The organism is Streptomyces tritici, assembly GCF_048500665.1.
Classification (GTDB): domain Bacteria; phylum Actinomycetota; class Actinomycetes; order Streptomycetales; family Streptomycetaceae; genus Streptomyces; species Streptomyces tritici.
Genome location: NZ_CP183183.1, coordinates 445,229 through 502,899, shown reverse-complemented (window position 1 = coordinate 502,899; position 57,671 = coordinate 445,229). Strand labels below are relative to the sequence as shown.

Annotated in this window: 46 protein-coding genes and 3 pseudogenes (2 of these 49 running past the window's edge); 32 read left to right on the top strand and 17 right to left on the bottom strand. The window is 71.5% G+C overall.

The genetic code is table 11. The features are described from left to right. The 3 genes from ACNJ93_RS02330 to ACNJ93_RS02320 all read left to right on the top strand — a co-directional run. On the top strand, nt 1–4,509 hold the end of the coding sequence (locus tag ACNJ93_RS02330; protein ID WP_418961287.1) for a LamG-like jellyroll fold domain-containing protein. Its footprint begins 5,991 nt before the window's first position; the window shows 4,509 of its 10,500 coding nt (coding positions 5,992–10,500); the start codon falls outside the window, past its left edge; it ends in the stop codon at nt 4,507–4,509. Nucleotides 4,510–4,545: 36 nt separating this feature from the next. Then, nucleotides 4,546–5,076, top strand: a complete 531-nt coding sequence (locus ACNJ93_RS02325; protein ID WP_418955613.1) for an SMI1/KNR4 family protein — start codon at nt 4,546–4,548, stop codon at nt 5,074–5,076. 787 nt (nt 5,077–5,863) lie between these two features. Next, nucleotides 5,864–7,054, top strand: coding sequence for an acyltransferase family protein (locus ACNJ93_RS02320; RefSeq protein WP_418955612.1), 1,191 nt, complete (start codon nt 5,864–5,866; stop codon nt 7,052–7,054). Between the two features lie 292 nt (nt 7,055–7,346). On the opposite strand, the pseudogene ACNJ93_RS02315 reads toward ACNJ93_RS02320, so the two are convergent. Together ACNJ93_RS02315 and ACNJ93_RS02310 are read right to left on the bottom strand one after the other, a co-directional pair. Further along, nucleotides 7,347–7,796: pseudogene (locus ACNJ93_RS02315) on the bottom strand (IS110 family transposase); the annotation flags it as partial. 458 nt (nt 7,797–8,254) lie between these two features. Then, nucleotides 8,255–8,392 carry a hypothetical protein gene (locus ACNJ93_RS02310; protein ID WP_418961618.1) on the bottom strand — a complete coding sequence of 46 codons (138 nt, stop codon included), beginning with the start codon at nt 8,390–8,392 and terminating at the stop codon, nt 8,255–8,257. A 142-nt stretch (nt 8,393–8,534) separates the two neighbouring features. Here ACNJ93_RS02310 and ACNJ93_RS02305 point away from each other — a divergent pair, with 142 nt between their 5' ends. From ACNJ93_RS02305 to ACNJ93_RS02295, 3 genes are all read left to right on the top strand, one after another. After that, entirely contained in the window at nt 8,535–8,780 is a 246-nt protein-coding gene (locus ACNJ93_RS02305; protein WP_418955611.1) for a hypothetical protein, read from the top strand. An 82-nt stretch (nt 8,781–8,862) separates the two neighbouring features. Continuing rightward, nucleotides 8,863–9,108, top strand: a complete 246-nt coding sequence (locus ACNJ93_RS02300; RefSeq protein WP_418955610.1) for a hypothetical protein — start codon at nt 8,863–8,865, stop codon at nt 9,106–9,108. Nucleotides 9,109–9,289: 181 nt separating this feature from the next. Continuing rightward, nucleotides 9,290–9,529, top strand: coding sequence for an LmeA family phospholipid-binding protein (locus ACNJ93_RS02295; RefSeq protein ID WP_418961286.1), 240 nt, complete (start codon nt 9,290–9,292; stop codon nt 9,527–9,529). A gap of 107 nt (nt 9,530–9,636) precedes the next feature. On the opposite strand, the gene ACNJ93_RS02290 is transcribed toward ACNJ93_RS02295, so the two are convergent. Beyond that, nucleotides 9,637–10,272, bottom strand: coding sequence for a TetR/AcrR family transcriptional regulator (locus ACNJ93_RS02290; RefSeq protein ID WP_418955609.1), 636 nt, complete (start codon nt 10,270–10,272; stop codon nt 9,637–9,639). Between the two features lie 135 nt (nt 10,273–10,407). Between ACNJ93_RS02290 and ACNJ93_RS02285 the strand changes: the two genes are divergently transcribed. From ACNJ93_RS02285 to ACNJ93_RS02250, 8 genes and pseudogenes are all read left to right on the top strand, one after another. Then, nucleotides 10,408–11,553, top strand: coding sequence for a VOC family protein (locus ACNJ93_RS02285; protein ID WP_418955608.1), 1,146 nt, complete (start codon nt 10,408–10,410; stop codon nt 11,551–11,553). Between the two features lie 29 nt (nt 11,554–11,582). Further along, nucleotides 11,583–12,560, top strand: coding sequence for a fumarylacetoacetate hydrolase family protein (locus ACNJ93_RS02280; protein WP_418955607.1), 978 nt, complete (start codon nt 11,583–11,585; stop codon nt 12,558–12,560). Nucleotides 12,561–12,569: 9 nt separating this feature from the next. Further along, nucleotides 12,570–14,138: a bifunctional 3-(3-hydroxy-phenyl)propionate/3-hydroxycinnamic acid hydroxylase gene (locus tag ACNJ93_RS02275; protein WP_418955606.1), complete on the top strand. Its 1,569-nt coding sequence runs from the start codon at nt 12,570–12,572 to the stop codon at nt 14,136–14,138. A gap of 340 nt (nt 14,139–14,478) precedes the next feature. Then, nucleotides 14,479–15,357, top strand: coding sequence for a universal stress protein (locus ACNJ93_RS02270; RefSeq protein WP_418955605.1), 879 nt, complete (start codon nt 14,479–14,481; stop codon nt 15,355–15,357). A gap of 153 nt (nt 15,358–15,510) precedes the next feature. Next, nucleotides 15,511–16,365: a DMT family transporter gene (locus ACNJ93_RS02265; protein WP_418955604.1), complete on the top strand. Its 855-nt coding sequence runs from the start codon at nt 15,511–15,513 to the stop codon at nt 16,363–16,365. A gap of 629 nt (nt 16,366–16,994) precedes the next feature. Next, on the top strand, nt 16,995–19,394 hold the full coding sequence (locus ACNJ93_RS02260; protein WP_418955603.1) for a phosphoketolase: 2,400 nt from the start codon (nt 16,995–16,997) through the stop codon (nt 19,392–19,394). Nucleotides 19,395–19,424: 30 nt separating this feature from the next. After that, nucleotides 19,425–19,697, top strand: a pseudogene (locus ACNJ93_RS02255) (hypothetical protein); the annotation flags it as partial. Between the two features lie 67 nt (nt 19,698–19,764). Next, a complete protein-coding gene (locus tag ACNJ93_RS02250; RefSeq protein WP_418955602.1) occupies nt 19,765–21,489 on the top strand; it encodes a GAF domain-containing protein in 1,725 nt (574 codons plus the stop codon). Nucleotides 21,490–21,545: 56 nt separating this feature from the next. Here the strand turns inward: ACNJ93_RS02250 and ACNJ93_RS02245 are convergent, their stop codons facing one another. Both ACNJ93_RS02245 and ACNJ93_RS02240 read right to left on the bottom strand, forming a co-directional pair. After that, nucleotides 21,546–22,010: a pyridoxamine 5'-phosphate oxidase family protein gene (locus ACNJ93_RS02245; protein WP_418961285.1), complete on the bottom strand. Its 465-nt coding sequence runs from the start codon at nt 22,008–22,010 to the stop codon at nt 21,546–21,548. Between the two features lie 149 nt (nt 22,011–22,159). Beyond that, a complete protein-coding gene (locus ACNJ93_RS02240; protein WP_418955601.1) occupies nt 22,160–22,486 on the bottom strand; it encodes an STAS domain-containing protein in 327 nt (108 codons plus the stop codon). A 300-nt stretch (nt 22,487–22,786) separates the two neighbouring features. Between ACNJ93_RS02240 and ACNJ93_RS02235 the strand changes: the two genes are divergently transcribed. Next, a complete protein-coding gene (locus ACNJ93_RS02235; protein ID WP_418955600.1) occupies nt 22,787–23,512 on the top strand; it encodes a response regulator in 726 nt (241 codons plus the stop codon). Nucleotides 23,513–23,712: 200 nt separating this feature from the next. On the opposite strand, the gene ACNJ93_RS02230 is transcribed toward ACNJ93_RS02235, so the two are convergent. Continuing rightward, complete coding sequence (locus ACNJ93_RS02230; RefSeq protein WP_418955599.1) at nt 23,713–24,585, bottom strand: universal stress protein; 873 nt, start codon at nt 24,583–24,585, stop codon at nt 23,713–23,715. A 341-nt stretch (nt 24,586–24,926) separates the two neighbouring features. On the opposite strand from ACNJ93_RS02230, the gene ACNJ93_RS02225 reads away from it, so the two are divergent. From ACNJ93_RS02225 to ACNJ93_RS02215, 3 genes are all read left to right on the top strand, one after another. Beyond that, nucleotides 24,927–25,796 carry a universal stress protein gene (locus ACNJ93_RS02225; protein ID WP_418955598.1) on the top strand — a complete coding sequence of 290 codons (870 nt, stop codon included), beginning with the start codon at nt 24,927–24,929 and terminating at the stop codon, nt 25,794–25,796. Between the two features lie 231 nt (nt 25,797–26,027). Beyond that, the gene (locus ACNJ93_RS02220; protein WP_418955597.1) at nt 26,028–26,471 is read left to right on the top strand and encodes an Hsp20/alpha crystallin family protein; all 444 of its coding nucleotides are present in this window, start codon (nt 26,028–26,030) and stop codon (nt 26,469–26,471) included. After that, nucleotides 26,468–26,971, top strand: coding sequence for a flavodoxin domain-containing protein (locus ACNJ93_RS02215; protein ID WP_418955596.1), 504 nt, complete (start codon nt 26,468–26,470; stop codon nt 26,969–26,971). The genes ACNJ93_RS02220 and ACNJ93_RS02215 overlap by 4 nt, the downstream gene beginning before the upstream one ends. A 180-nt stretch (nt 26,972–27,151) precedes the next feature. Here ACNJ93_RS02215 and ACNJ93_RS02210 read toward each other — a convergent pair whose 3' ends face one another. The 4 genes from ACNJ93_RS02210 to ACNJ93_RS02195 all read right to left on the bottom strand — a co-directional run bounded on the left by ACNJ93_RS02210 (nt 27,152) and on the right by ACNJ93_RS02195 (nt 32,208). Continuing rightward, nucleotides 27,152–27,814, bottom strand: coding sequence for a CBS domain-containing protein (locus ACNJ93_RS02210; protein ID WP_418955595.1), 663 nt, complete (start codon nt 27,812–27,814; stop codon nt 27,152–27,154). A 249-nt stretch (nt 27,815–28,063) separates the two neighbouring features. After that, the gene (locus ACNJ93_RS02205; protein ID WP_418955594.1) at nt 28,064–28,279 is read right to left on the bottom strand and encodes a hypothetical protein; all 216 of its coding nucleotides are present in this window, start codon (nt 28,277–28,279) and stop codon (nt 28,064–28,066) included. A 243-nt stretch (nt 28,280–28,522) separates the two neighbouring features. Beyond that, nucleotides 28,523–31,462 (bottom strand): ABC transporter permease, encoded by a 2,940-nt coding sequence (locus tag ACNJ93_RS02200; protein WP_418955593.1) that lies wholly within the window; start codon nt 31,460–31,462, stop codon nt 28,523–28,525. Then, on the bottom strand, nt 31,459–32,208 hold the full coding sequence (locus tag ACNJ93_RS02195) for an ABC transporter ATP-binding protein (RefSeq protein ID WP_418955592.1): 750 nt from the start codon (nt 32,206–32,208) through the stop codon (nt 31,459–31,461). Before ACNJ93_RS02195 ends, ACNJ93_RS02200 begins: the two co-directional genes overlap by 4 nt. Nucleotides 32,209–32,595: 387 nt before the next feature. On the opposite strand from ACNJ93_RS02195, the gene ACNJ93_RS02190 reads away from it, so the two are divergent. The 6 genes from ACNJ93_RS02190 (at nt 32,596) to ACNJ93_RS02165 (ending at nt 40,330) form a co-directional block, all read left to right on the top strand. Next, complete coding sequence (locus ACNJ93_RS02190; protein ID WP_418955591.1) at nt 32,596–33,510, top strand: universal stress protein; 915 nt, start codon at nt 32,596–32,598, stop codon at nt 33,508–33,510. Between the two features lie 327 nt (nt 33,511–33,837). After that, nucleotides 33,838–34,746, top strand: coding sequence for a universal stress protein (locus tag ACNJ93_RS02185; RefSeq protein ID WP_418955590.1), 909 nt, complete (start codon nt 33,838–33,840; stop codon nt 34,744–34,746). Further along, nucleotides 34,743–35,663 carry a universal stress protein gene (locus ACNJ93_RS02180; RefSeq protein WP_418955589.1) on the top strand — a complete coding sequence of 307 codons (921 nt, stop codon included), beginning with the start codon at nt 34,743–34,745 and terminating at the stop codon, nt 35,661–35,663. The genes ACNJ93_RS02185 and ACNJ93_RS02180 overlap by 4 nt, the downstream gene beginning before the upstream one ends. A 427-nt stretch (nt 35,664–36,090) precedes the next feature. Next, nucleotides 36,091–37,173 carry a zinc-dependent alcohol dehydrogenase family protein gene (locus ACNJ93_RS02175; RefSeq protein WP_418955588.1) on the top strand — a complete coding sequence of 361 codons (1,083 nt, stop codon included), beginning with the start codon at nt 36,091–36,093 and terminating at the stop codon, nt 37,171–37,173. Beyond that, nucleotides 37,170–37,943 carry an HAD family hydrolase gene (locus ACNJ93_RS02170; RefSeq protein WP_418955587.1) on the top strand — a complete coding sequence of 258 codons (774 nt, stop codon included), beginning with the start codon at nt 37,170–37,172 and terminating at the stop codon, nt 37,941–37,943. Before ACNJ93_RS02175 ends, ACNJ93_RS02170 begins: the two co-directional genes overlap by 4 nt. Next, the gene (locus ACNJ93_RS02165) at nt 37,940–40,330 is read left to right on the top strand and encodes a glycoside hydrolase family 65 protein (RefSeq protein ID WP_418955586.1); all 2,391 of its coding nucleotides are present in this window, start codon (nt 37,940–37,942) and stop codon (nt 40,328–40,330) included. Before ACNJ93_RS02170 ends, ACNJ93_RS02165 begins: the two co-directional genes overlap by 4 nt. 19 nt (nt 40,331–40,349) lie before the next feature. Here the strand turns inward: ACNJ93_RS02165 and ACNJ93_RS02160 are convergent, their stop codons facing one another. Continuing rightward, nucleotides 40,350–41,342, bottom strand: coding sequence for an Acg family FMN-binding oxidoreductase (locus ACNJ93_RS02160; protein ID WP_418955585.1), 993 nt, complete (start codon nt 41,340–41,342; stop codon nt 40,350–40,352). A 22-nt stretch (nt 41,343–41,364) separates the two neighbouring features. Next, nucleotides 41,365–41,589, bottom strand: coding sequence for a CBS domain-containing protein (locus tag ACNJ93_RS02155; protein WP_418955584.1), 225 nt, complete (start codon nt 41,587–41,589; stop codon nt 41,365–41,367). A gap of 267 nt (nt 41,590–41,856) precedes the next feature. On the opposite strand from ACNJ93_RS02155, the gene ACNJ93_RS02150 reads away from it, so the two are divergent. The 3 genes from ACNJ93_RS02150 to ACNJ93_RS02140 are packed head-to-tail and all read left to right on the top strand — an operon-like array spanning nt 41,857 to nt 47,249. After that, a complete protein-coding gene (locus ACNJ93_RS02150) occupies nt 41,857–42,759 on the top strand; it encodes a universal stress protein (protein WP_418955583.1) in 903 nt (300 codons plus the stop codon). Continuing rightward, complete coding sequence (locus tag ACNJ93_RS02145; protein ID WP_418955582.1) at nt 42,756–45,464, top strand: cation-translocating P-type ATPase; 2,709 nt, start codon at nt 42,756–42,758, stop codon at nt 45,462–45,464. The genes ACNJ93_RS02150 and ACNJ93_RS02145 overlap by 4 nt, the downstream gene beginning before the upstream one ends. A gap of 51 nt (nt 45,465–45,515) precedes the next feature. After that, the gene (locus ACNJ93_RS02140) at nt 45,516–47,249 is read left to right on the top strand and encodes a GAF domain-containing protein (protein WP_418955581.1); all 1,734 of its coding nucleotides are present in this window, start codon (nt 45,516–45,518) and stop codon (nt 47,247–47,249) included. Nucleotides 47,250–47,254: 5 nt separating this feature from the next. Here ACNJ93_RS02140 and ACNJ93_RS02135 read toward each other — a convergent pair. After that, a pseudogene (locus ACNJ93_RS02135) lies at nt 47,255–47,578 on the bottom strand (LuxR C-terminal-related transcriptional regulator); the annotation flags it as partial. A gap of 11 nt (nt 47,579–47,589) precedes the next feature. Beyond that, entirely contained in the window at nt 47,590–48,213 is a 624-nt protein-coding gene (locus ACNJ93_RS02130; protein WP_418955580.1) for a CBS domain-containing protein, read from the bottom strand. A gap of 271 nt (nt 48,214–48,484) precedes the next feature. On the opposite strand from ACNJ93_RS02130, the gene ACNJ93_RS02125 reads away from it, so the two are divergent. The 3 genes from ACNJ93_RS02125 (at nt 48,485) to ACNJ93_RS02115 (ending at nt 52,161) form a co-directional block, all read left to right on the top strand. Then, nucleotides 48,485–49,138: a tetratricopeptide repeat protein gene (locus ACNJ93_RS02125; RefSeq protein WP_418955579.1), complete on the top strand. Its 654-nt coding sequence runs from the start codon at nt 48,485–48,487 to the stop codon at nt 49,136–49,138. A gap of 338 nt (nt 49,139–49,476) precedes the next feature. Beyond that, a complete protein-coding gene (locus tag ACNJ93_RS02120; RefSeq protein ID WP_418955578.1) occupies nt 49,477–50,646 on the top strand; it encodes a PP2C family protein-serine/threonine phosphatase in 1,170 nt (389 codons plus the stop codon). A gap of 234 nt (nt 50,647–50,880) precedes the next feature. Beyond that, nucleotides 50,881–52,161, top strand: coding sequence for an ABC transporter substrate-binding protein (locus ACNJ93_RS02115; RefSeq protein ID WP_418955577.1), 1,281 nt, complete (start codon nt 50,881–50,883; stop codon nt 52,159–52,161). 135 nt (nt 52,162–52,296) lie between these two features. On the opposite strand, the gene xylA is transcribed toward ACNJ93_RS02115, so the two are convergent. Then, complete coding sequence (gene xylA, locus ACNJ93_RS02110) at nt 52,297–53,469, bottom strand: xylose isomerase (protein WP_418955576.1); 1,173 nt, start codon at nt 53,467–53,469, stop codon at nt 52,297–52,299. A gap of 94 nt (nt 53,470–53,563) precedes the next feature. Between xylA and xylB the strand changes: the two genes are divergently transcribed. Beyond that, nucleotides 53,564–55,027 carry a xylulokinase gene (gene xylB, locus ACNJ93_RS02105; protein WP_418955575.1) on the top strand — a complete coding sequence of 488 codons (1,464 nt, stop codon included), beginning with the start codon at nt 53,564–53,566 and terminating at the stop codon, nt 55,025–55,027. 73 nt (nt 55,028–55,100) lie between these two features. Then, on the top strand, nt 55,101–56,255 hold the full coding sequence (locus ACNJ93_RS02100) for an ROK family protein (RefSeq protein ID WP_418961284.1): 1,155 nt from the start codon (nt 55,101–55,103) through the stop codon (nt 56,253–56,255). Nucleotides 56,256–56,312: 57 nt separating this feature from the next. Here ACNJ93_RS02100 and ACNJ93_RS02095 read toward each other — a convergent pair whose 3' ends face one another. Then, on the bottom strand, nt 56,313–57,419 hold the full coding sequence (locus ACNJ93_RS02095; RefSeq protein WP_418955574.1) for a ricin-type beta-trefoil lectin domain protein: 1,107 nt from the start codon (nt 57,417–57,419) through the stop codon (nt 56,313–56,315). A gap of 150 nt (nt 57,420–57,569) precedes the next feature. Then, nucleotides 57,570–57,671: the 3' end of a non-reducing end alpha-L-arabinofuranosidase family hydrolase gene (locus ACNJ93_RS02090; RefSeq protein WP_418955573.1), read on the bottom strand. The gene runs 1,371 nt beyond the window's last position; only the last 102 of its 1,473 coding nucleotides appear in the window; the start codon falls outside the window, past its right edge; it ends in the stop codon at nt 57,570–57,572.

The window sequence follows — 57,671 nt, the reverse complement described above, 5'->3', positions numbered from 1 at the left end:
GAGTCGACCGAGGACCTCACCGGCGGCGACGCAAAGCGCACCACCACGTACCACTACGACGGATACGGCCGCCAGGACAGCGTCACCGACGCAGAGGGACACATCACCACCTACGGCTACGACAGTCTCGGCCGTGTCATCAGCGAGTCGGACGCCCTGGGCACCACATTCGTCCACACCTTCACCAACCGGGGTCAGCGCGCCGAAACGATTCTGAAGGACTGGACCGGCGATCCGTCGGGACAGACGCGAGACCTGGTCGTCACGTCGAACGCCTACGACCCCGCAGGGCGCTTGGCCTCCACGACGGACGCCATGGGAGCCACAACCGCGTACACCTACTTCGACGATGGCCTCCTGGCCACCACCACCGCCAAGCAGGTGACGCAGGCTGACGGCTCGCGCCGGGACATCGTCCTCCAGTCCAACACCTACGACGGTGCGGGACACCTTACGAAGCAGGTCGCCGGCGCTGGAACCAGGACCGTTGTCCACACTGTGGACACGACAGGCCGTGTCACGAAGAGCGTTCTAGACCCGAGCGGACTCGCAAGGACGACCACGACCACCTACGACAACGATGACCGTGTCACCGAACAGAGCAGCCTGATCGACAGCAGCGGACGCAAGGTGATCACCACCATCGCTTACGACACAGCAGGCAACCCCGTCCGCAACAGCGTCTCCGACGGCTCCAGCACCCTCCGCACGACCACCACCACCTTCGACAAGCGCGGACTGCCGCTGTCCACCGTCGGCGCACGCGGAAACACCACCGGAGCCGACGCGACCGCACACACTACGACCTACCGGTACGACGCCCTCGGACGACTCGTCGAAACCACGGCACCGCCGGTCCAAGCAGAAGAGAACGGCGCCGCCGCGACAACGGTCCGCCCCAGCACCCTCGCGGGCTACAACACGTTCGGCGAGACGACCACCACGCGGGACGCCCGCGGCGCTGTCACCCGCATCACCGTGGACAAGCTCGGCCGCCCCACGGACGTCACACTGCCCGCGTACACGCCGCCCGGGGCTACCACGCCCATCAGCGCCGTCCGCAGCACCACCTACGACGCGCTCGGTCGCACCGCCACCGAAACCGACGGTCTCGGCCGCACCACGCGCTTCGGCTACGACCAGTTCGGCAATCTCGCACAGCGCACCGACCCGGTGGCCGGCGGCGCGCCCAGTCTGACGGAACCCAGCCCCCTCGTCACGAATCAAACCGACCTCGCCGGCGCGGGAATCACCCGCTTCACATGGACCCCCACCGGACTGCAACTGTCCGTGACCACACCGACCGGAGCTCGAACCGAGGCAACCTACGACGAGCTCGGACGACGGCTGACGTCCACCACCGTCGAGCGGTACCCGACGCTCCAGAACCTGACCACCCGCTACACGTGGGACGACGCCGGCAACCAGACGGCGTCCACCACGCCCGCCGGAAGGATCTCCACCGCCACGTTCAACGCGGCAGGCGAGCCGCTGACCGTGACGCAGCCGGGCGGAGGCGTTACCAAGTACGCGTACGACGGACTCGGCCGCCAGACCGAGGCCATCGACCCGACCCTCCGTAAGACGCGCACGGTGTACGACGTCCTCGGCAACCCGACGGAGACCGCGGACTACGGCACCGGGACCAGCGTGCTGCGCAGCTCCAAGGCCGAGTACGACGCAGACGGCAACCGGACTTCCTTCACCACGCCGACCGGCGGCAACACGGCCTTCTCGTACGACGCAATGGGCCACATGGTCAAGCAGACGGAGAAGCTCACCGCCACCGACGCCATCACCACGACCTTCGGGTACGACACGAGCGGCAACCGCACCCGCTTCACGGACGGACGTGCCAAATCCACGTACTACACGTTCAACGTGTGGGGCCTGCCGGAGTCGACCATCGAGCCGGTAACGACGCAGCACTCGACCGATAGCAACCGCACGTGGACGACGATTTACGACGCCGCAGGGCAGCCCGTCACCGAGCTCCTTCCCGGCAACGTCAAAAGGCAGGTCACATATGACGGTCTCGGGAGGATCGTCGGTGAGACCGGCTCCGGCACCGCAGTACAGACCCGACCCCGAAGCCTGGCGTACGACCTCGACGGAAGGCTGACCAGCGTCGGCACCGACGGCGTCTCCGCCGGCAACACCTACACCTACAACGACCGCGGCCTTCTCCTGAAGGCCCAAGGCCCCTCGGGGAACTCTGAGTACACGTACGACGTGGACGGCAATATGACGTCGCGTAAGGATGCGGCCGGCGTCTCGGCATACGGCTACGACACGGCCGGACGCCTTAGTTCGGCCACGGACCCGCTGACCGGGACCACGCTGAAGCGCACACACGATGCGGCCGGGCGCCCCACGCTCGAGCAGTACGCAAGGCTCGCCACGGACGGCCAGACCTCCATCGCTGCTCAGCGCGCGTACGGGTACGACAGTCTCGGACGCCTGACCTCGGACGCCATCACCAGAACTGGTACCGGCACCGCTGTTGCGGGGACCACCTACGGCTACGACCTCGCTGACCAGTTGGTGGCGAAGACCACGACGGGCACTGCCGGAGCTGCCGCCCACACGTACACCTACGACCTCGTCGGCCGCATGACCTCCTGGACCAGCGGCTCCGCCACCGTCCCCTACGAGTGGGACAAGGCCGGAAACCTGATCCGCCGAGGGGACATCACCGGCGTCTACGACTCCCGCAACCGCCTCCAGAGCTGGGGCCAGGAAACGTTCAGCTACACAGCCCGCGGCACCGAAAGGACGGTCACCGACGGGAACGGGGTCGCTCGCACCATCGACTCCGACGCCTTTGAGCGCACCATCAGCAACGGCGCCAGCCAGTTCACCTATGACTCACTCGATCGCGTTCTGACCAAGAACGGCACACCGTTCACCTACGACGGCGGCTCGAACAACCTCGTGGCCGACGCTGGCACCACGTACAGCCGCCTCCCTGGTGGCGACCTGATGGCCAGCGCCACCACGGGCACGGCCGACTCCGGCCGCCTCGCGATCGCTGACCAGCACACCGACCTCGTCGCGGGTCTTACGCCCGACGGCACGTCCGTCGCCGGCTCGCGCAGCTACGACCCCTTCGGCAAGATCATCGCAGCGAATGGCAGCAACCCTGCCGTCGGCTACCAGTCGGGCTGGACCGATTCCAGCACCGGTGAAGTCAACATGGCCGCACGCTGGTACCAGCCCGGAATCGGCGGGTTCACTTCCCGAGACACCTGGCTTCTGAACCCCACCCCGTCCACCCAGGCCAACCGCTACGGGTACGGCCTCGGTTCACCTCTCAACAATACGGATCCGAGCGGCCACTGCGTCGCGTGGTGGGCGCTCCTGTGCGAGAGCATCACGGTCGTGGGCGAGGATCTCCTGGGGGCGTACCCTTCGAGCGCTGTTGCACTCGAGTGCGGTGGGGTCTTCTCCAACAGGTGCACCACCAAGAGCATGTGGTATGCGCTTCTCGAGCAGGCGAACAACCGGGCGGCGCGTCCCATGTCACATGGAGGTGCCACGCTGCACACGACATCCTGGGGTTATGGAAGCTTCCAGATGCGCGGCGCCGATGGACGATCTGGCATCCGTGCTGGCAGCGGCAGCACGACGAAAGTGAGGCCCCCCAAGCCACCGATCGACCAGAACCCGAACGACGGCCCGAACCCGAAGCCGGCCCCGCAACGGCCCACGCCCAAGCCTGACTGGGACCCGAAGCAGGGAGGCTGGCAGCCCGGCGACGGATGGGGGATGCTCGTCGGAGCGCTTCAGATGCTGAACCTCGCGGGCGGCAGCCAGCTGGTTCCGGCCCTGGCCCCGGTCATTCACCCGGCACCTGGCACCGACCCAGGGGGCCGTACAGATGACGACAGCAGCAATGACTGCCGCATAGGGGGTAAGGGATGGGTGACCCCCGGCCCGCGGGACGCCGCACACGGCAACCGAGCCACTGGAATGAGGGCCTGTCTGGACCTCGACTACGTGACTGAAAACCCCGGCACCCCCACTGCTACCCGCGCCGGCATTAAGCCGCCCGGCTACGACTGGGCGCGCGCCTACGTGGGCTATCTGGGCGGTCGCCCCAGCGACGTCCATGCCTGCCACCTCCTTGGCGCACAACTCAGCGGGAAGGGAACCGAGTTGGCCAACCTGGCGACCTGTGGAGCTGATGCCAACTCCTACGTCGGCAAGCCCAACCAGCCGATTCCTCCGATGGACAGCATGCTGGACTTTGAGGACACCGTCCGGTCCCTCATTGATTCCCACCATGTCGTGCGGTACACGGTGGAACCGGTCTACAGCGGCAGGCGGACCGTGCCCCGCAAGTTCGAGATGTCATACACGGCGTGGGACAGGAGAGGGCGCTACGTGGGCGGGGACGCCACCACCGTGTCAAACCTTATTTACACTGCCGGCCAGGGCTGGAAGAACCTGGGCACCGCGATTGACAGCCGTACCGGTGCTGACGTGCCCCTGCCGGGAACGCCATGAGCTGGGCCTTCTACAGCACCCGAAAGGAAGCGCTGCATGAACAACTCTGCCGTCGCCCGCCTACGTGATTTGCTCCCACCGCCCCTCTCCGGCGGTGATGCGGTGGACTGGCAGGAGGTCGAGCGGACGGCAAATCTGGTGTTCCCCGCCGACTACAGAGAGTTCGTGGAGTCGTACGGCGGGGGTGAGATTAATGAGTATCTGTCCATCAGTACGCCGCCGGTGCCCGGCTCGGCGTACGGGGATCTGTTGGACAGAGTCGATCCGGCCGTTTCGAATCTTGAAGAGTTGGCCGCCCTCTTGCCTGCGGGCTCGATGTTGCCGTTGCTGCCCTTCGCGGACTCGGCGAGCGCCGACGTCGCGTTCTGGCTGTGTGAGGGCGTTCCCGACGACTGGCGGGTGGCTGTCTTCCGGAGACAGACGTCGTATGGTGTGAACCGCTGGACCGTATTCGACGGCGGTATGGCGTCGTTCCTCGTGGCCGCATTGACTGACGAGATCAACCCATTCAGTGAACGGCTCTCGGCGGGGGACCGGCATCAGTTCGTGAAGTGGCAAGCGCTGTAAAGGATCGGGCTGGGAACCAGGAGTTCCGTGGTCTGCTCGTCGGACAGAAGGCGACGATGGCTTGGATGATGTCGCTCATGTGCTTGCGACGGCGAGGTGGCGGGCGAGGGCTGGCCAGTTCTTCAGGTGGGCGATGCCGTGCTCGAACCGTGGCGAGGGGTGAGCCTTGTGTTCTCGCTCACATATCTCCTCGTACCGGTCTGGGGTGTTCTTCATGAACTTGCGTGATGCGGTGGTGTCACCACCCGGCCACCGGTCTGGGCTCCCAACCCCTGGTAGCTGGCATCGGCGAGGATCTCGACCCGGCCCGTCGGCCAGGAGCTTGACCAGCCCCGATTGGCGGGCGTGGGGATGCCCGCACAGCTTGCAGAAGGGCATGAACCTGTCCTGGTCCTTGCTGGCGGCGGGGCGGCGGACCTGGAACTCGGTGCCGGTCGATGGTGCCTGTCGTCCCGCTTGCGTCGAGATGGACGATGACCTCAGCCATAGACGCAGTCGCATGTCGGGGCTGACGAGCTGGCCAGTCTGCCACTGACCTGGGAGCGCAGGGACCCCCGGATTCCCTGGTCGCCCAGACCGGTGACGCCGTCTGAAGTTGTAAATAGTGCCGAACAGACCAGCGGAGCGTGTCGTGCACGCTCGATTCCTGCCCGAAGCACGAACAAGATCCCGCACCGAACTCCACTGGACATTCGTCAGAGACGTGCGGGTGCGTGTTCCGGGTGTCCAAAGCTCCGTCGAGGGCATGCATGCCTCCACGCACCACACGAGAGGCGATAATCGAGGGATGCAACACGCAACCCGCGCCCGTCGCCGACCTTCAGCGGACCTGTCAGGCAGAGACAGGCTGCCGTCGTTGACGGGACTCCGCTTCTGGGCAGCTCTCCTTGTCGTTCTATACCACTTGTCCCGTCAGATCGGGGAGATACCCGGCATCAGCCAGGCCGTCTGGTACGGCCGCAGCGGCGTCACGTTCTTCTTCGTTCTGTCGGGCTTCGTTCTGGCATGGACCTACAACGGCACGATGGTCCCCTCGAAGGTCTTTCTGTGGCGGCGCTTCGCTCGCATCTGGCCGCTGATGGTCGTGACAGGCGCTCTGTCTGTCGGCGTGTGGCTGTGGTTGGGGAAGGCGGTGTCGGCGAAGGCTGTCATCGCGAACTTGCTCCTCCTTCATGCCTGGATTCCCGAGACGGTGATCTTGAAGGGAGCGAACCCTGCTGCCTGGTCTCTCAGCGATGAAGCCTGGTTCTACTTGATCTTCCCCTTGTTGATGCTCCTTCCGATGCTGCGCTCAGGCCGTGGTCGGCGCTGGATCTGGGCTCTGATCTGCGCCAGTGTCGTCGCTGTGTGGTTGAGCGGTTCACTCGTCTCCGATATCACGACGAGGGTGTGGCTGCTGGACTACTTGCCCCTGACGCGCATGCTGCAGTTCGTGCTCGGAGTGGCGGCGGGCCTCGCTGTGGCTCGGGGATGGCGGCCGCCCCTCGGCCTGTGGCCGGCCGTGGCGCTGACGGCCGCCTGGCACCTGATGCTGATCCCTTGGTCGTGGTACGCCTCAGACGCCCTGTGGTACGGTCCGCTCCACGCCTCCCAACTTCTGTCCACGCCGGTATTTGCACTCCTCGTCGCGGCGGCGGCACGGGCGGACCTCGACGTGCGCCGGACCGGCCTGGGCGGGCGTTGGTCGGTCCGTCTCGGACATTGGTCGTTCGCGTGGTACCTCATCCACGAGATCGTCATCAGAACCTGGCTGGGCGTGTACGGCCGCCCCGACGACCTGCTCGACACGGCCCTCGTTTGGCTACTGGTGATCGTGGTCAGCCAGGTCTTGTCCGCTTGCGCCTATCACTGGGTGGAACACCCCCTTGAGCGGCGACTGAGAGTGGCTGGACCTCAGCTTCCACGCCCACAACGCGCTGCTTACCTCGATAGCCCACGGGCCGGTCACCTCTTGCCGACCGGGACAAAGCAGGAATAGCGACGAAGAAGCGGTTGCAGGTTCCCCTATGTCTTGAGGCGGCGGGCGAGAGCAGCGGCCGTGCGACTTCAGCGGTCATCTGGTCGCGTTGGACTCGGTCGACGAGGTTCCGTCGCGGATCATGGTGAAGGGGACATCGGCTCGGCGTCTGGCGAGGCAGTGCAGGGCTGGGTGTGGGATTTGCCCTGGGCGATCTTCGCGTCGTAGTAGGTCCGCGATGCGGCGTCGGCCGGCGCCTCCCGGCGTTGCGCATCTGGGCCGGTGCCCCAGGTCAGCAGGCGGTGCAGCCGGTCGCGACCCGCGGGGCTTCACCGGCCAGGTCGTCGTCGAACCCGACGATCATCTCCAGCTCGGCGATCGTCTCGGTCTCGCCGTTGATGGCCCGCAGCGTGAGCGGCATCGCGCAGGCCGCGTCCGCGATGATGAACGCGGCCTCGCGTCGGTCTTGGCCTCGCCAGGGTAGAGGTTGGCGATTCGCCGCACAGCCGGCCCCGGCAGGTAGGCGACCGGGCAGCCCATGTCTCGCGCGACCGTAGGGCGCCGATCGAGGCCGGCTGGTCAACTACGACCAGCACGGTTCCGTGTTTGGCCTGCAGCTTGGCGAACAGCTCGCAGCGCTTGGGCTCGGTGTTGGGCAGCCGCTTGTCGAAGGCTGTACGGCCGGGGTGACGGCGGTGGCGTGGTGTTCGCCCTTCCCGACGTTCAGGCCGAGGAAGACGTCGATGCAGCCGGTGTCGATCACATGCAGGCCCCTCCATCACGCCTTCGTCCGGCCTTGCCAGGGCACCGAGCTGCCACATCCACGTTAGGGCGAGCTCTCACGGTCTTGCGTGAAGCCGGAGCTCAAGCCCCTCATCAGCGGTCCGTCGATGTCTCCGGGGCCGGTGGCGCGCCCCCCGGATCATGAGCGACAGGGGTGGGAAGTCTCGCCGGAACCCGAGGTCCGGAGGCCGCGTTGCGGAGCCAGGAGGAAAGTGACGGGGGGAGGTGGTCCGACGAGGGAGTCGGCATCGCATCTCGTGTTCAGCTTGGAGCTTCCGGGCCCGGAAGGGAGCGGCTGTGGGGTTGCCGTGGTGTTACCGGTGGCGACCATCGCCGGTGCCCTGCCCGTCGGACCGCCAGTCAGCCGGAGCAGCCTGACGTCGCTCCGCACCAAAGCACGAGACGTTCCCGTGCTGAGTCGGTGCTGACTTCGGCCGGTCAGGAGCAGGGAAACAGCAGGTCGTAGCTCTGGCCGGATGAGTTGTCGTACCACTCGATGGTCGTCCCGATGAGACTCGCGGCGACGATCCGCTTGAGGCTGGCGGGAGTTGGGGGAGCGGTCGCAGGGGAGGACATCGGCACCACTTCCAGGCGTTCGACGGGGACGTTTACGTGTCGCCACACCGTAGAAACGCCCAGGTCACCCGCGTATGTGGTGGGACACCATAGTTCGAGGCGGGGGAGTGCACGCGACCACCATGGGACCGGTGCGGCGGTGGTGGATTCGGCGCTGTTGACGGAGCGGGCGTACAGGCCGAGAGAATGGGTCGGCTCCGGCAACTCCATGGGCCTGGGCGAGGAGAAGGACCCGATGATCTCGCTCCAGGACGAGGGCGCCTACTTCACGGTGCCCGGCACCCCGCCCCGCCGGGTGCAGAACATCCAGTCCGTCAACACCCTGCTCGGCGGCGAGTACTTCTTCATGCCCGGCCTGTCCGCCATCCGCCGGCTCAGCGGCATCTGACCCGAACCCTTCGCGGAGGCACCCATGACCTCGTCAGCCGCTTCCGAACGAGGAGGAGCTGATCCGCCAGGTCGTCGAGGCCATGGGCAAGGTCAACCAGCAGGTCGCCGACAAGCACCGGCACGGCCTGCGCGCCGCCCGCCGCCGTTACGCGGACGACGTCCTGTCCTTCAGCCCCTGGCACGCACTGGAGGCCCACCGTCCCCTGGGTTCCATCATGCGGTCGCGCCGCGCCGCCCGTCCCGCCTCCAGCGACTTCCGCCACCGTGTCGAGGCGCTGGAGGGGCATCGGCTGGGCCTCGGGGGGTGCGTGAACGCCGCCCGATGACGGACGCGCCGGCGAGTCCTCTCGCGGCGATCCCTTGTCCCTGGGCTCCTCAGCCCCGAGGGGGCGGCGCCTGATCGTCGTCGCCGCTTCTGGGGCGGCGTTGCTGACCGGTGGCGTCGCGGTCGACCGGATCGCGGCGGCCCGTGCGGAGAGCCGTACAGCCGAGGCGTTCCAGGACGGAATGGGGACCGAGGATCCGCCGTCGGCACGCGTCAGCGGCTTCCCCGTGCTCACCCGGCTGGCAAGGGGCAGCCTCCGGCACGTCGGCCTGACCGCCCATGTCATACCCGCGAACGGCTCGACTCGGCCCCTGCCAGTGAGGAGGCGGACCGTACGCCTTGACGGGTTGAAGACCTCCGGAAGTGCCGACCGGGCTCACGCCGGCCATGTCGGGGCGACCGGCGTTCCTCTCGTACGGTGACGTGTCGGGCGCGCTCGGCGTGCGGGTGTCATCGGGTGGTGAGCCCGGGCGGATCGGTGCGACGTCACCGTCAGTGCGTTGGTCCTCCGCTGGACAGGAGGGTCGTCTCAGGCGGGGCCGGGGAGGGGGCGCCGGGCGACCTCGTGGGCGTCGTCCGGTGGTACGCCCAGCATGCGCAGGACCATCTCGGCCAGGTTCGCCGCGGCCTCGTCACCGTCCAGGTCGGGGCGCGCGAACCTCAGCTCCACCAGGGACAGCAGGGTGCCGCCCAGTGCGGACAGGGCCACAGTCGGGTCGGCGACGGTGAAGCGGCCGGAGGCCGTGCCGACCTCGATGTCACGCAGCGCCCGCCGGGCCAGGCCGTTGTCCGAGTGGATGTGGCCGAGGCCGCGACGGCGCAGGACCTGCATCAGTTCCGGGTGGGAGTCGGCCATGCGGGCGCTGAGACGGAAGCCCGCCGCGACGAGCTCCGCAGGGTCGTCGATCTCCGCCAGGCGCTGGTCGAAGTTCCGGCCGTACTCCTCCAGGGCGTCCACCACCGCCGCCTCGAACAGCTCGGTCTTCGACGCGAAGTGGTTGTAGAAGGAGCCGAAGCCCACGTCGGCGCGCTCGGCGATCGCCTGGATGCTGATGCCTGCGTCCCCGCTGTCGGCGAGTATCTGCCGGGCGGCGCGAATGAGCGCGCTACGGGTCTCGGCGCGACGTCGCTCGAATCGGTTGCTGGGCGGGGCTGACGTAGGCATACGCAAAGTCTAGTCGCGCAGCCGAGGGCGACTGCAGTTCTGATGAATCCATCATTTCCTCCCCGGAGCACCTTGACGACGGAAGCATCAAAGTTGATGATTTCCTCATTACGGCAATGTCGCTCGGAGGGCACCATGTCTGAAACCCGCGTCCCCGGGGCCGATGCCAAGACGGCCCACCAGGACCTGCACAGCGAACAGGGAGCCCTGAGGGGAGAGCATCCCGGCCGCTCCCGGAATCCCGTGATCAAGGTCGCGGACCTGGCCTGGCTGGAGTTCGAGAAGCCCGACCTGGAGCGAGCCGAGGTCTTCGCCCGGGACTTCGGCTTCCAGATAGCCGCGCGCACCGACAGCGAACTGTGGCTGCGCGGCACGTTCGCCGGCTCGCCGTGCACGGTGATCCGGCGCGGGCGTACGTCCCGCTTCATCGGCCCGGCGTTCCGCGCGGCGGAGCGGTCCGATCTGGACCGGCTGGCGCGGGCCACCGGGTCCGACGTGCGTGACGCGGACGTACCCGGCGGCGGAAAGACGGTCGACCTGCTCGATCCGTCCGGCTTCCCGGTGCGGGTGGTGCATTGCGACGAGCAGCTGCCGGCCCTGCCCGAGCAGCTGCCGCTGCTGCTCAACTTCGGCACGGACCATCGTCGTACCGACGTCACGCAGCGCCCGCCGCGCGAGCCGTCCCGGATCCAGCGGCTGGGCCATGTCGTCCTGGAAACCCGTGTGTTCGGCCGGGCCCTGGACTGGTACCTGGACACGCTGGGGATGATCGTGTCCGACTTCCTCTTCCTGGACGGGCAGCGCGACCGCGGCCCGACCATGGCGTTCATCCGCTGCGACCTCGGCAGCGTGCCGGCCGACCATCACACGCTGGCCATGCACCTGGGACCGGGGAACGGCTATGTCCACTCCGCCTACCAGGTCACCGACCTGGACGCGATCGCCGTCGGCGGCGAATACCTCAAGGAACGCGGATACCAGCGCAGCTGGGGAATCGGCCGGCACATCCAGGGCAGCCAGCTCTTCGACTACTGGCGCGACCCCGACCGCTTCATGCTGGAGCACTTCGCCGACGGCGACCTGTTCTCCCGCGACGTCGAGCCCGGGTGGGCGCCCATGTCGACCAGCGGTCTCGCCCAGTGGGGCCCGCCCGCCACGCGTGACTTCCTCGGCGCGAGTCCCTCCCCGCAACGGGTCCGCGACGTCATCCAGGCCCTGCGCGGCGACAACGAGATGGACCCGGCGCGCCTGCTGGGCCTGCTCAAAGCGGCCAAGTCCTGAACCCTCAATCCCCTCACGAAGGCACTGACATGAGCACCAACGCCCTGCGCACCGCCGACGGATGGTGGGTGGTCCGTCCCCAAGCTCTCGACTCCGCTCGAGCAGGGGAGACCCCGATCCACCGGGCCATCCGCGTCCACACCAAGGCCACCACCACCGCCGAGCTGATCGCCGACCGTGACGCCGTACGAGAGGCGGCACGCTCGACCGAGGCGGGCACGCCCGTTGCCGACCTGGCCGTCCTCTCGCCGGTCACCACCCCCTGCCGGGTGGTCGCCCAGATGGTCAACTACCGAAGCCACGCCCGTGATTCCGGCTTCACAGGCGACATCCCGCCCGCCTTCTTCCGCAAGGCGTCCGGCTCGGTCAGCGGACCCGGCCACCCCGTCGTACGGCCCTCGCACGTGAAGTTCCTCGACTACGAGGTCGAACTCGGGCTCGTCATGGGCGCCACCCTGCCCATCGGCACCACGGTCGACGAGCGGGACCTGCCGTCGTACGTCGCCGGGCTCGTCGTCACCAACGACGTCAGCGCGCGCGACGTCCAGCTGACCAAGACGCAGTTCTACGAGAGCAAGTCCTACCCGACCTTCACACCGACCGGCCCGTACCTCGCCCTGCTGGAGCCGGAGGACTTCGCTCATCTCCTCGACCTCAGGCTGAAGCTGTCCGTCAACGGCGAGCTGCGCCAGGACCGCACCCTCGCCGACATGATCGTCCGCCCGGCGCAGGCCCTCACCCTGCTGGCTCGTTTCCAGACCCTCGACCCTGGCGACCTGCTGCTGACCGGCACGCCCGGCGGCACGGCCCTCAAGGCCCCGCCGAAGCCGGTCGAGAAGATCGGCGCGCTGCTGCCGCCCGCCATGAAATGGAAGGCGTTCTTCAAGTCCCAGGCGAAGAACCCGCACTACCTGCACGCGGGAGACGTGATCACAGCGACGATCGCGACCCCGGACGGCCGGATCGACCTCGGCGAGCAGCGAACCTCCGTCACGGACGCGAAGTAGGGACCTGAGGTGAGCCGCACCGAACAGCAGGTACCCGTGGTGATCATCGGCGCGGGACCGGTGGGCGTGACCGCCGCCCTCCTCCTCGCCCGGCGCGGAGTGCGCACCGTCGTCCTGGAACGCCACCGGGACGTCTACCCGCTCCCGCGCGCCGTCGCCACCGACGACGAGGTCCGCAGGATCCTCCAGGCCGCGGGCGTGGGGGAGGAGTTCGCCGCGATCGCCCGCCCGGCGAACGGGCTGCGGCTGCTGGACGCGCGGCACCGGGTGATGGCCGAGTTCCGCCGTGCCGAGCACGGCCGTCACGGTTACCCGCAGACCAGCATGTTCGACCAGCCCGAGCTGGAACGACTGCTGCGCGACGCCCTCGCCCGGGACCCGCGGTGCGAACTGCGCGGCGGCGTGGAGGTCACCGGGGTCGCCCCGGACAGCGCCGGCCCCGTGCGCGTGACCTACCGCGACGACGACGGCGAGCGAGAACTGTGGGCCGAGGCGGTCCTCGGCTGCGACGGGGCGAACAGCCTCACCCGCGACGCCATCGGCGCCGTATGGGAGGACCTGCGCTTCGAGGAACGCTGGACCGTCGTCGACGTCCGCACGAACGCCGACGTCCGCTGCTGGGAAGGCGTCGACCAGGTCTGCGACCCACACCGCCCGGCGACCTTCATGCGCGTCGGCGAGAACCGTTACCGCTGGGAGTTCCGGCTCGAGGGCGGCGACGAGCCGGTCCGCGAGCTGGTCGCGCCATGGCTGCCGCCCTCCTACGACGGTGACTTCGAGGTCGTCCGCGAGACCCGGTACACCTTCCGGGCGCGCATCGCCGACCGGTGGCGCAGCGGACGGGTCTTCCTCCTCGGCGACGCCGCCCACCTCACCCCTCCGTTCATCGGACAGGGGCTGTGCGCGGGACTGCGGGACGCCTACAACCTCACCTGGAAGCTCGCCCGCGTCCTGGGCCAGGGCGGCGACGAGCGGCTCCTGGACACGTACGAGAGCGAACGCAAGCCGCACGCCCGCCACGTCATACGGCTCGCGGTCGCCATGGGCTGGGCCATGACCGGCGGCCAGGACAGCGCCGCGGCACTGCGCCGCAGATTCCTGGCCGCGGCCTGCCGCATACCCGGCCTCGCGCAGCTGGCCGGCCGCGACCTCAGCCCGCCCCTGACCGCCGGACCCCTCGTCCGACGCCGCAACCGCAGGGGCCTCGCGGGCACCCACTGCCCACAACCGTGGACCACCACCGCCGGACGGCGCACCCGCCTCGACGAACTGCTCGGCGACTCCCTCACCATCCTGACCGCCACCGAACCCTGGCCCGCACTGAACGCCCTCGCCCACGCGCTCGGCGCCCGGACGATCCCTGTCACCGGCCTCGGCGACGACGGCACCCTCGCGGCCTGGCTGCGCAGTGGCCGGGCGGATGCCGTACTGCTGCGCCCCGACCGCGTCGTGGCGGACGTCGTCCCGACAGGAGGCAGCGACTTCACCGACACCGCCACCTGGGCGGCCCTCCTGCACACCTCGCGCAGCACCTTCCAGAACGTCGAGAAAAGCCTGCCGAGGAGCGCCACACGATGACCAGGCCGGACCCCTTCACGACCCCGCTGCTCGGCGGGCCGGTCGCTGTTCGCGAGGACTGCCGACTCGTGATCGGCCGCTGCCATCTCCGTGAGTTCCGCTGTCAGTGCGGCAAGGTCGTGCGCCCCCTGCTCGTCCGCGACGGCGCCGAGATCCTCCTCATCGAGCACCTAGAAGCCGACTGGTCACCATGGTCCTGGTGGTCGCGGACCGGGTCGACGGGTACCTCGGGTGCCGGTGGGGAGGGTGCTTGAGATACTGCATGTACGAGGGTCGGGCGTGTGCGGCCGTCCACAGGACCGGGCAGCGCGCCGCGTCGTCTTCCGGAGGGAGGGCGAAGATGTCCCGCTCGGTGACCGTCGGTGTGGACGGCTCGCCCGAAAGCGTCGCGGCCGCGCGGTGGGCCGCACAAGAAGCGCGGCTGCGCGGGGTGCCGCTGCGCCTCGTGTTCGTCGACGAGTGGAACGGCACGGCGACAGTGCCGGGTGTCGACCCCGAAGTGGGCCGCCGGTGGGCCGAGGAGTTGCTGGGCGAGGTCGCGGAGGCTGTGCGGCGGGGGCACCCTGCGCTCGAGGTCGAAACGCGTCGTCTTTCCGGGCGGCCCGCGACCGCACTGGTCGGTGAGGCGGCAGAGGCGGCCGGTCTCCTCGTGCTCGGTTCACGCGGGCTGGGAAGCGTGAGGGGCTTTCTCCTCGGCTCCGTCGGCATGGCGGCGATCAGCACCACGGAGCGAGCCGTCGTGCTGGTCCGGGCACCCGAGGCGCCCCCGACGGACCAGAACGTCCCGGAGCCTGCTTCGCGCTCCGTGGTCGTCGGTGTGGACCTCGACCAGTTCTTCGCCCCGCTCCTCGACTTCGCTTTCCAGGAGGCCGCGTACCGTGGTGACCGGCTTCTGGCGCTGCACGCGTGGTCGACTCCGCCCGTGGTCCGTGACGCCTCGGCCCTCGTGGCAGCCGAGCGGGAGATCGCCCCGGACGTCGCACGGCGCCTCACACAAGGTCTGACCCCATGGCGGGAGAGGTTTCCTTCGGTGGAACTCGTGGAGCGGCCGTGCGTCGGCGGACCTGCTCGACTGCTTCTGCAGGCGGCGGCGGGTGCGGATCTCGTGGTGGTCGGCCGACGTGTACGCAAAGGGGTGCTCGCCATGCATATCGGGTCGGTGACTCACGCGGTCGTGCACCACTGTGCCGTGCCCGTCGCCGTCGTGGCCCATGAGTGAGAGCGGCCGGGCACGAGCGGCCGGGGGGTCACGGCCCGGGCGGCGGGGCGGACCGGACGTTGACCGACCTGGTCGTGAGGCGCAAGGCCCGCGGGCGTTCGCTGCTTGCCTTGCAGCGGTCGGGGGCGGAGCGACGCCGAGGACCCCGGGCTCATGAACACCGCGGTGGCGGTGTCGAGCGCCCTGTTGGCCGCGTTGTTCTTCGGCGTCGGGTCGGTGCTCCAGCACCAGACGGCACGGCAGGCATCCGTCCGGAAGGCGCTGCGTCTTCGTCTCCTGCTCGACCTGGCCCGTCGCCCGATGTGGCTGCTGGGGACAGCCCTGTCCGTCTCTTCCTTCGCGCTCTTGGCTCTCGCGCTGGCGTTCGGGCCGCTGGTCCTGGTGCTGCCGCTGGCGGCGATGGACCTCATCTTCGCCCTGCCGTTGCTCGCACTGCGGCGCGGGGAGTCGCTGACCCGTTCCGAGGTGGCGGGCATGGTCTGCACGGCGGGAGGAGTGGCCGTGTTCCTCACGGCGCTCCCGCATGCTTCGTCGCGCTCGGGTCCACCGGGGGTGAGCGACTGGGCACCGTCGATCACGGTCCTCGCGGGCGTGGTCGTCCTGCTCGCAGCCCTGGGAGCGAGCCGGCCGGGCCGGGTGCGGACCGGCTCGTACGCCATCTGTGCGGCGTTGACGCTGGCTGTTCTCGACGGCCTGACCAGAAGCACGGCCGGCCGGTTCAGGACGGACGGCTTCGAGGCGCTCTTCCACTGGGAGCCGTACGCCCTGATCGCCGTGGGAGTGACGAGCCTCGTACTGTCGCAGAGCGCCTTCCAGGCGGGCTCTCTGGCCATCAGCCTGCCGATCATCGACACCTTGGAGCCGATCGGCGCGGTGGCCATCGGCGTGGCTGTCTTCGGCGAACAGCTCGCCCTCACCGCCTGGGCCCTGACCATCCAGATGGTGGGGGCCGCGGCGGCCGTGACCGGCATCGTGCTCCTGGGCCGGTCGGCGCTCGCCACCGACTGACGTGGTGGGCCCGTCGGCGTCCCAGTCCTGCGGGAGGAGAGCGACCGGGCCGGGCTGTGGTGCAGGACTGATACCCCATCGTGTCCGCCACCTCGTGGAGCCATGAACTCGGTCGGCCACCCCAAAGAGCAAGCGAGGTCATCGTGAACAGCAACGCCGCATCCGACCGGGGTGCTTTCGCCCCATAGGGGTCGCCCGCTTCCCATATCTCCATCCGCATCTGCGGATGTCCAGGACGCGGCAGGGACGGCGTCCCCGACATGTGTGCAGCTCATCCATGCGGGACGTACGGGCGTCCGCAAAGGGCCATTCGGTCCAGGGCCGGTCCAGGGAACGCAGTCACGGACGAGTACAGGGCACGCGCATGCCCGTGGTCAGCCGGGACAGCGCAAGGAGGAGTGACCCATCCGGCCCTTACCGCGACGCTTTTGCTGTGTCAGCGTCTCGGACGGCAGGTGCACTTACGACCATGGGGCCAGGACCCGTGGAAGAGCGAGGGGCGCGTGCCCCAGGCGGTCCTGAGGCAGTTCACGTTCCCGCGCCGCGTGACGTCACGCGCTTCGGCCACGCCGGCCCGGCGCCACGCCCGCCGCCCGCGACCACACACGACCACACACGACGGAGGAAGCATGCGAAAGGACGAGCGCTCCGAAGGCGTACCCCTGACCGACGAGGAGCTCGACACGCTCGACGCGCACTGGAGGGCCGCCAACTACCTGTCGGTCGGCCAGATCTACTTGATGGACAACCCGCTGCTGAAGAAGCCGCTGGAACCGGCGCACATCAAGCCGCGGCTGCTCGGACACTGGGGCACCTCCCCGGGCCTCAACCTCGTGCATACGCACCTCAACCGTGTCATCAAGCGGTACGGCATCGACGCGCTGTGCGTCTGGGGGCCCGGACACGGCGGGCCGGCCGTCCTCGCCAACGCGTGGCTGGAAGGCAGCTACAGCGAGACCTATCCCGATGTGAGCCGGGACGAGGACGGCATGGCCCGGCTGTTCCGGCAGTTCTCCTTTCCCGGCGGTGTGCCGAGCCATGTGGCGCCCGAGACCCCCGGCTCGATCCACGAGGGCGGCGAACTGGGTTACTCCCTGTCGCACGCCTACGGCGCCGCCCTGGACAATCCGGACCTCCTGGTGGCGTGCGTCATCGGCGACGGTGAGGCGGAGACGGGGCCGCTCGCCGCCTCCTGGCACTCCAACAAGTTCCTCGACCCGGTCCACGACGGAGCGGTCCTGCCCATCCTCCATCTCAACGGATACAAGATCGCGAACCCCACCGTGCTCGCACGGCTGCCGCAGACGGAACTCGACCAGCTTCTGTGCGGCTACGGCCACGAGCCCCTGCACGTCACCGGAGACGACCCCCACGAGGTCCACCGGGCCATGGCCGCCGCGATGGACACGGCCCTCGACCACATCCGGCACATCCAGCAGCAAGCCCGGACCGGCGCCCCCGTCGGACGGCCGCGCTGGCCGGTGATCGTCCTGCGGACGCCGAAGGGCTGGACCGGACCCGCCACGGTCGACGGCGTCCCCGTCGAGGGCACCTGGCGTGCCCACCAGGTGCCCCTGGCGGGCGTCCGCGACGACGAAAGCCACCGGACCCAACTGGAAGCGTGGCTGCGCTCGTACCGTCCCGAGGAACTCTTCGACGAGACCGGCCGGCCGAGCCCCCAGGTGCTGGAATGCGTCCCGGAGGGCGTGCGGAGGCTCGGTGCGACCCGCCACGCCAACGGCGGCCTGCTCCTGCGGGATCTGCCCCTGCCATCGCTCGAACGCTTCGCCGTCCCGATGGACAAGCCCGGCGAGACCCGCCACGAGCCGACAGCGGTACTCGGAGAACTGCTGGAGAACGTCATGGCCTCCACCGGCGAGCGCCGCGATTTCCGCCTCGTCGGTCCCGACGAGACCGCCTCCAACCGCCTCCAGAGGGTGTACGAGGCCACTGGCAAGGCATGGCAGGGCCCGGTCCTGCAGACCGATGAGCACCTCGACCGGCACGGCCGGGTCATGGAGATCCTCTCCGAGCACACCTGTCAGGGCTGGCTGGAGGGTTACCTGCTGACCGGCCGGCACGGGCTGTTCTCCTGCTACGAAGCCTTCGTCCACATCGTCGACTCGATGGTCAACCAGCACATCAAGTGGCTCAGGACCTCCCGCGCCCTGCACTGGCGCGCACCTGTCGCCTCACTCAACTACCTGCTCACCTCCCACGTATGGCGTCAGGACCACAACGGCTTCTCCCACCAGGACCCCGGGTTCGTCGACCACGTCCTCAACAAGAGCCCCGAGGTCGTCCGCGTCTACCTGCCGCCGGACGCCAACACGCTGCTGACCGTCGCCGACCACGCGCTGCGCAGCCGCGACCAGGTCAACGTGATCGTCGCCGGCAAGCAGCCCTGTTTCGACTGGCTCTCCCTCGACGACGCCCGCGCCCACTGCGCCCGCGGCGCCGGCGTGTGGACATGGGCAGGTACCGAGGACGGGACCCGTGACCCGGATGTCGTCCTGGCCTGCGCCGGCGACGTCCCCACCCAGGAGATCCTCGCGGCGGCCGGCCTTCTGCGGCACCATCTCCCTCAGCTCGTCGTACGTGTGGTGAACGTCGTCGACATGACCCGGCTCATGCCCCATGAGGAGCACCCGCACGGCATGACCGACCCGGAATACGACGCGCTGTTCACCCGGGACAAGCCGGTGATCTTCGCCTACCACGGCTACCCCTGGCTCGTGCACCGTCTCGCCTACCGCCGCACGGGCCACCCGAACCTGCACGTGCGCGGCTACAAGGAGGTGGGCACCACCACGACACCCTTCGACATGGTCGTACGCAACGACCTCGACCGCTACCGCCTCGTCATGGACGTGATCGACCGCGTGCCCGGCCTCGGCGTGCGAGCGGTGGGCGTGCGCCAGACCATGGCCGACGCCCGCACTCGCCACCACGCCTTCATCCGTGAGCACGGCACCGACCTGCCCGAAGTCACCGACTGGAGCTGGAGCAACGGCCGGCTGTCGGCATGATTCCACCGTCCGCATCGCGCGCCGGTGAGTGCTCGGCAGCTGCCGGCCTCGACCGCGGCCGAAGGCGTCGCCTCGTACGCCGCCGCCGTGGAGCGCCTGCGTGACGCCGTCGGCATCGAGCCGTCCTTCCGCGCCCTGGGCATCGACGAGACGGTCTTCATCACGGCTCTTCCCGAGCAGGCGCTGAACGCCTACGAGGACCAGTGCGCGCCGGCCAACCCGCGCATGCCGATGCTGGACGACATGGAGGACATCATGCGAGCCGCCTACTACGCCGGACCCCGGCCGTTGCCCTTGATCTGAAGCTCCGGGCCACCCACTCGGCCGTTAGGCTGGCACGGTACGGGCGGGTGTCGACGGAGGAGGCCCAGTGGGCGTGGAGGAGCCGCTGTCGCGGATGCCCCAGATGCGGCTCGACGAGCTGCTGGAGGAGCTTCAGGCGCGCATCAACGCCGCACGCGGCACCCGGGACCGGGTACACAGCCTGTTGGAGGCGGTCGTCTCGGTAGGCCGTGAACTGGACCTCTCCCAGGTGCTGCGGCGCATCGTGGAAGCTGCCGCGCTGCTCGTCGACGCCCAGTACGCGGCGCTTGGAGTGATCGGGCCCGACGGCCGGACCCTGTCGCAGTTCCTCACCGTCGGTCTGACCGAGGAAGAGATCGCGAAGATCGGACCTCTGCCGGCCGGGCACGGCATTCTGGGCGAGCTGATCCACAACCCCGAGCCGCTGCGGCTGACGAATCTCGGCGCCCACGAGGCGTCCTACGGGTTCCCCGCCCATCACCCGCCCATGCGGACGTTCCTCGGCGTGCCCATCCGGGTGCGCGACGAGGTCTTCGGCAACCTCTACCTGACCGACAAGCACGGGGGCATGGACTTCGACGCCGAGGACGAGTCGGTCATCTCGACGCTGTCAGTCGCCGCCGGGGTCGCCATCGACAACGCTCGCCTGTACGAAGCTTCGCAGCGCCAGCAGCGCTGGCTGCAGGCGAATGCCGAGATCACCAACAGCCTGCTTTCCGGCAGCCCGCGACTGGCGGTGCTGGAACTCATCGCCCGCCGCGCCCAGGAAATCACCGGGGCCGCGCTCGCCGACGTCTCCGTGCCCGTGGCCGGTGCGGACGACCTCGTCGTCGAGCTGGCCATCGGCACCGGCGACGAAACCCGACGCGGCTTGGTGGTGCCGGTCGTAGGCTCCCTTTCCGGCGCCGCGTACAAGGCCGGCGCGCCCGTGACCACCGTCGGCCTCGCGGAGGACGACCGCTGCACTGCCGGCCCGCGCCGCTTCGACGGCCTGGGCCCTGCGGTCGCTGTGCCCCTGGGCACAGCCGCTCAGGACACCCGCGGTGTCCTGCTGCTGGCGCGGGACCAAGGAGACCCGGTTTTCACCGAAGCGGAGCTGGAGCCGCTGCTGGCCTTCGCCGGGCAGGCCGCGCTCGCCCTTGAGCTGGCCGAGCGCCGCAGCGACGCCGAGCAGCTCGCCCTCCTGGAGGACCGCGACCGCATCGCCCGTGACCTCCACGACCTGGCCATCCAGCGTCTCTTCGCGACCGGCATGACGCTGCAGAGCGCGGCGCGACTCGTGCAGCACGAGGGTGCCGCCGAACGGGTCTCGCGGGCCGTCGGGGACCTCGACGAAACCATCAAGATCATTCGCTCCACGATCTTCGGCCTGCGTGCCCGTCACGAGGACGCCGGGCCGAGCCTGCGCGCCCGGGTCGCCCGCACCGTGGGCGAGACGGCGACCACGCTCGGATTTCCGCCGCGTCTCAGCATGGAGGGCCTGCTCGACACGGACGTACCGCCCCAGGTGGCCGAGCACGTCACGGCGGCCCTGACCGAAATGCTCAGCAACGCCGCCCGTCACGCACACGCCACCCGGGTCGAGGTCGCCCTGCAGGCCACTTCCGACGAAGTCGTCCTCACCGTCATGGACAACGGGCGAGGCATCCCCGCCGACGGCAGGCGCAGCGGCCTGAGCAACCTCGAGGAGCGGGCCCGCAACGTGGGCGGTGCCCTGGAGATCGTGTGCCCTGAGGAGGGCGGCAGCCGGCTCGTGTGGCGCGCGCCGCTCGTGTCCGGCCCCGCTGTGTGACCGTCGGTTCCTCAGCTGCACGCGCCCTCAAGGTCGTCCGGTGCGACCGGCAGGCTTCACACAGTGAGCTGCAAGCCCGTCACGAGATCCGGCCGGATGCGCAATGCGGCGTTCATGGCGGGGTGTTGCGCCCATGGGCGCACACGGGCGGCAAAACGCGCGAGTTCCCTCTCGTCGGTGACCCGGCGGGCGTAGCCGGTGACCACCACGCTCCAGCCGAGGTGCGTCTCGAGGTCGATGACGTCAGCCTCGTAAGCCACCACGACGCCTGCGGTCTGGGCAGGCGTCACGATGGAGGCCAGCGTGGCGCCGTCGTACAACTGGACGATGATGTCCTCGCCGTCCATGAGGTGGTTGACCGGGCGGACGGCCGGCAGGGCCTGATGAGTGAAGACGATGCGCCCGAGCGAGATGCTGCCGAGCAGCCGCAGGGCCTCGGCACGGCCGAGCTGTCCCATGCGCCGGGGCGCCACCGCCTCACGGTGGTCGTCCACCGTGGTACGGGTGGCTTCGTCCTTCATCGTGCTCACCTTCTGCTCCGGCTCGGCCCCGGACGACTTCGCCGCCTCCGGCCAGCGTCTCCCTCTGCACGCCGGCTCGGTAGGGCCGAACGGACCTTCTCGGTCGTGCCGGTTGCCGGGAGTTCCGAAGGCCGGCTCTCCGCGACGGGTCACGCGAAGGAGCAGGGCACAGCGCGGTCCACGCCCAGGGCGCGGATGACGCGAGCGGGAAGCCGCTGGATGTGGCACAGCCGCAGACGCACACCGGCCCCTACGCACCGGCGGTGCATGCGCAGGAACAGCGCCACGCCGGAACTGTCACAGAAGGTGACCTCTGTCAGGTCGAGCAGCAGTTCCCACTCGGTCTGCCGTGCCAGACGGGTCAGCTCCGCCTCGATGTGCGCGGCGGTGTACAGATCCAGCTCCCCGGCCAGGGCGACTGCAGTCGTGCTGTGGTCCAGCGGGGCCGTGGTCAGGCTGATCGGGGGCGTCGTCATGGCGGCTGCCCTGCTTTCTTGATCCAGGCGGCGTCCCGGGGCCCGAGTGCCCCGGCCGTGCCGACGCCGGAAGTCCACCAGAGGGCGAGCAGTGGACAGGAGGTCCAGCGGGCCCGTACCCGGTGGGTCGAAGGTCCCTCGCCGGCGATGTGCACGGGGCTTTGCGGCATCGGGAACGGGGATGTGCGGGCCTTGGCCACGGTATGAGGGCCGTCCGGCCCTGGGCGAAGGTCCCGCTCGCGCGGCACTATGCGAGGGGAGCCCTTGTGGGCGGAGAACTCGGCGAACACGGAGCGTGTGATGACGGACAGCAGCGGCGGCCTCACGGAGAAGGAGCCGGTCAGGGTCTTCCTTCTCGACGACCATGAGGTGGTGCGCCGCGGTGTGCACGATCTGCTCGATGCCGAGCCCGACTTGACCGTGGTCGGGGAGGCCGGCACGGCCGAGCAGGCGCTGGTCCGGGTGCCCGCACTGCGCCCGCAGGTCGCGGTTCTCGATGTGCGTCTGCCGGACGGGGACGGCGTGAGCGTGTGCCGGGAGCTCCGCTCGCGCATGCCCGACCTCGCCTGTCTGATGCTGACGTCGTTCGATGACGAGGAGGCCCTGCTCGACGCGATCATGGCCGGTGCGTCCGGCTACGTCCTCAAGCAGATCACGGGAACCGACCTGGTCAACGCCGTGCGTACGGTCGCCTCGGGCCAGTCCCTCCTGGACCCCGGCGCCACGGCCCGGGTCATGGCCCGGCTCCGTGGCGGATCGCCGCAGGAGGAGCAGCGGCAGGGTCTGCCCGGATTGAGCGAGCGGGAGCGGGAGATCCTTGCTCTGGTGGGGGAGGGACTGACCAACCGGGAGATCGGCAAGCGGCTGTACCTGGCGGAGAAGACGGTCAAGAACAACATCTCCCGGCTGCTCGCCAAGTTGGGTGTGGAGCGCCGGGTGCAGGCCGCCGTCATCGCCACCCAGGCACTGGCTGCCCGGGAGGACCAGGGCGGTGCGGCAGGGCGGGAGGGCCGCCCACGAGGCTGACGCCGGTCCCCCACGCGGATCCGAGGGGGGGGAGGGGGCTGCCGGCGGAATTTCCCGGCGCACGAGGAACACGAAGGGCCCCGGCAGCCGCCGGGGCCCTTCGTGGTGTGAACCCGGCGGCGTCGGGACGGGCCCTTGTCGACGGTGCCGTTCTCGTGGTGGGGGACCGGTCGCGTGACAAGTCCCCGCCAAGGAGGCCCTCAGTCGTGCGGTACGACGGCGACGGGGCAGGGGGCATGGTGCAGGGCGGCGTGGGCCACCGACCCGATGCGGGTACCGACGGGCGCGCGGCGCGTCCGTCGGCCGACCACGAGCAACTCCGCGTCCGACACGGCGGACAGCAGCACCTGCCCCGCGCTGCCGATCTCGACGTGCTCGATCACCGGGACGTCGGGGAACCGTGTCCGCCACGGGGCGAGCGCCTCCGCCAGGGCCTTCCTCTCGAACGGCTCCAGCCCTCCGGCCTCGTCCGCGAGGAGCATCGAGCCGGGGCTGTAGGCGAAGATCGGTGGCAGGCTCCAGGCCCGAACCGCACGCAGGGCCGCGCCGCGTGCTGCCGCCTCCGCGAAGGCGAAGCCGAGCACCGCGTCGCTCTCCTCCGGCGTGCCCTGCTGGCCCACGACGATCTCGCCGCCCTCCGCCCGAGGCGTCTTCCCGTCGCCGGCGCGCACGGACACCACGGGCCGTTTCGCCGCGGCGATCACCTGCTGACCGTAGGAGCCGAGGAGGAAGCCGACGAACGCCCCGTGGCCCCGCGAACCCAGCACCAGCATCTCGGCCGCTTCGGCCTCCCTCAGCAGGGCGGCGACCGCGGTGTCCTGGACCACTTCGGCGGTGACCGTGAGAGCCGGGTGCCGGCCGGCGACGTGCGTCTCGGCCTCGCGGAGCACAGCACGGGCGGACTCGGCCTGCGTCTCCCTGTCCTGGACGACGGGGACGTCCAGGGGCTGCCAGAGCCAGGCGTGCACGATACGCAGCGACATCCCGCGCAGCTCGGCTTCGCGTGCCGCCCAGTCCGCCGCTGCGAGGCTCTCCGCGGAACCGTCCACTCCTACGGTGATGGCGCTGGTCATGAGGGTGCCTCCATACGGTTCGACGGGCATGGCCGCTTCGGCCGTGCTTCCTGCCCTCAGCCTCCATGAGGCGGCGGTGGTCCGCCGAGGGCCCATCGGCCCTGTCCTGCGGCCATTCGGCCACGGCGTCGTGGCCGTCCGGCCGGTCATGCGCGGCCGCGAGGCCTCCTGGCCCACATCAGGGACCTCCGGCCCCCTGCGCGCACCGACCCGGCCGATCACTGTGGAGGGACAGGCCCGCCAAGCAGCGCCCCGGAGTGCCGGACGGCGATCCTCGGCCCCTGAGTCAGCCTGTGTATGCCGCGTCCGGCAGGTCCGGCCGCCAGACCCACGGAGTCCCCATGTACCGCACCATCACCGCAGGCCTCGACGGATCCCCGGAAAGCCTTGCCGCGACGCAGTGGGCCGCCCAAGAGGCACTGCGCCGTGAAGTGCCGCTGCGGCTGCTCCGCGCGTGGAGCATCGACGAGGATCCCCGTACACGCGTGGTCGACGCGGCGACGGCACGCACATGGGGCGAGCGCACGCTCTCCATCGCTGAAAGGCGACTGCGGGGCCGCCACCCGGGCCTGGAGGTGGAGACGAAGTGGGTCGCCGGCGACCCGGTGGAGGAGCTGTGCACCGCCGCCGAGGAAGCGGAACTGCTGGTGCTCGGCTCCCGTGGTCTGGGCGGCCTGGCCGGATTCCTCGCAGGGTCGGTCTCCCTGGCGGTGCTCGGCCGCACGCGGCGACCTGTCGTCCTCGTCCGCCCGCACGACCCCCTGGAGCCCGAGGAGGAACGTACGGGGGAGGTGGTCGTCGGTCTGGACGTGTCCGCCGCAAGCGACGAACTGCTCGCCTTCGGCTTCGCCGCCGCGGACCGGTACGGCTGCGCGCTGCGTGTGGTGCACCGGTGGGCGGTTCCGGCGCTCTACGGACCCGACATGGCCGGCGCGCTGCCGCTGCTCATGACGGAGGTCGCCGCAGACACGCGACGGGCGCTCGACGAGGCGCTGGCTCCCTGGACCGAGAAGTTCCCGGACGTGGCGGTGGTACGGGACTGCCGCCAGGGCCGGCCGGCTCAGGATCTGATGGAGCTGTCGCACGACGCCCGGCTCGTCGTCGTCGGCCGCAAGGTGCGCCGGTCACGGATCGGCACCCATATCGGGGCCGTCACCCATGCGGTCCTGCACCACTGCCTGGCGCCGGTCGCGGTCGTACCGCACGACTGAACGGCCGCTCCTTCATCCCGGCCACCCGGAGCGATTCCCGCGGTACTGATCTTCTGGTGATGGGGCGCAGCCGCCGCCCGCTGGGACTCGGGCCGTTGCTCGGGCGGGGCCGACCGGCCCCATGGACGGCACCGATGGGCCCTGATCAGGAAGGACAGGCCGGAGGAGAGTGGGTGATGAAGGCGGACCCCTTCCGTCCTCCGCGCAGGCTCCGCACGTCAGGAGAGAAAGATGACCGGACGCAACGTGGAACGCAGGCACAGCCTCTTCCCCGACTTCGACACCTGGTTCGGCCGGGAGTTCCCGGGACTGCCCGGTTGGCGCCCCGCCACCGCCGCGCATGCGATCCCCGTGGAGATGACCAAGGGCGACGGCGCGTACGTGCTGCGCGCCGAACTGCCGGGCATGGACCTGGAGGACATCACCATCACGGCCGAGGACGACCTGATCACGATCACCGCGGAGCACAGGGAGAGCGCGGAGGACAAGGAGCATTCCGAGTTCCGTTACGGAGCCTTCCGCAGGAGCGTACGGCTTCCGGCCACCGTCCCCGCCGAGGGCGTCGAGGCCTCGTACGCGAAGGGTGTGCTCGCCGTCCGGGTCCCGCTGCCCGCCGACGAGAGCAGGACCGTACGGACGATTCCGGTGAAGCGCGCCGACGGAGGGACGTCATGAACCAGAAGCGTGTGCTGGTCGCCTACGGCAGCAAGCACGGCGCCACCGCCGGGATCGCGGACGAGATCGGCAGGACGCTGCGGGCCGACGGCTTCGACGCGGACGTGCTGCCGGCCGACACGGTCAGCGACGTCAGCGGCTACGACGGAGTGGTCCTCGGCGGGGCCCTCTACGCAGGGCGTTGGAACGGCAAGGCGCGCCGCTGCGCCCGGCGCAACGCGGAGGAGCTCCGCCACCGGCCGGTGTGGCTCTTCAGCAGCGGGCCCGTCGACAGCTCGGCCGAGCAGGGCGAGATCCCGCCGGCTCCCGGTGTGGCCCGCCGCATGAAAAAGCTCGGCGCGCGGGAGCACATGACCTTCGGCGGCGCCGTGACGGCCGAGACGCCTGGGCGCATCGCCCGGTCCCTGGTCCGCCACGGCAAGGGCGGCGACTTCCGCAATCCGGCGCGGATCCAGGAATGGGCCCATCACATCGGCACCGAACTGGCCACGACCGACTGAGCGGCACCAGTCCGGCACGGACCACCAGAGGTGCGAGATGGGCCGCCACGCGTGCGCAGATCCCAGGGATCTTCCCCGTGGCGACCAGGATGCGTGATCGCTGACGGACCGGTCTCGTGTCCCCACCCCGGTCTCGTGTCCCCACCCCAGCGGCGTGACGTGTGCCCGCCCGGCGCGGCGTCATCGTCCGTCGCGCTCTCGGTCTGCGGTGAGTTCGCAGCGCACGTCCACCACGCCCTCGACGGCGCGCGCCAGTCGCACGGCGAGGGGGATCAGAGAGGCGTCCCGGACCTCGCCCGCCAGCGTCACCAGGCCGGCGTGGACGCCGACCTCGATCTGGTGGTGCGAGAGAGGGAAGAGGTGGTCGACGACGTCGCGACGGACTTCGGCCGCCAGGTCGTCGTCCGGCCGGAGGAAGACCTTGAGCAGGTCGGACCGGCTCACGATCCCCTGAATGACTCCGCGCCCGTCCACGACCGGCAGTCGCTTCACGTGGCGGGTCGCCATGAGATGCGCGGCCTGCGGCAGGGAAGCCTCCGGACCGATGGTCACGGCGGGGGAGGTCATCAGGTCCTCGGCCCGGCGGGAGGCCGCCTTGGCCGTGTCGTCGAGCCGACGCATCTGCTCGATGAGCCCGACGGGGTGGTCGTGGAGTTCCTCCTTGAGCAGCAGGTCCGCTTCGGACACCACGCCCACGACCCGGCCCTCTCCCTCCACCACCGGAACGGCGGTGACCTTCCACTCCTCCATCGTGGCCACGATCTCCTTGAACTGCGCGCCGCGCAGGACCGCGACGACCTTCTTGGTCATCACGTCGGCGACGGTGAACGGCTGTGCGGTCATGACTGTCTCCTCACCGGGGTGCCGGCGGTGCGCTTCCAGGCTCCCGCGGGACGGTGCGCTCCGGCGAGGGCCGCCCAGGTCACCCCGGGGGCCGATGGGCCCGGGGACGGAGGACCGGACGGCGACGGCTTCACCGCGGTGCACCTCTCGGCACGTATTCGGATCGCCTCGCGGCCACCGCGGGCGGTTGATCCGCAGCAGCCCGGCCTCCGGCGGGGAAACGGAGTCCGGCAGGGGGTTCGACGGGTGTCAGGCAGCGTCGTACTCGTGCGCTTCGGCTCCCCGCCACTCCACCCAGAGCGGATCGTCGAGCACCTCCTCGGCGTCCTCGAGACCGGCGCGACGAAGAAACTCGACGACGTCCCGGTCACTGTGTGCAAGGCCCAGGATGCCGCCGTGGCGGACGGTGACCCGGCGACCACCCGTCGGCGAGGGCGGGTGGACGACGATCGGGGCAGTGCTCATGTGTCCAGGGTGCTCCTGGTCGGTCGCGGTCGGCACCATCGGAATCGGTGCGGCCGGACGGCGGGCAAGGGGTCCCGTAGGGCAGTGCCCGACATGTGTTCCAGCGTCGTCGACGCTGATCCCGTCGGGAGGCCAAGGGGGGCGGGGGCCGACGCACTCGTGATCGTGTCGGGGAAGCTCAAGGCGCTTCGGACGCGCCGTCCGACGGAGTGGGCGGAGATCGGCGCGACGGCCGGGGAGTCGTCATTCCGCGACCCGGACCGCGCGGGCGGGGCGGATGGCGGCCGCGCGGCGGGCCGGTCCCAGGGTGGCCAGGAGGGAGGCGGCGAAGGTGGCTGCTGCAAGGCCGCCGATGCTGCCCCACGCGATGGGGAAGCCGCCTTCGAGACCCGTGAACGCCGCGCTGTTGTGGTACATGAGCCAGGTCGTGAGGACGCCCAACAGGGATCCCAGCACGATGCCCTCCGCGGCCACGAAGGCGCTCTCCGCGAGGAAGGAACGCCGCACGGTCCGTGCCCGGAAGCCGAGGGCCCGCAGGATGCCGATGGTCCGCCGCCGTTCGCGTACCGCCCGGACCATCACCACACCGAGACCGGTGATGCCCACGCCGAGGCCGAGGGCGAGGAAGCCCTGCATGAGGCGGAAGAAGGCGGTGCTGGAGTCGAACTGCCCGCGGATTTCGGAGGCGATCGGCGTGGCGACCAGACTGGACGACAGCTGCTCGCCCTGCAGCTGGGTCGCCAGGGTGTCGGGGGAGGTCCCGGGGCGGGTGCCGACGAGGGCGGAGGCGTTCTGTGCCTGGTCGGCGAAGAGCTCACGCATGCCCCGCTCTCCCATCACCACGGGGTACGTGGTCGAACTGGCGCCGGTGCCGGGGTAGAAGACCATTCCGTTGCTGAGCACGCCGGCGATGACCTTCTCTGCGTCGCGTCCCGTCCGAGGGTCCGTGACCGTCAGGGTGTCGCCGGGGTCGTAGTAGTCGCCGGCCGGTCCGCCGGTGCTCCCGAAGAAGCCGTCGATGACGACGAATCGGGGATCGGTGGCGAGTGCCCGCCATACGGCGGGGTCGTCGTCCAGGCCGGGCAGCCGCTCGCGGAAGGTGATGCCGGTGATCGCGCCGTCGGGGACGCCGACGGCGGCGATGTCGAGCGGCTGATCGCTGCGGTTCCCGGGATCGGTGGCCCGGCCGGCGGCGTTGAGCAACGGTGCCACGGTGGCGATTCCGGCGGCCGAGGGGCCGCCGCTCAGCTCTGCGACCAGCCGGTCGCCCGCGACCTGGGGGTTGTAGTCGAGCCGCAGGGAGTAGCCGGCCGTGGCGTCGTCGACGACTCCGTCGACCCCGGCGCGGAGGATCCCGGAGATCTCCGTCAGGAGGACGAGGACGAACACGATCAGCGTGTACATCACCAGCGTCGCCCCGGTACGGAAGCGTTTCGCCAGCGGATAGGCGACCGCGAGCCGTGCCGCGAGCCCCGATTCCGACGGCCGTTCCAGGAGACGTCGGACGGGGCGGAGCAGTGTCTTCTGGTTGTCGCTGACGAGCACGACGGCGGAGAAGGCGGCCAGCGCGCCCTGGACGACGTACACGGACATGGACGGCGTGTCGAAGATGCGGGGGCGGACCACCGGTGCCAGCAGCGTCCAGGCCAGGACGGCCCCCGCCACCAGGGTCGTGACGGTATGGCGGGGCAGGAGACGCAGCAGCGCCGGAGTGGCGAAGGCGAGGGCGAGCGCGGGCATCAGGTAGGTCGCGTCGGGCTGGCTGCGTGCCACCGCCGGAACCGCCGCGAACGCGCACAGCACCGCGAGCGCGGAGGACACGACGAGCAGCCGGCGGCGCGGCGCCCGCCCCGGGGCGGCGGGAAGATCGCGGATGGCGGCGATGATGTTGAACCTGCTGATGCGGACGCTGGTCGCGAGGATCGCGGCGAAGGCGATCAGCAGGCCAAGAGCGACGCCGTTGAGGATGCTGGTGGGGGTGACGGCGAACGCGATCCGGATGCTGCTGCCGCCGACCGACCATCCGCTGAAGATCTCCGCGGCCACCACGGCGACGCCCCAGCCGACGCCGACCCCGATGGCCACGCCCGGCAGCGCCGACAGCAGTGCGTAGGCGGCCCCTTCGACGGTGAACGACGCGACCAGGCGGGATCGCTTCATGCCGATCGCCCGGACCATGCCCATCTGGGACTTCCGCTCCTCACCCAGCATGACGAAGATGTTCACGAGGAGCAGGGCTCCCGCGATGATGCTGAAACTGCCGATCATCAGGAACAGCGCGCCGAGGGAGTCTCCGGCCTGCTTGGCGTCGCGGAGCACGGTGTGCTTGGGCGTCTCGATCGCCGTCTGTGCCGCGAGGGGGCCGAGGGCCTGCCGGATGTCGGAGGTGACCTGCGGCGTCAAGGCGTCGCCGCCCTCGACACCCCCGCGGTTGGACACGAAGGTGACCGACCGCGGCTCCGCGCCGGCGGCCCGTGCCGCTGCGTCCAGGACGCCGGGTGCCACGAAGGCATCGCGGTTCAGCCGGCCACCCAGGCCCACGCCTGCGAGGCCCTGCTCCGGCACGACGCGGTCCACCCGGTAGGTGTGCGGGGTGCCGAACAGATACAGCGTGATCGGCTCCCCGGCTCCCACGCCCAGCGACTGCGCCAGCGGCGTGTTGATCACGACCCCGCCGGGCTTCGGGCCGGGCCCGTCGATCCCGGACTTCCCGCCGGCCGCGCCGAAGTCCGCGGCCCGGTCGAAGTCCATCTGCCAGGCGAGGACGCGCGGTTCGGCGACTGTGCCGTCGTCGGAGCGCGAGACGGCCGACGCCTGCGTGGCCCGCGCGCTCAGCACACCGTCGACGTCGGGATCGTCCATGAGGGCCGCGAGCCGGTCGGCGACCGCGCGTCCGGCCGGGCCGGGCGGTGCGACGACGCGCTCGTCCACGGGACCCAGGGTCCGGTACGCCTCCTGGCGTACGGAGAAGTTCAGGGTGTCGCCCACGACGAGGGCCCCGATGATGATGGCCGTTCCGAGTACCGATCCGCCGATGACGAGCGCGGCCTCCGTGCGCCGCCGGGCGACCTGGCGGAACGCCAGGCGGCGGGAGACCGGTTGCCGGACGGCGACCAGGACCAGTGCCGCCAGGGCGAGCGCGAGGGCGACGAGCAGCGGGGTCAGCAGGTTCGGGTACATCATCGGCCCCCGGCCGGTTCGCCGGCTGCGCCCGCTTCCGGGACGAATTGCCGGACGTCGTCGACGAGGCGCCCGTCGCGCATCCGGATCAGCCGCGGGACACGGGCGCCGATCGCGCCGTCGTGGGTGACCAGGACGATCGTCTGGCCCTCGTCCCGGTTGAGCGCACACAGCAGGTCCATGACCTGGTCGGCCATGGCGCTGTCGAGGTTCCCCGTCGGCTCGTCGGCCCACACGATGGCCGGCCGTCCGGCGAGAGCACGGGCGATGGTCACCCGCTGCTGTTCGCCGCCGGACATCTCGCTGGGGCGGTGCCCGACACGATGGCCGAGGCCGACCCGGTCGAGCATGATCAGGGCCCGGCGCCGGGCGTCGGCCGGGCGGGTTCCCACGAGCAGCAGGGGGAGTTCGACGTTCTCCACGGCCGAGAAGACCGGGATGAGGTTGAACGCCTGGAAGACGAAGCCCATGGTGCGGGCGCGGTGCTCCGTGCGGGCGGCGTCCGGCATCGCGAAGAGGTCGTGGCCGTCGATCTCCACCCGGCCGCCGTCGATCTCGTCGAGTCCGGACAGGCAGTTCAGCAGCGTGGTCTTCCCGGACCCGGAGGGGCCCATCACCGCCACAAGCTCTCCACGGCGTACGACGAGATCCAGGTCGTCCAGTGCGGTGACGGCCACCGCACCCGTCCGGTAGATCTTGCGCACTCCTGTGGCGACCAGAAGGGGTCGGTCGCTGTTCCTGGCTTCCATGCGAACCTCCGGAAGGACGGGACCGCGCCGGCCGGGCCCCGGCAGGGGGGCGCACTGACGCTCGATCTCCGGGGCCACGGCCGCGCGGATGTCCTGCACCACGGCGGGCCCGGGGCCGGCGCAGAAAGGGTGCTGCTCGGCGTTGACGGCATGCACCTCGGTGCGTCGACGCCACCCACGATGCCCGGCGCCATGACCTTCCACCTCCTGGCGCGATGCCGCCCTGGAACCCAGCGTGCGCGCGGGCACCGTCCCCCAGGAGTGCCGAACGGGCCCGTTCCGGGACCGGCTGGGCCGACGCCGGGACCGACCGGCCCTACCTGGGCCGGCGCGCCGGGTGCGAGCGTGGCAATGATCCCTATTCGTATGCGAAAGGCGGTGGGGTCGATGCAATCGCCGGAGGCGGCAGGCCCCGTGGTGGTGGGCGTCGACGGTTCGGACGCCAGCCTCACAGCCCTGGACTGGGCGGCCGACGAAGCGGCGCGGCACGGCCGCCCGCTGCGGATCGTGCACGCCTCGCTGTGGGAGAGGTACGAAGGCGCCGTGCCGGCCTGGATGACGGACCGGCCCCCGGGGCAGGTCCTCGCGGAGAACATCGCCGGCACGGCCGCCGACCGGGCCCGCCGACGTGCGCCTCGTCTCGCCGTCACTGCGGACGTCCTCGCGGAGGACGCCTCCGGTGCGCTGCTCCGTGAGGGGGAGGACGCCATGATCCTCGTCGTGGGGTCCCGTGGACGAAGCGAGCTGGCCGCCCTGCTGCTCGGATCCGTCGGGCTCGTCGTCGCCGCCAGGGCCCCAGGCCCGGTCGTCGTCGTTCGCGGGGACCGGGAGGCACTGGAGGCGCGCCACCAGCGGATCCTGCTGGGCATCGGGGACCACGACGCGGACGCGGCGGCCGTCGGATTCGCGTTCCACGAGGCGGCGGTCCGGGGTGCGGAGCTCGACGTCGTCCGTACATGGCGGCGACCCGCCCACGAACCGGTCGACCACCCTCTGCTGACCGGCGGACCCGGCACGTACTTCGAGCACCGGGCCTCCGAAATCCTCGACAGAGCCCTCGATCCGCCGGCCGGCGTCTTCCCCGAGGTCCGACTGCGCAGAAGCACCGTCGAGGGCCACGCGCACCGGGTTCTGACCGAGCGATCCGCCGCCGCCGACCTGCTGGTCGTCGGCGCACGACGCCCGGGCCGCCTCGTCGGCCTGGAGCTGGGCAGGGTCGCCCACCGCGCCCTGCACCACGCCGCGTGTCCGGTCGCCGTCGTCCCGCAGCACCACGCCGACACCACGGAGGGAGAGGAGTGAGGAACTCCGCCGCGCCTGGCCCCTGTCGTCGTTCTCACGTCCCGCCGGGTGACCGGACGCCGCATCCACCCGCCGGGCGCGGGACCCCGTCCGCGCCCGAGCTGCGGCGCAACGCGCGTCCGGCCCGTCAGCACGGGTCGACGTCCGTCCGGGGCGCGCGTACCGCGGCATCTCCCCGGGATGACCGGCCCGGCCCACGCGACGGGCCGAGCGGGTCCCGAACGGGGCCGAACGGCCCATCCCGCCGGAGACCGCCCCGGTGCCAACGTGGGAGGTGCCTTCAAGGGCCCGGCTGCCGTGGCCCGCGGCTCACTCGGAGGAGGAACCATGAACAGCGAGACCCCCGTCCGACCGGAGCTCGGGGACGTCGTCGTGGGCGTCGACGGGTCCCCTTCCGCCCGTGCGGCCGCCCTCTGGGCCGCCGCAGAGGCGGACCGCCGCGGGCGTGGGCTGAGCATCGTGCACGCCGCCGACACCGACCGCCGCGCGTACTGGACCGACGCGGAGACGCTCCAGGCGGTACGGGAAGCGGGCCGCGACCTGTTGGCCGAGACCGCGCACGCCGTTCGGGACCGCTTCCCCCAGCTTGCGGTCACCAAGGTGCTCAGCCGCCGGGACTCGGTCTCCGGAATCCATGAGACCGCCGGCGACAGTGGAACGATCGTCGTGGGCAGCCGGGGACTCGGCGGCTTCTCCGCGCTCATGCTGGGCTCGGTCGGCCTCGGCGTCGCGGCCCGCGCCGACGGTCCGGTGATCGTCGTACGCGGGGAGAGCGAGCGACCCGAGACGGGCTCCGTGACCGCGGCCGTCCACGACGCCACGGACCTCGACTGGCTGTTGGTCGCCGCTGCGGAGGCCGAAGCCCACAAGGCGGCCCTGCGCATCGTGAGCGTGTGGAACGTGCTCACCCACGTCGGCAGCGTCGCCACCATGCTCGACGACCTCGATGAGATCGCACGGCGGCGCGTGCACGAGGTGAAGGCCCTCGCCGAGAGCGTCCGCGAGGCGTACCCCGACCTCATCGTCGGACACCACGTGGAGACCGGCACGAGCACGCCGGGCATCCTGATCGAGGCGAGCGCGCGCACCGACCTCCTCGTGATGGGCCGCGGCCGCCATCCTCTGGGCGTGGGCCGGTCCCTGGGACGCGTGGCGCACGCCCTGATCCATCACGCCCACTGCCCGGTCGAGATCGTCCCGGCCGCTCCCCTCGTGACACGTGACGAGGAGTCATGAGCGAGGTACTGGTCGGCATCGACCCCCGAGACCTGTCCGTCCCAGCCCTGGTCTGGGCCGCCGACGAAGCCGTGCGCCGAGGCGCCCGGCTGCGTCTGATCGTCGCTGTTCCCCCGGTCCATGACCGCCTCCCGCATGCTGCGGTCGCCCATCTGAGCGCCTTGCGGGTCCGCGCGGAGTCGATGCTCGGCAACGCGGAGGACCTCGTACGGGGCCTCCACGACGAGCTGTCGACCGCCACGGAGATCGTCCACGGAGTGCCGGCGGCCGTGCTGTGCGAGAGGACACCGGATGCGACCCTCACCGTGGTCGGCTCCCGTCGTCTCGGCAGGGCCGCGGAAGTCTTCAGCGAGGGTTCCGTGGCGGTCCCGCTGACGGCACGGGCCGACTGCCCCGTCGTCGTGATCCGGGAACCGGGTAACACGTCCGTCCACCCGGCGCTCATCGTCGTCGGCGTGGACGGGAGTCCCGAGTGCCGGGCGGCCGTCGCCTTCGCCATGGCGGAGGCGAGTCTGCGCGAGGCACGGCTCAGGGCGGTCTGGGTGTGGCCCCGGCCCCTGCTGTCGCACAGCGACGGCGACGAGGGCCTGGCCGAGCGTCGCCGGCTGCTCGCCGAATCGATCGTCGACCTCTCGATCCGGCACCCTGACGTCGATGTGGAACAGGTGGTCGTGCGGGGCCACCCGGTCGAGGAACTCAGCCGCGCGTCGCTGGAAGCACTCGCGGTGGTCGTCGGACGCAGGGGCCGCGGGGGCTACACCGGCATGCGACTCGGCTCCACGGTCCATGGACTGCTGCACCACGCCGAGTGCCCCGTGATCACCGTTCCCCCGCCCACGGCGGGAGGGGCGGTCGGTAGTCCGTCCGGGGCGGACCGGTCCCGGGCCCGTCCGGACCGACCGGCCCCGGCAGGGTGACGCGGCCGGCACCGGGACGCCTCGCCCCGGCGGCGCGACCGGCAGCGCGACGCTCGCGGCCTCGGGGGAAAGGCGCACGCGCCGAGCGCCGGGGCCGGGCTTCCCGGGGGTGAGGACCGCGGCCGTCGGCATCGGCGGCGTCACGGGCGAACCGGTTCCGGTTGCGTCGGCACACGTGCGCGGAACCCTGGAAGAGACCGCGCCTCCAGGAGCTCGGTCCGCCGCATGGCCGCTCTCGACGAGGAGCATGCTGCCGGTCACCGACCCACCCCGCCCGGGGAGCTGCGCAGAGGCGGTCGTCGGACCGGTGGCAGCGGGGCCGGTCGGCCCCTCCGATGGACCGGTCGGCACCTGCGCCGCCGCGGTCCGGCCGCCGAGCCTGGACGAGGGGGACATCCGAACGCGTGACAGGAAGCAGGTGGGCGTCATGAAGGCAGCCGTCTTCCAGGGACCGGGCCGGATCGCCTGGCAGGACGTACCCGACCCGGGCATCGAGGACCCCGGGGACGTGATCGTGAGGGTCGACGTCGTGACGATCTGCGGCACCGACCTGCACATCCTCAAGGGGGACGTGCCGGAGGTGACGCCGGGCCGGGTGCTCGGCCACGAAGCGGTGGGCACGGTCGTCGAGACGGGACGGGACGTCCGCACGGTACGGCCCGGCGACCGCGTCCTGATCTCCTGCATCTCCGCCTGCGGCCGCTGCCGCTTCTGCCGCGAGGGCCGCTACGGACAGTGCCGCGGAGGAGGGGGCTGGGTCCTCGGCCACCTGATCGACGGGACACAGGCCGAGTACGTCCGCGTCCCGTTCGCCGACCTGTCCGTCCACCCGCTGCCGAGCGCGGTCGACAGCTTCGACGCGGTGCTGCTCGCCGACATCTTCCCCACCTCCTACGAGGTGGGCGTCCTGAACGGCCGGGTGCAGCCCGCCGACACGGTCGTCGTGGTCGGCGCGGGCCCCATCGGCCTGGCCGCGATCGCCACCGCCCGCCTGTACAGTCCCGGCCGGATCGTCGCCGTCGACCTCGCCGAATCGCGGCTCGCGGCGGCGCGCGAACTCGGCGCCGACGCCACCGTGGCGGCCGACGAGGGTCCGGAACAACTCGTCGAGGATCTGACCGACGGCCTCGGGGCCGACGTCGTCATGGAGGCCGTGGGAGTGCCCGAGGCCTTCGAGATGTGCACGCGGATGGTGCGGCCCGGCGGGCGGGTCGCCAACATCGGCGTGCACGGCAAGCCGGCGGCCCTGCACCTCGAAGACCTCTGGATCAAGGACGTCACGATCACCACCGGCCTCGTGGACACCTCGTCGACCCCCATGCTGCTGCGCATGATGGCGGCCGGCAGACTGCCCGCGGCCGAGCTCGTCACCCACCGTTTCGAGATCGGGCAGATGGAGGAGGCGTACGACGTCTTCGGCCGCGCCGGCGACACCGGCGCGCTGAAGGTCGCGCTCGGCGGTCCGCAGCACACGGCCGTGCAGGTCGCCGGCTCCCCGGACGCCGCATGAGCGGTCGGCCCCGGAGCTTTCCGCCGCCGCGGGGCGTCGTTCTCGACACCGACGGGGTGCTGCTCGACTCCGCCGCCGTTCACGCGGCGGCGTGGAAGTCCGCGTTCGACGTCTGCCTCGCGGAACTGGCCCGCGACGGCGAGGGATGGGTGCCGTTCGACGCGGACGCCGAGTACCGGCGGTTCGTCGACGGCAGATCACGCCACGACGGGGCGGAGGCGTTCCTGACGGCCCGCGGCATCCGCCTCCCGCCCGGAGAGCCCGGTGATCCGCCCGGCTGCGGGACCGTCTGGGCTGTCGCGGCGCGCAAGGAAGCGGCCTTCCGGGAGGCGCTGGCCGCCGAGCCGGTCACGGCCTTCGAGGACGCCGCTCCGGCGCTCGCCGCCCTCCGCTCGCGGCGCGTGCCGTGCGCCGCCGTGTCGGCGTCCCGCCACGCCCGTGCGCTGATCTCCGCCGCCGGTCTGGACAAGGTCCTCGCCGCCGTCGTGGACGGCGAGGCGGCCGCCCGCCTCGGTCTCGCCGGGAAGCCGGACCCCGCGCTCTTCCTGCACGCGGCCGGCCTCCTGGGCATCCGGCCCGGCGATGCCGCGGTGGTCGAGGACGCCCTCGCCGGAGTCCGCGCGGCCCGTAGGGGCGGCTTCGGCCTCGTCGTCGGTCTCGACCGCAGCCCCGACCGGCACGCCGCCGGCCTCCTGTACGGGGCGGGCGCGGATCTCGTCGCCCCCGACCTCAGCACGCTGGTACGGACCGTCTGGGGGGAGCGCGGATGAGCTCCGGCTGGACCTGGACCTACGACCGCTACGAGCCCGCTCGTGAACGGCTCGTCGAGTCCCTCTGCACGCTCGGCAACGGCAGGTTCGCCACCCGCGGCTCGGCGCCCGAGTGCGCCGCCGGTCCCGTGCACTACCCGGGCACGTACCTGGCCGGCTGCTACGACCGGCGCGCCTCCGTCGTCGCCGGTGTGCGCGTCGAGAACGAGGACCTCGTCAACCTGCCCAACTGGACGCTGCTGCGCTACCGCTGCGTTCCGGAGGGCGGGCCGCCCGGCGACTGGCTGACGGCCGACTCCGAGCACCTGCGCCACTACGACGTGCACCTCGATCTGCGCGGCGGAGTGCTGGCCAGGCACCAGTTCTTCCGGGACGCCCAGGGGCGTGGCCTGCGCGTCGGACACGTCAGGATCGTGCACATGGGGGACGCCGCGCTCGCCGCTCAGAGCACGACCTTCCGCGCCTACGGCTGGAGCGGCGCCGTCGAGGTGGAGTCCGTCCTCGACGGCGCGGTCACCAACGCCGGCGTCGAGCGGTACCGGGACCTGGAGGGGCGTCATCTCACCGACCACCGCAGCGGCTTCCGCCCCGGCGGGGTGGCATGGCTGTCCTGCCGTACGGCCGACCCGGGCAGGCTCGTCGCCATGGCCGTGCGCACGGTCACCCGGCCCGACCGGCCCGCACAGGAGGACAGCCGCACCACCGGCACCGTCCAGACGTACCGCCTGCCCCTCGCCCCCGGCCGCTCCGTCACCGTCGTGAAGACGCTGTCCCTGCGCACCTCGACGGACCGGCCCGCCGGCGACCCCTTGGCAGCCGCCTGCGACGACGCCGCCCGCGCCCCGGCCTTCCCCCGGCTGGTCGCCACCCACAAGGCGGCCTGGCAACGCCTCTGGGAGCAGGGCGAGCTGCACGTGCCCGGGAAGGCCGGGCACATCCTGCGTCTGCACCTCTTCCACCTGCTCCAGACGCTGTCCCCGCACACGGCGGAGCTCGATGCCGGAGTCCCCGCCCGCGGTCTGCACGGCGAGGCGTACCGGGGCCACGTCTTCTGGGACGAGCTGTTCGTCCTGCCCTACCTCAGTCTCCACTTCCCCGAAGTGGCCCGGGCCCTGCTCATGTACCGGCACCGCCGGCTCCCGGCCGCCCGGGCGGCGGCGCGCGGTGTCGGCGGCGTAGGCGCGATGTACCCGTGGCAGAGCGCGAGTTCCGGGCGCGAGGAGACCCAGGAGCGCCACCTCAATCCGCGCTCCGGCCGCTGGCTGCCCGACTTCTCACGGCTGCAGCGCCACGTGGGCTCGGCCGTCGCGTACAACGTGTGGCGGTACGCGCAGACCACCGGCGACCAGGGGTTCCTGCATTCCGCCGGGGCCGAGATGCTCCTGGAGATCGCCCGCAACTGGGCCGGGTCCGCCACGTACGACCCGGCCCGCGGCCGCTACCGGATCCGTGGGGTGGTGGGCCCCGACGAGTACCACGACGCCTATCCCGGCGCCACGGTCCCGGGCATCGACGACAACGCCTACACCAACGTGACCGCCGCCTGGGTGCTGGCCCGCGGGCTCGACCTCCTGGACGAGCTGCCCGACGGGCGGCGCGCGGAACTGTCCGAGCGGCTCGCGCTCGACGACGAGGAAGTCGCCCGCTGGGACGACGTCTCGCGCCGCCTGTATCTGCCGTTCCACCGTGGCCTGGTGAGCCAGTTCGAGGGCTACGGGGACCTGGCGGAGCTCGACTGGGAGGCGTACCGGGCCCGGTACGGCGACATCCGCCGGCTCGACCGGATCCTGGAGGCCGAGGGCGACACCGTCAACCGCTACCAGGCGTCGAAGCAGGCCGACACCCTCATGCTCGGCCACCTCTTCAGAACCGAGGAGCTGTACGCGCTGTTCGCCCGCCTCGGCTACCGACTGGACGACGAGACCTGGCGCGCCACCGTCGCGTACTACCTGAGCCGAACCAGCCACGGATCGACGCTCAGCAGCCTGGTGCACGGCTGGGTCCTGGCCCGACAGCAGGGAGCCTACGCCTGGCGCTACTGCGAGGAGGCGCTGCTCGCCGACGTGGCCGACGTCCAGGGCGGCACGACGGGCGAGGGCATCCACCTGGGGGCGATGGCCGGGACGGTCGACCTCGTGGAACGCGGCATCACCGGCCTGGAAGCCGGGCCGGGCGAGTTGCGCGTGGCTCCGGTGGCGCTCGCGGAGATCCCGCGGTTCGCCTTCACGCTGTGCGTCCAGGGTCACCGGGGCGTGCGCGTGCGGGTCCTGCCGGGGCGGCTGGCCGTGCGCGTACCGACGTCGCCGCGCGGCCCGCTCACCGTCGTCCTCCCCGGGGAGCGGCGGTTCACCGTCGCGCCCGGGGAGGAACGCTGGCTGCGTCTGTGACGGGAGAGGACTCCGGGCTTCAGGCGAAGGTGAGCACTTCGGACACCGGCCGGCGCGGTGTGGCCCGGCCACGAGGCCCGTATCCCAGGCGGATCATCATCTGGACACAGCCCGTCGCGGACCCCGGGTCCCGCGCCACCGCGCGCAGTTCGGGCCACTCCAGCGGCTGGGACATGAGCGAGGTCGACAGCCCTTCGAGGGTGGCCCGCAGCAGCACCCGATGCAGCGCCTGGCCGGCCTTCAGCCATTCCACAGGGGTGTCCCGGAGCGTACCGAGCAGGGCGATCTGCGGGCTCTTCTCGAAGCGCGCGGTCTCGCGCCCGGGGGCGCGCCGGTGGGATCCGAAGTCCCGGACCGGCGAGGTGACGTCGTACTGACGCGGACCGAAAGCGTACGAGGGGATCCCCTCGGTCCGGGCACCCTCACCGGCCGCGCCCGTGGGCGTCCAGGCGGCGAGCTCCTCGCGCACCGAGGCGTCGGCGGCCTCGAATCTCTCGGCGTCCCGGACGAGTTCCAGGACCGTGTCGGTGTGCCAGGCGCCCGGCACGACCAGCCGGCAGCCTTCCAGGAACGCCGCCGCCCGCAGCCCGTCGACGATCTCGGCGGGGATCCGCTCCTCGCTGAACGGGAAACGGCTCGTGTGGCGTTCGTGCAGCGCCGGCTGGAGCGCGGCCAGCTCCTCGTCCTGCTCGACGGCGGCTTCCCCCAGACGTACGTCGGCGAGATGCCAGGGGTCGTCGGGGTCCGGCAGCAGCCGGACGACGGCGTGCCGGCCGTGGTGGGCGGCGGCGACGCGCAGACCGAACAGGGCGGCGCCGCAGCCGAGATGGAGGGCCCGATGATCGGGATCTTCCCGGGGCATTCCGCGCCCGGGGTCGCCGTGCAGCTCGATGGTGCCGGTCTCGTTCCGGTGGAGGAACTTCCACGGCTGAGCGTTGTGCATGGACGGCGCGGTGACGGCGTCCTCGACCAGCGACGTGACGAGGGTTCGGGCAAGAACTTCTTCGGACACGGTTCGTCCCGTCTGTGAGGGATCACCCAGTGATCTCGTGTGCGCTGCGGGCGGGAGTGGCGGGGCCAGGGGCGCCCTCGCCGAGGGACAGCCGGTCGACCACGGCGACGACGCCGTCCCGGTCGCGTACGGGCAGGCCGCTGATGTCGTGCTCGGCGAGCAGCTCGGCCACCTCACGGAACGGCGTCGCCAGGACGACCGAGACGACGCCGTCCGTCATGAGCGCACCGACCTTCAGAGGCTTCATCGCAGGGCCCTCCTGTTCGAGCGTCGCCGACGTCCGCGTCCGGACGGCGGTGGCCTTGCCCCTCCCACCCTTCCTCGCGCGACGCGCGGCGGCGAGGGCCGAACGGTCCACGCCGGGCCCGACGGACCCGACCGTACGGAGCGGGACCTCCGGACCCGTCGTTGCCCCCAGTGGCCCTCCGGCCCCACCGGCCCTGGATGACACGGTGGGAGCAGCCCCGGACGGACGTTGCCGAGCGAACCCTGAGGGACCGGACGAGGAGGAGCCATGGACGGAACCACCGACCGTCCCGGCCTGGGCAGGGTCGTGGTCGGAGTGGACGGTTCGCCGTCCGCCCGGACCGCCGCGCTGTGGGCCGCGAACGAGGCGGTGCTGCGCGGCAGTGGCCTCACCGTCGTCCATGCGACGGACCTCGATGCCGCCGCCCGGCTTCTCTCCGCAGCGGAGCGCGACCGGCTCGGACGCGCCGGCAAGGAGCTGCTCGACCGGGCCACCGAGGCGGTCACGGCGCGCCACCCCGACCTCGCGGTCGTCACGGAACTCAGCGGCGGTCCACCCGAGCAGGCCCTGCGGAGGGCGGCCGCGCTGAGCGGCACGATCGTCGTCGGACACCGAGGCCGCGGCGGGTTTTCTTCGCTCCTGCTGGGCTCCGTCGGACTCGCGGTCGCGGCCGGCGCGACGACACCGGTGGTCGTGGTGCGCGGCACCGCCGAGCCCGCGGAGGCGGGCGCCGTCCTCGTGGCGGTCCGGGACGACAACGACATGGGCTGCGCCCGGGCCGCGGCCCGCGAGGCCTTGCTGCGCAAGGTCCCGCTCCGGCTGCTGCACGTCTGGGGCACGTCCTCGTACACCGGCGCACGAGTCGTGCTGCGCAACGGCAAGGCGGCCGAGGCCGGTGCGCACGCGCGTGCGTCGACGGCCGTCGCCGACCGGCTCCGGGACGAGTTCCCGGACCTGACCCTGGAAGCCGAGGGCGAGAAGAACCAGAGCGTGCCCGGAGCGCTCGTCGAGGCGTCACGGCACGTCGACCTCCTGGTCGCGGGAGGCCGCAGGGCGCCCGGCCACCTCGGGCCGACGCTCGGCCGGACCACCCTCGGGCTGCTGCAGCACGCCTCCTGCCCGGTGGAGCTGATCCCGCGGCACGGCGCCGGACACGGGAGCACCTCGTGAGCGGCGCGACGGAGCACACGGATGTCGACCCTGTTCACCTCGCGGTGGCCCGGCCGGCCGACGAGGTTCTCCGGCACCCCGAGACGGTCCCGGCGGCGATCGAGCCGGCCGGCAGGGCCACGGGCCTCACCGGCGCGGAGGCCGCTCACCGGCTCGCCGCCACGGGCCGCAACGAGGTGGTCGCGAGGAGGCCCGTGCGCCTCCACACGCGCATCCTGGCCCAGATACGCGATCCCCTGATCATGGTGCTCCTGGGGGCCGTCGCGCTCACCCTCGCGATCGGCGACCACCCCGACGCGATCGTCATCGCGCTGGTCGTCGTCGTGAACACCGGCGTCGGGGTCGTGCAGGAGATAAGGGCCGACAACGCCGTCGCCGCCCTCTCGGCGCTGAGCGCTCCGCACGCGCGGGTCAGGCGGGACGGCGCCGTCCGGGACCTGCCCGCCGCGGAGATCGTTCCGGGCGACGTGCTCCTGCTCGGGGAGGGGGACATCGTCGCAGCCGACGCGGAACTCGTCGAGGCGTCCGCCCTGCTGCTGGACGAGTCCATGCTCACCGGGGAGTCGGTGCCCGTCGACAAGGACACAGGAGGCACGCTCGGCGCCGGTACCGTCGTGGCGCGCGGCCGCGGTGTGGCCGTCGTGACCGCGACCGGCGCCTCCAGCGCGCTCGGCCGCATCGCGGCACTGCTCGACGACCGCCGTGAGCCGACGCCGCTGCAGGGCCGCCTCGCGTCCCTCGGCCGCGTGCTTGCCGCGGTGACGCTCGCCCTGTGCGTCCTCGTCTTCGCCCTCGGCCTGATACGCGGGCTCCCGCTCGGCACGATGGCGGTCACGGCCATCAGCCTGGCCGTCGCGGCCGTCCCGGAGTCCCTCCCGGCTGTCGTCACCCTGGCCCTCGCCCTGGGGGCCCGCCGCATGGCCGCCCGGCACGCCCTGGTGCGACGGCTGCCCGCCGTGGAGACGCTCGGCTCGGTGTCCGTCCTCGCCACCGACAAGACCGGAACCCTCACCGAAGGACGCATGGTCGTCCAGCACGTCTGGACGCCCCGAGGGAGCGTGGAGCTCCGGGGGGTCGGTTACGAACCCGACGGGGAGGTCCTCGTCGACGGGAGACCGGCGGAGGCTGACGAAGTCGAGCCGGCTCGGGAACTGCTGACCGTCACGGTGCTGTGCAACGACGCCGCGCTGCGGCCACCGGATCCCGGTACGCCCGACGGTCGCTGGGCAGCCCTCGGCGACCCGATGGAGGCCGCCCTGCTGGCGGCCGCGGCGAAGTCCGGGTGCCGGGATCAGCCGGCTCTCGCGAGGAGCCTCCCCCGGATCGGGGAAGCGCCCTTCGACAGCCACCGCAAGCGCATGACCACGTTGCACGCGGCAGGTTCGGGCCGGGTGCTCGTCTGCCTCAAGGGCGCCCCCGAGGCGGTACTCGATCCCGCGGTGCTCGTGGACCGTCCGGAGGACCTGGACCGGGCCCGGCAGCAGGCCGCCGCCCTGGCGGCGCGCGGCTACCGCGTGCTCGCGGTCGCCTCCGGCGTACGGGCCGGCGTGCCGGAGCCGGTCGCCGCGGCGGAATCACGGCTCGCCCTCTGCGGGCTCGTCGCCCTGAGCGACCCGGCCAAGCCGCGTGCCGCGGCGACTCTGGCCTCCTGCCGGGCCGCCGGGATCACCCCCGTGCTCATCACCGGCGACCACCCTGCGACGGCGAGAGCCGTGGCGGCCGACGTGGCCCTGCTCGGCGACCGAGGCGCGGACGCGGACGGGTCGGCCGCCCGCGTCGTCACGGGCGCCGACGTGGCCGCGGGCCGGGTCCCCGACCTCACCTCCGTACGGGTCTTCGCCCGCACGGACCCGCAGCAGAAGCTGGACATCGTCGAGGCATGGCGGGCCGGGGGAGCGGTGACCGCCATGACGGGAGACGGCGTCAACGACGGCCCGGCCCTCCACCGCGCCGACATCGGCGTCGCGATGGGGGCGAGGGGCACGGAGGTGGCGCGGCAGGCCGCGGACCTCGTCCTGACGGACGACGAGCTCTCGACGGTCGTCGCGGCCGTCGAGGAAGGGCGGCGCGTCTACGACAACATCCGCCGCTTCCTCGTCTACGGGATGGCAGGCGGCGCGGCGGAGATCCTGGTGATGCTGATCGGCCCGCTGCTGGGCCTTCCGCTTCCCCTGCGGGCGGGCCAGATCCTGTGGATCAATCTCCTCACGCACGGCCTCACCGGCGTCGCCATGGGCGCCGAACCGGCCGCCCCCGGAACCATGCTCCGCCCGCCCCGCCCTCCGGGCCAGCACATCCTCGGCGGCGGCGCCTGGCAGCGACTGCTCGTCCTGGCCGCCGTCGTCACCACCGCGACGCTCGGCGCGGGGCTCGCCGCGCGGGCCCTGGACCTCGCCTGGCAGAGCGTCCTCTTCCTCGCCCTGCTCGCCGCCCAGCTCGGCGTCGTCCTCGGGCTGAGAGCCCGACTGCTGACCCGGAAGAATCCCTTCCTTCCGTGCGCCGTCGTCGCGTCCGCCCTCTTGGCCGTGGCCGCGCTGTACGTACCGTTCCTGAGCGCGGTCCTGGAGACCGAGCCCCTGAGCCCGGCCGGCATCGGGCTCGCCGCCGTCTGTGCGCCGGCAGGGTTCCTCGCCGCGCGCCTCGTCCGGACGGCTTTCCGACGGACCGCCCCAGCGGGAGCGAACGGCACATCGGGACTACCGTGAGAGCAGGCGCGCCGGGTCCGTCAGGCGTGCCTCACGCGACCGGAGGTTCCGATGGACCGGGAGGGCACCGAGCCGGCGGATGCGCGGCTGCCGCGGCTGAGGCTGGACGAACTGCTCGAAGAGCTCCAGGTACGCATCGACGAGGTACGAGGCACCAGGGACCGGCTCAACGGGCTCCTCGAAGCCGTCATCTCCGTCGGCCGGGAGCTCGACCTGCCGCAGGTGCTGCGTGGGATCGTGGAAGCGGCCGTGACCCTGGTCGACGCCGAGTACGGAGCCCTGGGCGTCATCGGGGAGGACCAGAGACTCGCCGAGTTCCTCCCCATCGGCATCGACGACGACGTGCGCGAGAGGATCGGCGCGCTGCCGTCCGGACACGGCATTCTCGGCGAGCTGATCCGCCACCCCGAGCCGCTGCGCCTGTCCGAACTCTCCGAGCACCCGGCCTCGTACGGCTTCCCGGCCCACCACCCACCCATGCACGCGTTTCTCGGCGTCCCGATCCGCGTCCGCGACGAGGTCTTCGGCAACCTGTATCTCACCGAGAAGCGGGGCGGGGCGGACTTCGACGCCGAGGACGAAGCCGTCGTCACGACCCTGGCCGTCGCCGCCGGCATCGCCATCGAGAACGCCCGGCTCTACGAACAGGGCCGGCTGCGCCAGCGCTGGCTGGCCGCGAGTTCCGACATCACCAGAGCCCTCCTTTCCGGCGCACAGGAGACCGAGGTCCTCGACGGGATGCTGGAGCGGGCCGTGGACATCGCCGGCGCCGACATCGGGGTCTTCTACCTCCTCGGACCGGGCGGCCAACTACGGGGCTCGCTGGCCTGCGGCGAAGGAGCGGAGGCGCACCGGGACGTCGTCCTGCCCAGCAGCCGGGGAACCCTCGCCGCCGCGGCGTTGTCACGGGACGGTCTGATCACCGTGGCCGACGTCGAGCACGACCCCCGCATCACCACCCAGCCCGAACGCTGGCGGGGCTTCGGGCCGGCGGTGGCCGTCACGGTCGGCACCAAGGAACGGATGAGCGGCGTCCTGATCCTCGCCCGGCGGACCGGGCGGCCCGTCTTCACCAGTGCCGAGATCAGCGCCCTGCCCGGATTCGCCGGGCAGGCCGCGCTGGCCCTGGAACTGGCCGACCGGCGCCGTGACGCGGAACAGGTGAGCCTTCTGGAGGACCGCGACCGGATCGCCCGTGACCTGCATGACCTGGCGATCCAGCGTCTCTTCGCCACCGGTATGACGCTGCAGAGTGCCCGTCGTTTCGTCGAGCACCCGCAGGCGGCCGACCGGATCGGGCGGGCGATCGACGATCTGGACGCCACGATCAAGATCATTCGCTCGACGATCTTCGGCCTGCGGGCACACGAAGTCGCCGGAACGGCGCCCCAACTCAGGAGCAGCGTCGTGAAGGCGGTCGACGTGGCCGCGTCGACGCTCGGGTTCGCCCCGGCGCTGCGAATGGAAGGTCTGCTCGACACCGATGTGCCGGCCGAGGCGGCGGAGGAGGTGGTCGCCGTCATCGGTGAGGCACTGACCAACGTGGCCCGGCACGCGCAGGCCCGTCACGCCGAGGTGGCGGTCGTGGTCGAGGAGGCCGTCCTTGCCGTGACGGTGAGCGACGACGGAATCGGCATGAGGCCCGGCGTGGCCCGCAGCGGGCTGCGCAACCTGACGGAAAGGGCCGAGCGTCTGGGCGGAGACATGTCGGTCCGAGCCCGGCCGGGCGGCACGGGCGGGACCCTGCTCGAATGGCGCATCCCGCTCCCGTCCGACCAGGTCTGAGGGAGCTACTCGTCCTCGGTGGCGTGCTCGTGGACCTGTGCGGCGATGACCGCGGCCTGCGCGCGGCGTTCCACGCCCCCCTTGCCCAGGAGCCGTGAGATGTGGTTCTTGACCGCTTCTCCGACAGGTAGAGGCGCTTGGCGATCTGCCGGTCGGGGAGCCCGTCGCCGATCAGTTCGAGCACCGACCGCTCCCGCTCGGACAGGCCCGCGAGCCGTTCGTCCTCCGGCGGCTTCGGGATCGCGCAGCGAGTGCATGAGCCGCGCGGTGGTGGCCGGGTCGAGCATCGACTGTCCCGTGGCCCCCGTCCGTACGGCCGACACGAGGTCATGAAGCGTCCTCATGAGGGGCCGAGATCCATCCGCACGTCGACGACCCCCTCCACGGCCCGCGCGGCCCGCGCCAGCAGCGGCACCAGCGACCGGTCGCGAAGAGCACCACGCAGCGTCGCCACGCCCTCCGTGACCGTCACGTCCAGCTCCACGAGTGCCGGCCCGGCGAGCACCGTTCTGCGGATCTCTGCCTCGATCTCGTCGTCCTTGCGGAGGAACACCTTGAGCAGGTCGCTCCGGCTGACGACCCCCTCCAGCAGCCCCAGCTCGTTCACCACCGGCAGGCGCTTCACCTTCCGCCGGGCCATGATCCGCGCCGCCTCCGCGAGCGTGGCGTCCGGGTGGACGGTGACGGCCGGACTCGACATGAGCTCCCCGGCCCGTACGGCCCCGGCCTTGGCGACGTCGGCGAACTCGTCCGGAAGAGGTTCTTCTCCGCGGAACTCCTCCTTCGGCAGCAGATCCGCCTCCGACACGACCCCCACGACGCGCCCCTCCCCCTCCAGGACCGGGAGGGCGCTCACCTTCCACTGGTCCATCAGGGCGACGATCTCCTTGTAGGGCGCATCACGGCCGATGGCGATGGCGGTATGGGTCATGACGTCGCTGACGGTGTAGCTGGAGGAGGGCATGGTCGCCTCCGCAGGGCTGAGGGGTACGGGGCGCATGACACCGGACTGCGAGGCGGCGTCATGCAACCTCCGAGCGGGTCTTCCTCACCGATTCTGCTCTCACCGACCGCGCGTGAGGAGGGCCGTCCGGCCCTATGCGGACTGCACCCCCAGTGACTATTCGGAGGAGGGCACGAACGAAAGGGGTCACTGGTCCGGCACGCAGGGTCGGGATCTGGGCGACGGCTCGCCCCCCGTACCGTTCCTATCCGCGTGTCGCGGGCGGCCAGCCGTGTCCCCAGCCGCCCTGGACCATCGTCTGGAAGGCCCATCCTGGGCACGGCGGGCCCGTGCCCAGGACCTCTGCACGCGGTCGCTCGCACTCTTCCGCGCCCTCGGCGACCGCGCTGGTGAAGCCGGATGCCTGACCGACCTCGGCATCGTCCACGAACGCCAGGGGCGGTTCGACGACGCCGACGACCACCACCAGCAGGCACTGCGCGTGTACCGGGAGACGGGATCACGCATCGGCGAGACCATCGTGCTGAACAACATCGGGCTGCTGTACCAACGGCAGGGCCGCTTCGACGAGGCCCGGCAGCACCACCACCGAGCCTTGGAGCTGAGCCGCGCTTTCTCCTTCCCAGGAGACGAGGCCGAGACGCTCAACGCTCTGGCCGAAGCATCCCGGTCCCTGGGTGATCTCCCCCGAACGGTGGTCGAACACGACACCGCGCTGGCCCTCGCCCGCGAATTCGGCTACCGCTCCGAGCAAGCCCGGGCCCACGACGGCCTGGCCCGCGTCCACCGCGACCTCGGACACATCGACCTCGCCCACGTCCACGCCCGACACGCCCTCGACCTCCACACCACCCTCGCCGTCCCCGAGGCGGACGAGATCCGCACCTTCCTCGGCGGGCTGCCTCCGACCGCCGGTTCATCATGAGGTGCCCGGAGGGTCGTCGTCGCGGCCGTCCGGGCGGCCGCGTGCCGATCCTTTGACGACCGGGCCTGCCGTCCGGGGCTGGCTGGACGAGCAGGGCGCGTGCTCACGAAGACGGTCGCGGCCGTCGACGGGTGTCGGGCTGGAGAGGTGCACGGGCTCACGGCCTGCCGTTTCACGGGCGCCTCCGAGCCGGCGCTCCCGGGCTCCACCACGAGTGCCGAGTTCGGTTCGGCATGTCGGTTTTTCGATCTGTGTCGGGGGTGCCAGGGTGGTGATCGTGCCGGCCGAGCGGGAAGGGAATGCCCACGACCCTGGAGGCTGATGTGGCTGGTGATCGGATGGGACTGGCGGAGGTGCTGGCGGCCGCCGAGGCCGCTGCTCCGGTGGACTCGCTGGATGTGGTGGCGCGCAATCTACGGGCGCGGTTCGGTGCCCGGTATGTGTCGTTCCTGTTCGTCGACGTCGTAGGGCGACGCCTGCTGCGGGTCCACGACACCGCCACCCAGCAGCGGGAGGGTCGCGCCGAGCAGGTCCCCCTGGCCGGCAGCAGCGGCTACGACGAGGTCCTGCGCAGCCAGCGCCTGCTCCTGGCGCCGGACGGCGGAGAGGGGCAGCGGGTGCTCGCACCGGTCACCAACCGCGGCGACGCCATCGGCGTCCTGGAACTCTTCCTCACCGACGCCACCCCGGACGTGCTGGAGCAGATCCAGGAAGCCGCGCACGCGCTGGCATACGTCATCGTCACCGACCGGCGCTTCACCGACCTCTACCACTGGGGCAACCGGACCACGAACGTGAGCCTGTCCGCGGAGATCCAGCGCCAGCTCCTGCCCACCGCCTCCGCCTGCGAAGCTCCCCAGTTCACCCTCGCCGGCGCCCTGGTCCCCGCTTCCGACATCGCCGGCGACACCTACGACTACAGTCTCGACGCCCACACCCTGCACCTGTCGATCACCGACGCGATGGGCCACGACGTCAGCGCGTCCCTGATGGCCACCCTCCTGGTCAACGCCTCTCGCGGCGCCCGCCGCGCCGGCGAAGACCTCACCGAACAGGCCCGCCGAGTCCACCAGGCACTCCTCGACCACGGCCACCACAGCATCGCCACCGGCCAGCTCCTACGCATCGCCCTCGACGGCACCGGCGCCCAGCTCGTCAACGCCGGACACCCCTGGCCGCTGCTGCTGCGTGACGGCGCCGTCAGCGAAGTGAGCCTGGCCGTCGACCTGCCCTTCGGCATCGTCAGCCAGGGCGCCTACCACGTTCAGCACCTCGACCTGCGACCTGGTGACCGCCTGCTGCTGCACACGGACGGCATGCTGGAGCGCGACGCCGAAGCCGTCGATCTGCCGGGCCTCCTGCGCAAGACCGCAGCCCAGCACCCCCGCGAAGTGGTGCGCACGCTGGTCGGCGCGGTCGGTGATGCCTATGGCGGCCGTCCGCCCCGGGACGACGCCACCGTCCTGTGCCTGGACTGGCACGGCCCCCCACCGCCCGCAGCACGATGACCCCGTGAACCACGCCGACCGGGGACCGCGCCGACGAATGCGGCGCTTCGGCGCGAGCCTCCCCGAGGCCGCCGGTCTACGCGCGTCGGAATCGTGCGTGGCATATCGAAAGCCACTAGTGGCAAGCGGGGGAGTTGGAGCAACGGCCACAACTGGTGGGTAGGGGGCGAAATTGGGCCAGCTGTCAGGAGAGAATTCCGGACGCATTGTCCGAAAAGATCAAGAGGAAATTCCGTGCGACGAAGACTCTCCGGGGCGACCGCCTCCCTGGCGGCCATCGGACTTCTGGGCTCTCTCGTCACCGCCTGCGGCTCGTCCGGGAGTGGCGGAGACGCGACGCTGCGCCTGGTGGCTGCGGAGTACGGCAACAGCCCGGCGAACAGCTCCAAGCCGTACTGGGACAAGCTGACCGCCGCCTTCACCGCCGCCCATCCCGGCACGCGGGTGGAGGTGACGCTGTATCCGTGGGCAGACGTCGACCGCGAGGTCAGCCGCATGGTCGAGGAGGGCAACGCCCCCGATGTGGCTCTGATGGGCGGGTACTCCGACTTCGCGGCGGAGGGCCGCCTCTACCCCGCCGGTGAGCTGCTCTCGGTCCGGGCCGAGTCGAACTTCCTGCCGCCGCTCGCGGAGGCCGGTACGGTCGGCGGCACCCTCTACGGCCTGCCTTTCGTGGCCAGCAGCCGGCTGCTCTTCTACAACGAGGAGCTGTTCGACAAGGCCGGGGCGAAGCCGCCCAAGACCTGGTCGGATCTGAAGGACGCGGCCAAGGCGCTGAAGAAGGAGGGCGTGCTCTACCCGTACGCGCTGCCGCTCGGTCCGGAGGAGGCGCACGCCGAGGCGCTGATCTGGGAACTGAGCAACGGCGGGGGGTACACGAACAGCAACGGTGGCTACGACCTCGCGTCCGAGCGGAACACGCAGACGTTCCGGTGGATCAAGGACAACCTGGTCGCGCCCGGCCTGACGGGCCCGGTCCCGCCGTCCGAGCTCGACCGGCAGGAGGCGTTCGACGCGTTCCTGCGCGGCCAGGTCGGCATGGTCAACGGCTACCCCTCGCTCCTCCACCAGGCGAGGGCGAAGGGCATGAAGGTCGGCACGCTGCGCATGCCGGTGTCGGACACGCTGAGCGACGCGGAGACTCCGCCGGCAGCGGGTGTCGCCGACTGGATGATGGCCTTCAAGCGTGAGGACAACCGCGAACCGGTGCGCTCGTTCATGGAGTTCGTCTACCAGGACGAGAATCTCATCGCGTTCGCCGCGCGGTACCACCTGCTGCCGTCGACGGTGTCCGCGACCCAGGCGTCCGAGGCGGCGGCCGCTGACCCCAGCGCCGAGCAGTTCATGACCGCACTGCGCGCCGCCCGGCTCTACCCGGTCGACGAACCGTCCTGGCTGCAGGTCAGCAACACCATCAAGCGGAACATCGGCAAGGCCGTCGAGCCGTCCGCCGACCCGAAGGCCGTGCTGGAGGACATCGCCCACCAGGCCGAGAGCATAGCGGCGGAGAGGTAAGCCGGTTCTGCCCTGGAGCACGTCCGTCCCTGTCCCCGATGGAGACAGGGGCGGACGTGCTTCTCGACGCGCTGAGGGCCGTCATGTCTCGGCCCGCTGGAAGGAGCCGCCGACCGGGCTCATGGGTACACCGGCTCAGCGGGCGCCGAGGAGGTGTTCGAGGGCGAGCTGGTCCAGGTGCTCGAAGGCCATGCCGCGGGCGGCGGCGGCCTCGACGTCGAACTCGGAGAAGGCGGACCGGTCGGCCAGGAGCCCGGCCAGCCCGTCCTCCGCCGTGGGGAGGGCGAGTTCCGGCAGCCGGGAGGCGGCGAGCGCGGCCCGGACCTCCGGATCGGCCCGGAAGGCGCGGGAACGCTCGGCCAGAAGCAGGTAGTTGCGCATGCAGGCGGCCGCCGACGCCCAGACGCCGGCGGAGTCCTCGGTGCGCGGCGGCTTGAAGTCGAAGTGACGGGGGCCGTCGTAGCCGGCCGACTCCAGCAGGTCCACCAGCCAGAAGGCCTGGCGCAGGTCGCCCGCGCCGAAGCGCAGGTCCTGGTCGTACTTGATGCCGGACTGGCCGTTGAGGTCGATGTGGAACAGCTTGCCGTGCCACAGGGCCTGCGCGATGCCGTGCGGGAAGTTCAGCCCGGCCATCTGCTCATGGCCGACCTCCGGGTTGAGGCCGACCCGCTCGGGCCGGTCCAGCTCGTTGATGAACGCGAGGGCGTGGCCGACGGTGGGCAGCAGGATGTCGCCGCGCGGCTCGTTGGGCTTGGGCTCGATCGCGAAGCGCAGGTCGTAGCCCTGGCTCTCGACGTACTCGCCCAGCAGGTCGAAGGCCTCCTTCAACCGGTCGAGGGCGGTGCGCACGTCCTTGGCCGCACCCGACTCCGCGCCCTCGCGGCCGCCCCAGGCGACGTAGACCGAGGCGCCGAGCTCCACGGCCAGGTCGATGTTGCGGATCGTCTTGCGCAGCGCGTACCGGCGTACGTCCCGGTCGTTGGCGGTGAAGGCGCCGTCCTTGAACACCGGGTGGGTGAAGAGGTTGGTGGTGGCCATCGGCACCTTCAGCCCGGCCGTGTCGAGTGCGGCGCGGAAGCGCTTGACCGCCTGCTCGCGCGCGGTGTCGCCGGCGGCGAAGGGGATCAGGTCGTCGTCGTGGAACGTGACGCCGTAGGCGCCGAGTTCGGCCAGCCGCTGCACGGTCTCGACCGGGTCGAGGGCGGGCCGGGTGGCGTCGCCGAAGGGGTCCCGGCCCTGCCAGCCGACGGTCCACAGGCCGAAGGTGAACCTGTGCGCGGGGGTGGGGACGAGCGGGTCGCTGGTCATGATGCGCTCCGGATCAGGGCCGAGGGCTATTTGTAATGACGAAAAACAAATTAGTATGCCGACAGGTCGGAAGGGAACCCCACCGGAGGAACGCATGTCCGCTCAGCGTGTCGTGATCGGTGTCGACAGCTCGACCCAGTCCACCAAGGCCCTCGCCGTCGACCTGGACACCGGCGCCGTCCTGGGCGAGGGCCGCGCCGCGCACGCCGTCAGCGCGGGCGCCGGACGCGAGAGCGACCCCGAGCAGTGGTGGCGGGCCCTCGGCGAGGCCATGGCGCGCACCGGCTGGGCGGATCGCGCCGCGGCCTGCTCGATCGCCGGCCAGCAGCACGGCCTGGTCACCCTCGACACCGCCGGCCGTCCGGTGCGCCCGGCGCTGCTGTGGAACGACGTCCGCTCCGCCCCGCAGGCGGCCGAACTCGCGGCCGCGTTCGGCAGGGCCGAACTCGCCCGCCGCACCGGCAGCGTCCCGACCGCCGCCTTCACGGCCGCCAAGTGGGCCTGGCTGCGCGCGAACGAGCGTGCCGCCGCCGACCGCGTCGCGGCCGTCCGGCTGCCCCACGACTTCCTCACGGAGCGGCTGACCGGGGAGGCGGTGACGGACCGCGGTGACGCGTCGGGAACCGGCTGGTGGGGCCCGGACGGCTACGACCAGGAGGTCCTCGACCGGATCGGCCTCGACGCCGGGCTGCTGCCCCAGGTCCTCCCGCCGGGCGCCCGGGCGGGCGTCGTCCGCACCGGGATGCCCCTGCGCGAGGGCACGCTGGTGGCCACCGGGACCGGTGACAACATGGCCGCCGCACTCGGGCTGGGCCTGACCCCCGGACGTCCGGTGCTGAGCCTCGGTACCTCCGGCACCGTCTACGCCGTCGGCCGGACCCGGCCCGCCGACCCGAGCGGGACCGTCGCCGGCTTCGCCGACGCCCTCGGCGGCTGGCTGCCGCTCGCCTGCACGCTCAACTGCACCCTCGCCGTCGACCGCTTCGCCGCCCTCGTCGGCCGCGACCGCGAGGACGTCGAGAGAGGCGGGACGGTGGTGGTGCTTCCCCATCTGGACGGCGAGCGCACTCCCAACCTCCCGGATGCTTCCGGCCTGGTCCACGGCCTGCGCCACGACACCACGCCGGGACAGCTCCTCCAGGCCGCGTACGACGGCGCCGTCCACTCCCTGCTCGCGGCCCTGGACGACGTGCTGCGTGCCGGAGGCGAGACCCCCGCCCCCGACGAGCCACTGCTGCTGATCGGCGGCGGAGCCCGCGGCAGGGCCTGGCAGCGGACCGTCCTGCGGCTGTCCGGCCGAGCGGTCCAGGTGCCCCTGGCCCGGGAACCGGTCGCCCTCGGGGCCGCCGCCCAGGCCGCCGCGCTGCTCACCGGTGAGCCCGCCGACGCCGTCGCCCGGCGCTGGCGGACCGCCGAGGGTCCGGTGCTGGAACCCGTGCCCCGTGACGACGACGCGCTCGAACGGATCACCAGTACGCTGCGGCGGGCGCGGGCGTTGCAGGAGGTCCCGCCCGGAGAGCGAGAGGAGGGTCGGGCCGGTGCGCCCGGAGAGCGATAGGAGGGTCGGGCCGGTGGCGAGGACAGGCAGGGCGAACGGGGGCGCGGAGGCCGCGCCCGCCTCGCAGCAGGGGATGCGTCGGCAGAACCTCGCGGTGGTGATCGGCGTGGTCGCCGCGCACGGCCCGCTCTCCCGGGCGGACGTCGCCGGGCACACGGGCCTGACCAGGCCGGCCGTCTCCTCCCTGGTCGACGAGCTCATCGGCCGCGGAGCGCTGACCGAGACCGAGACGGCCCCCAGTGGACGGGTCGGCCGCCCCGGACGGGCCCTGGCCCTGAACGATCGGGGTCCCGCGGGCCTCGGCCTGGAGATCGGCGTCACCCATCTCGCCGCGTGCGTCGTGGACCTGCGCGGTGAACCCCGGGTGTGGCGGCGCGTGGAGCGGGCCAACGCGGGCCGGCCGGCCGGGGAAGTACTGGCGGAGGCCGCCGTGCTGGGCGCCGAGGCGGAGTCCGAGGCCGCTGTCCTCGGCCTGCGCGTCGAGGGCCGCGTCCTGGCCGTGCCGGGGGTGGTCCCGAACGCGCCGAGCGGGCTGGTCGCCCACGCGCCCAACCTCGGCTGGCAGGCGGTCCGCCCCGCCGACCACTGGCCCGACCCCGACACCGTGCCCGAGCCGGAGAACGAAGCCAACCTCGGGGCGCTGGCCGAGGAGTGGCACCAGGGACACCCCGCCGAGACCTTCGTCCACGTCTCCGCCGAGGCCGGAATCGGTGCCGCACTCGTGGTCGGCGGGCAGCTGTTCCGAGGCGCCCGCGGCTTCGCGGGCGAACTCGGCCACCTTCCCGTCCACCCGGAGGGCCCCCGATGCGCCTGCGGGGCACGCGGCTGCCTGGAGCAGTACGCGGGCGAGGCGGCCGTGCTGCGCGAGGCCGGGCTGGGACGCGTCGGCGACCCGGTGGCCCTGCTGGCCGAGCGGGCGGGCGCCGGGGACGCGTCGACCCTGCGGGCCCTGGACCGCGCCGGACGGGCCCTGGGTCTCGCCCTCGCCTCGGCGGTGAACCTGATCGACCCGGACGGCGTCGTGCTGGGCGGCGCCTACGCCGAACTCGCCGACTGGCTCCTTCCGTCGGTACGCGCCGAACTGGCCGCCCGGGTCACCGTCCGGCCCTGGAGCCCGGAGGCGGTACGCCCCTCCGCCCTGGGGCGGCGCGGACCGGTGCTGGGCGCGGCATGGTCGACCGTCCGGCAGATCATCGCCGATCCCACCCGCCTGCCTGCCCGCCCCTGACGACCGACGTTCCCCGGGACCGGGGCCCGCGAGGGGCTCCGGTCCCGGGAGCGGGGGTCATCCGGCGGTCAGAGTGGTCCACTTCTGGTTGGAGCCACCGTGGCAGTCCCACAGGTGCAGCTGCGTGCCGTCGGCCGTGGAGAAGCCCGGCACGTCGAGGCAGCGGCCGGAGGCGGGGTTGCGGTAGCCGCCGTTGTAGGGCTGCCAGACCTGGTTGGACCCGCCGTGACAGGCCCAGATCTGCACCTTGGTGCCGTTGGCGGTGCCCCCGCCGGCGGCGTCGAGGCACTTGCCCATGGAGCGCAGGGTGCCGTCGGTGTACGCGGACCAGAGCTGGTTGGCGTTGCCGCTGCAGCCCCAGATCTGGACGGCGGTCCCGTCGGCCGTGCCGGCGCCCCCGACATCCAGGCACTTGCCGGTGCTGCCGGACTCCACGCGTGCGGCCGCGGGGGCGGGGTTCCTCAGCCACCCGGCGCTGTCCGCGGCCCGGACGCCGCGGTGGAAGGCGGCTGCCATCTTCTGGTAGCCAGTGTCGTTGGGATGCAGCGCGTCGGCCAGGTCGGCCGTGGTCAGGCTGCTCATGTCCACGTACGCGACGCGCTTGCCCGCGGCCTGTGCCTCGCTCACGATGCGGGGGACGGCCTGGTTGTACGCGGCACGGTGCTGCTCCACCGTGCCGCTGGTGGACACGACCAGGGAGGCCACGAGGACGGTCGCGTCGGGAGCGGAGGCGGTGATCCGGTCGACCAGCGACTTCAGCCGGGCGGCGGCGGTGGAGGCCGGGGTGTTCCCGTTGAGGTCGTTGGTGCCGATCTCCAGCGTCACGACGTTGGGCCGGTAGCGGGTCAGTGAGGCGTCGGCGAGCGCGGCGATCTGGTCGATGCGGTATCCGGAGTGGCCTTGGTTGTCGGGGTCGGACATCGATCCGCCCCGCAACGTGCCGACGAAGTCCAGGGGATGGCCGTCCGCGGCGAGCCTGTCCCACAACGGACCCCGGTAGCCATTGCCGTTACTGCTTCCCACACCCCAGGTGATCGAGTCGCCCAGCGGCATGACCCGCAAGGGCGTGGTCGGGGCGGCGGAGGCAGGGTTCGCACCGGCCGCCGACACCCCGAGCGCGGCGGCGAGAACCGTGATCAGGGATAGAAGCCAAGACGTTCTCATGCAGGCGTCCTCTTCTGCGAGTGATCGATCAATCGACTGGACTGAATGCCGTTCGGTCAGCAGTCCGGGCCGCCTGGCCCGGGGCGGGCTCGGCCATCCGCCGAGCCCGCCACGCCGGCTCCACTCCGGAGCCGGACCCCTGTCACGTCGTCAGCGCTGAAGGGTCAGCAGGCCCGGTCGGTAGGGCCACAGTCCGTAGTCACCGCCGGAGTTGGGGTCGCGTCCCTGGTAGAGGAACTGGAGGTTGCAGGG

Coding starts and splice junctions, on each gene's coding strand:
- ACNJ93_RS02325 (WP_418955613.1), top strand. CDS start 4,546: ATGAACAACTCTGCCGTCGCCCGCCTACGTGATTTGCTCCCACCGCCC.
- ACNJ93_RS02320 (WP_418955612.1), top strand. CDS start 5,864: ATGCAACACGCAACCCGCGCCCGTCGCCGACCTTCAGCGGACCTGTCA.
- ACNJ93_RS02310 (WP_418961618.1), bottom strand. CDS start 8,392: ATGTCCTCCCCTGCGACCGCTCCCCCAACTCCCGCCAGCCTCAAGCGG.
- ACNJ93_RS02300 (WP_418955610.1), top strand. CDS start 8,863: ATGGGCAAGGTCAACCAGCAGGTCGCCGACAAGCACCGGCACGGCCTG.
- ACNJ93_RS02295 (WP_418961286.1), top strand. CDS start 9,290: ATGGGGACCGAGGATCCGCCGTCGGCACGCGTCAGCGGCTTCCCCGTG.
- ACNJ93_RS02290 (WP_418955609.1), bottom strand. CDS start 10,272: ATGCCTACGTCAGCCCCGCCCAGCAACCGATTCGAGCGACGTCGCGCC.
- ACNJ93_RS02285 (WP_418955608.1), top strand. CDS start 10,408: ATGTCTGAAACCCGCGTCCCCGGGGCCGATGCCAAGACGGCCCACCAG.
- ACNJ93_RS02280 (WP_418955607.1), top strand. CDS start 11,583: ATGAGCACCAACGCCCTGCGCACCGCCGACGGATGGTGGGTGGTCCGT.
- ACNJ93_RS02270 (WP_418955605.1), top strand. CDS start 14,479: ATGTCCCGCTCGGTGACCGTCGGTGTGGACGGCTCGCCCGAAAGCGTC.
- ACNJ93_RS02265 (WP_418955604.1), top strand. CDS start 15,511: ATGAACACCGCGGTGGCGGTGTCGAGCGCCCTGTTGGCCGCGTTGTTC.
- ACNJ93_RS02260 (WP_418955603.1), top strand. CDS start 16,995: ATGCGAAAGGACGAGCGCTCCGAAGGCGTACCCCTGACCGACGAGGAG.
- ACNJ93_RS02245 (WP_418961285.1), bottom strand. CDS start 22,010: ATGAAGGACGAAGCCACCCGTACCACGGTGGACGACCACCGTGAGGCG.
- ACNJ93_RS02240 (WP_418955601.1), bottom strand. CDS start 22,486: ATGACGACGCCCCCGATCAGCCTGACCACGGCCCCGCTGGACCACAGC.
- ACNJ93_RS02235 (WP_418955600.1), top strand. CDS start 22,787: ATGACGGACAGCAGCGGCGGCCTCACGGAGAAGGAGCCGGTCAGGGTC.
- ACNJ93_RS02230 (WP_418955599.1), bottom strand. CDS start 24,585: ATGACCAGCGCCATCACCGTAGGAGTGGACGGTTCCGCGGAGAGCCTC.
- ACNJ93_RS02225 (WP_418955598.1), top strand. CDS start 24,927: ATGTACCGCACCATCACCGCAGGCCTCGACGGATCCCCGGAAAGCCTT.
- ACNJ93_RS02220 (WP_418955597.1), top strand. CDS start 26,028: ATGACCGGACGCAACGTGGAACGCAGGCACAGCCTCTTCCCCGACTTC.
- ACNJ93_RS02215 (WP_418955596.1), top strand. CDS start 26,468: ATGAACCAGAAGCGTGTGCTGGTCGCCTACGGCAGCAAGCACGGCGCC.
- ACNJ93_RS02210 (WP_418955595.1), bottom strand. CDS start 27,814: ATGACCGCACAGCCGTTCACCGTCGCCGACGTGATGACCAAGAAGGTC.
- ACNJ93_RS02205 (WP_418955594.1), bottom strand. CDS start 28,279: ATGAGCACTGCCCCGATCGTCGTCCACCCGCCCTCGCCGACGGGTGGT.
- ACNJ93_RS02200 (WP_418955593.1), bottom strand. CDS start 31,462: ATGATGTACCCGAACCTGCTGACCCCGCTGCTCGTCGCCCTCGCGCTC.
- ACNJ93_RS02195 (WP_418955592.1), bottom strand. CDS start 32,208: ATGGAAGCCAGGAACAGCGACCGACCCCTTCTGGTCGCCACAGGAGTG.
- ACNJ93_RS02190 (WP_418955591.1), top strand. CDS start 32,596: ATGCAATCGCCGGAGGCGGCAGGCCCCGTGGTGGTGGGCGTCGACGGT.
- ACNJ93_RS02185 (WP_418955590.1), top strand. CDS start 33,838: ATGAACAGCGAGACCCCCGTCCGACCGGAGCTCGGGGACGTCGTCGTG.
- ACNJ93_RS02180 (WP_418955589.1), top strand. CDS start 34,743: ATGAGCGAGGTACTGGTCGGCATCGACCCCCGAGACCTGTCCGTCCCA.
- ACNJ93_RS02175 (WP_418955588.1), top strand. CDS start 36,091: ATGAAGGCAGCCGTCTTCCAGGGACCGGGCCGGATCGCCTGGCAGGAC.
- ACNJ93_RS02170 (WP_418955587.1), top strand. CDS start 37,170: ATGAGCGGTCGGCCCCGGAGCTTTCCGCCGCCGCGGGGCGTCGTTCTC.
- ACNJ93_RS02165 (WP_418955586.1), top strand. CDS start 37,940: ATGAGCTCCGGCTGGACCTGGACCTACGACCGCTACGAGCCCGCTCGT.
- ACNJ93_RS02155 (WP_418955584.1), bottom strand. CDS start 41,589: ATGAAGCCTCTGAAGGTCGGTGCGCTCATGACGGACGGCGTCGTCTCG.
- ACNJ93_RS02150 (WP_418955583.1), top strand. CDS start 41,857: ATGGACGGAACCACCGACCGTCCCGGCCTGGGCAGGGTCGTGGTCGGA.
- ACNJ93_RS02140 (WP_418955581.1), top strand. CDS start 45,516: ATGGACCGGGAGGGCACCGAGCCGGCGGATGCGCGGCTGCCGCGGCTG.
- ACNJ93_RS02130 (WP_418955580.1), bottom strand. CDS start 48,213: ATGCCCTCCTCCAGCTACACCGTCAGCGACGTCATGACCCATACCGCC.
- ACNJ93_RS02120 (WP_418955578.1), top strand. CDS start 49,477: ATGGGACTGGCGGAGGTGCTGGCGGCCGCCGAGGCCGCTGCTCCGGTG.
- xylA (WP_418955576.1), bottom strand. CDS start 53,469: ATGACCAGCGACCCGCTCGTCCCCACCCCCGCGCACAGGTTCACCTTC.
- xylB (WP_418955575.1), top strand. CDS start 53,564: ATGTCCGCTCAGCGTGTCGTGATCGGTGTCGACAGCTCGACCCAGTCC.
- ACNJ93_RS02100 (WP_418961284.1), top strand. CDS start 55,101: ATGCGTCGGCAGAACCTCGCGGTGGTGATCGGCGTGGTCGCCGCGCAC.
- ACNJ93_RS02095 (WP_418955574.1), bottom strand. CDS start 57,419: ATGAGAACGTCTTGGCTTCTATCCCTGATCACGGTTCTCGCCGCCGCG.